This is a genomic window from Bacteroidota bacterium, assembly GCA_021300195.1.
GTDB lineage: Bacteria > Bacteroidota > Bacteroidia > J057 > JAJTIE01 > JAJTIE01.
Map to the genome: position 1 here is coordinate 1 of JAJTIE010000029.1, position 46,278 is coordinate 46,278.

Here is a 46,278-nt window from a genome sequence, read left to right on the forward strand (position 1 = left end):
CTTCGGCCAGCTGTAGTACGCTCAGCCGCTTGTGCGCTACTTTCTCGGCGGGGTCTTTGGTGGTTATTCGTGTCTTCATGACTTAACTTTTTTCTAAATTTAATAAACTTAAATCGTTATGCATGAAGACTAGCTGTACATTTTATAATCATGTAAAGAAAACCGGGGGACATCTATTATTTGTTTTTTTGTTATTTTTTTACTAAATTTGATCGAAGTAATCAGCGTGAGTCATACATAAGAATTATAAATAGTCCACAATCAATCCTCTATCCATGAAAAAAGTCTTCCTTCTGCTTGTTTTCTTTGCTCTTGCCCAGCATTCTGGTGTTGTGTTGGCCAATGCGGTTACCGTGGGCAGTGTGACCCGTACGGGTACCAGCACGGTTGAGTTTACACTAGGCTGGCAAAACAGCTGGATGGTATCCGGCGCGCCCGGCAACCACGATGCCGTGTGGGTATTCGTCAAGTTCCGCCCCTGCGAGGCAAACGGCATTCCATTCAGCCACGCACTGCTGAGTACCACTCTGGCCGACCACAGCCTAAGTCCCGGCCTGGCCTTTGCTACACCCATCACCACCACCGACCGGCTGGGCAATGCCGGTAACCACAATACCGGTGCCATGATCCGCCGCAGCACCCTAGGGGTGGGAGACATAACGGGCCAGACCGTAACCCTGAGCATCGTGGGTGCCACAGACGGTACAACCCTGCAGGCAGGCGTGGACTACGACATACGCGTGTACGCCATCGAGATGGTATGGGTGCCCCAAGCCGCCTACTTGGCCGGAGACCTAACCGCATTTAAGGGTAATACATTCGGCGTGGTGGGCAGTGATAGATTCCGTGGCAATGCTGAAAATCGATCGATTAACTTGACCTCGATAAACAGCGAGGCCGCCCTGAATCTGCCCATACACGGTGGGAGTGTGACCCTGTTGGCTGGTTATCCCAAAGGCTTTGCTGCCTTCTACTGCATGAAGTATGAGGTAAGTGCCGGCCAGTATGTGGACTTCCTGAATGCGCTGGGCTCTGTAGCTGCCTTTCGTTTTGCCAGTGCCTTCGGTCTATTCCGGAACACCATCACCGTTGGCCCACAGGGCTATGTGTCTACGGAGCCCAACCGCGCCAACAACTATATGGACGAGGCCGACCTACTCTCTTACCTAGACTGGGCAGCCCTGCGCCCCATGACCGAGCTGGAGTATGAAAAAGTGTGCAAGGGCGTGGGCTATTTTCCCGAGGGCGGATTTGCCTGGGGGGCAGATGTAAATAACCTTTCGCAGTTATTGCACCTCACCACGCCCGAAAACGGAACCGAGCTGGCCGATGCCTCAAACGCAAACGCAAACTGCCATTACCGGGGCGCCAGTGGTTCTTACGGTATTTCTTCGGGTGGGGAGCTGAATGTAAGAGGCCCCCTGCCCGCCAATGCCGACCTGGGCTCGGGCCCGGTGGGCTGCGGCCTCTTTGCCCGCAATGCCAACGAAACCCGCCTTACCTCCGGGGCTGCCTACTACGGTGCCATGGAGATGAGCGGGAATATATACGAGCTGGTTATTAATATAACTACGGATGGCGGCTTCGTCGGGAATCACCCTTATACCGGTGTGTGGGGCGATGGGCAGCTGAATGCCCTGGCACTCTACGATCAGCCGAATTGGCCGACCGAGAATACAACTGGACTTTTTGGTGTCCGTGGCGGCTCCTGGCTCGAGCACTGGGGCGCGGCTCTGGTAACGGCTCGTTTTTTTTGTACTGGTGCTGAACCTGGATTTGCTATGACCAGAGTCCTTGATGGCGGCGGCCGTGGGGTGCGCTGATGCCAAGATTGGGCCCTGCCTATCCACTTGTTTTATGATAGAGTGCACTAACAGATGTTTTTCATGATTCGTCTACCATTCATATTCTTCTTGCTTCTTTCGCTTCTGGCGAGTGATCTCTATGGGCAGAATAACTGCAACCAAGCCACACAAATCTCTCTGGGAGCCGGAAATTTCGGCTTGGGCAATTTTCAGTCCGCCCGCGTTTCGCTGGATGGCGCCACGCTGCAGCCGGGCGAGTACCTGCACAGCACGCAGACCAGCAGCGGCACGGACAAGAAGAGTATCTGGTATGCATTCGCGCTCCCTACCGCACGTTCGCTGGAGCTCGTTCTGTCTCAGGACAACAACCTGATCCCGCAGGATGCGGTGGGCTTTACGCTCTACCGTAGCAACACCTGTAGCCCTATGCCCGGCCTGCAGCAGATAACAGAGGCACGCCTTACCCCGCTTAACAAATTTGGTAGCAGCTTCAACCCCTGTCTTTTGCCCGGAAACTACCTGGTGCAGGTTACCAGCAGGCAGGATGTAGACGATGAGGTTTTTGTAGAGCTACGGGTGGGCCTTCCCACTATTCTGAATGCATTCGACCGACCCACCACTGCACAGAATATGGGCGTGCTGAGTGGGGGTGTTACAACCACCTACGATGTAGGCTGCCAGACCATAGAGGATGCAGCAGAGGTATGCGCTGGGCTTGTAAACGCGGGCGAGTACACGCAGAGTACCTGGCACACCTTCACCACCGATGCCTTTGTGGATGGCGTGAGCCTAGAGCTAGCCGATGTAACGGTGGGTATTCCGTCTACCCGTAGGTGTGGGTATCGCCTGCTCCAGGGTGCCCCCACTGGCACACTTACCGAGGTGGTGCCCTGCACCCCCCTGAATTTTGTGGGAGCCAATAATGGACTGCCACCCCGTGTCAGTGCCAACTTTATCTGCTCACTCCAGCCCAATACTCAGTATACTGTTCAGATTTTTTACCATAGGGATGAGCAGTTTACAGCCCGGCTTAATTTCTTCGAGATCGGCAGCGGTGTAGCTACAGGCACCAATCCCCTCAGCCTACCGGCGGCCAACAGCTTTGGCAATCTGCCTACCAGCCTGGGTGGCACCACCACTACCCGCACGGATAACCTGAGCTGTGATAGCCGCCTGAGCCTTACGACTAGTGCGTGCCGCAATACCGTGATGCCTGTAGGAGGCGTAGACGGCTATGAGCTAAGCACCTGGTTCCGCTTTCGCCTGACAGGCGACAACAATGTTACCATAACGGCACTATCCGCCGGTAGCTGTACAAACAACCTCCGGGTTCGCCTTTATCGCAGCACCACCGGCTATATGACCGGCTGCGATCCCCTTGCTCCGGCTGATCTAACCCTATTCAATCAGTTCAACCACTCCAGCGCCTTCACCTGTATACCGGCAGGTTTCTACATGGTGCAGGTGTTGGGCGACTCGGCAGACATAAACTGGTGCGGATCGCACCTGGGCCGCGCCGTCCAGCTCTCCATACTGGGCCAGCAGGTAGAGGCCACCAGCAACTTTGACCTGGCAACCGCCGCCCGGATTGACAACGTGAACGGGGGTGCCGCCCTGCCAGTAGGCGTTACTATTCCCGCCACCTTCGATCGTTTTGCCTGCAATAATACCGTGCTGCCAGCAGGCGATGTGTGTGGAGCCGGAAACGTAAAGGCTATCTACCGCCGTATCGTGATTGATCAGAACGGTATCCTGACCGTTGGTAACGGCAACTGGCAACGCTTTACCTACCGGCTATACCAAGGCGATGCTTCTACAGCTCCTCAGTCTGCAGGAATGATCTCGGGCCTGGTGGATCAGGCAAACTGCCAGGCACTGTTACACCCCATGCGGGTGTGCGTTACACCGGGCACATATACCCTTGTTTCATTTGGGGATATAGGCGATGTAGGGATAGGCGACCAGCCCAACTTCACCCTTACGGCTCCCATCGCCACGTTTACAGACCCCAACGTTCCGAACGACATGGGAACCATAACCGGGGGGGTGGTCGATGCACAACTGGCTACCTGGACCTGCCTGGATAATCCACTCACGATTGCAGTTCGCGCCCCTTGCAACGGTGCTACCAAGCAGATCTACCGGGTATTCCGCCTCACGGGCCCTACTTTTCTGAGTATAAACAGCAGTCATCAGTTCCGGCTTTTTTCCGGGGACATCCGGAATGGTGTAGGTACGCTCACACCTTATGCCGACAATTTTGTTGGCGAATGGGGATGTAGAGGAAATCAGATTAACACAAGCCCCTGCGCTCCATTACCTGCCCCAGGGGGCTGGTATACGATTGTTCAGTATGCTACTGGTGGAACCTTTACTAGCCCTACTTATACAAATGGACTAGGGGGAGATATCGGTTCTGGGGCTACACTTCGGATAACGGTAGGCGGCGGATTGGCCAGCGCACCCGGGCACCGCAGGCCTGCAGATGCCTGCGTGGCAAATAACGGCAATGCGCTGACCTGGAATCAACCCGGCACGGATGCAGTGCCCACAACCGGTGTCCTCTATACCCTGTGTACCGAATTTTTCGATTGTAGCAACGACCTTCCCTTCAGTGCGCACCCCATTACAGGCTGTACCAACTTTAACCGGACCGCTTATTACACCTTCCAACTGACTCAAGAGTCCTACGTTAACATCCGGAATATCTTCCATACGCATCGTGTGCAGGTATATGTCGGCAATGCCCGTACCAACCCCGCTATCCTGAATGCCGCACCCCTGCAGCCCTGTATTCAGATGAGCAATATCTGGCCTTGGTATAGCTATGATGCGCACGATGGTATAGAAATATGCCGGGCGCAACCCGGGGAATATACGCTGGTCGTCTTTGCAGACGATAGTCATATCGGGCGTGTCGTCCAGCCCCGCATCTACGTAGACCGAGTGGCTACCAGTCGTTTCGATCATGCCTCTGCTGCATATGACTTCGGTGTACTGCCCCGAAACGGATTGGAATACTCTGGAAGGGTGAACGACCCCGAGGCCGCAAACCCGGTGGAAGAGCAGCACCCTACCATAGTAGGCCGGCGTGCAAGCAGTGATATCTTTTACTGCACGACAGGTGCCCAGCCCACTGACCCCAGCGACAGGGCAACGGAGGGCGGTGGCGGAGACGACACGAAGTGCGAAATAGGCGAATCGCAAAACCCCGCAGGTGCGAGTGTTCCCTACCCCATGCCTATCAATACCGTTGTGTATCAGGATGATGCCCGCACCCAACCTTTCACCCGGCGAAACCTGTGGTATACATTTGTGATAAATGGTGCTGGACGAGTAACCGTACGGGTGCGCAACCGCACCAATGGAAAGATGATACAGGCTCCATTCACGGTCTATCGCTCCGATGTGGATGGAACCCTGGATTTTGCAACCGTACGCGCCAATGGCCAGATAGATAGCACTGTAGCCCAAGGCCTTACTTTTGTGGACAATAGTTTTATCCACGGCTCACAATGGTGTAACCACGGCAACCTGGTGCGGTTTGAGCGCAACCCCTGTACCGAGACGGGCCGTGTGCGCTACTACGTGGTAGTGGATAACAACGGCTTCAACTTTGTAAACAGCCAGGTGGACGTGAGTGTACAGCACGAGGGCTTTGATGACCCGGGTCTGGTTCACGATTTTTGCGACGGCAGTGCCACCGGCACCTTAAACGCGTCGAACATGGGCGTGCTGACTGCCGGGGTAACGGTGGGCGATCAGTCGTCCTTTGCCTGTGCCACCCGAAGTGCTACCGACCCCAACGAGTGTGGCAACAGAACGCTGTGGTATACGTTCGAAAGCACATTCTCCGGAAGGCTGAGGATCAACTACCAAATCGCCCCCTCAAACCAGATACTGTACAATGAAAGAGATATACAAATCTACAGAGCGGATAATTGCACCCAAGTGAATGGCACTAGCAGAGTGCCGCTGCAGGCTGTTACGGCAACTGGCCAGCCCTGGGGCGAGGGCTGCCTCAACCCCGGCCGGTACTACGTGCTACTAACGGGTTGCAATCATACCATAGAGCAGGTAACGCCCAGCGTATGGCTGATACCGCAGGCGGGCGACCTGTGCACCTCTACAGATCCCGCCGGAGATGCAGTTAACGTAGTGGTCTCTCCCGCTATTGGCCAAAATGCACAAAGTTCTGAGGTGGTAAACATCGACTGCCACACCATAGGAGAGGCCTTTGGGGAAGATGGGAGCAATATGGGCTGCCTTTTCGGACCAGCCCAATTCAAGTCCACCTGGTTTCGCATAACAGTCAATGCGCTCGAAAAAATAGACTTGAGTTTCCGCTTGGAGGAACAGACTTCTGTTCTGCCCGACCGGATACGCTACAGGGTTCTTTATGGCGGGTGTGGCGCGCTAAGCGCAGGACCCTGCAACACGAATGGACTGACAGAGTTCACGCTGAACTGTATGCAGCAGGGGGATTACTATGTTCAGGTAGTGATGCCTGCCGCCGCTACCGGCAACATTACCCTGACAGCCAGGACCAGCCCAACCCAAGACCAGGATTGCAATCCATTGAATCCGCTGCTGCCCATTGCCAACTTTACTGCCACTGGCGGCTGTGTGGGTGCCGACATTGAGTTCTCTAACTTCTCCACCCAGGGAACAGACATTGCCTATGAGTGGGATTTTGGTGTTACGCCCACGGTTACCTCTAATGACTTTAACCCCGTATATGCCTACACAACCCCCGGAACATACAATGTTACCCTGACGGTAACCAATACGGCAGCGGTTCCCCAGGTGCAGGCCTCTGTTACTATACCGATTACTATTTATCTGGTTCCGACTGGCAGTATCACCGTAGTAGATCCTGCTCCGACCGGTACAGAAGGCACGAATCCAACCTGTGATGTGATCATTGCGAGTGCCCCCTATGATTTCGGTTCCAATTCAACCAATGCGCAAAGTTGGTTCTGGGATTTTGCCAGTGGTGGCACCTCTACGCTTGAAAATCCGACCGATATTGAGTTCACCCAGCAGGGATCAAATCTGATTACGCTTGTGCTCACAAATGGAACCTGTACAGAGACGATCACGCACTGCGTTATCGCAGGGCTAGAGCCCATCTATCAGGGTGGCCCCTTTGATGGATCCGACGAGGATGTACTGAGTGAGTGTGTTGAGCCTATTGTGTATCAGGGTGGCCCCTTTGATGGATCCGACGAGGATGTACTGAGTGAGTGTGTTGAGCCTATTGTGTATCAGGGTGGCCCCTTTGACGGATCCGACGAGGATGTACTGAGTGAGTGCGTGGAGCCACTTGTATATCAGGGTGGCCCCTTTGATGGTGCCGATGTGGGCCTACTGAGCGAGTGTGTGGAGCTCATCGTATACCAGGGTGGCCCCTTTGATGGTGCAGCCAACTTTAACAATGGCCCAACGCTGGAGGACCAGGGTGAAGCCCTGATTACCACCTGTCCTGGCGATCCGGTTACGCTGGACCTTACCCTGGCAGCCGGTGCCGGAACCGCGCTTAGCTTTTCCTGGTCAGTCAACGGAACTGTAATAAGCACCAATGCAAGCATAACAGTTTCTCCTATGGCAACTACCAATTATCTGGGGATTGTTACCTTCGAGTATCCCGGCGGCTGCGAGGCGACTTTGACAAATACTTATACGGTGTATGTAGCCGGTAACGTACCGGCCAATGCGGGTGCCGATGTCAGTTTTTGCGCAAATGGTACCGTTACACTGGGCTCGGCTGCCGTTGCAGGCTATACCTACAGCTGGTCGCCCGCCACGGGCCTCAGTGCCACCAATGTGGCTCAGCCCACCGCCACAGTTAGCACCACCACTACCTATACCCTTACGGTTACCGATCCATCGCTGTCGGGCACCTGCGCTACCTCCACCGATCAGGTTGTTGTTAGCATTCTGCCGCTGCCTGTAGTTACGCCCGGAAGTGATCAGGAGGTATGCCCCAGCGGGACTACCACCATCACGGCAACGGTGTCTGCCGGCACTGGTTATGAGTGGTTTACCCTACATCCCACCACGCTTGCCGTTACCGGTACGCTGGGTACTGCCAGCAGCTACATCGTGGGCGCAGGCGTATATGGTGTGCGTGCTACAAACGCAGCTTGCCAGAGTGCTATCGCACCCATACGTGTTACCGAGATAAATGTAACTGCCCTGGACTACAGATCCCGGCAGAATGGAAACTGGAATACCCTCTCAACCTGGGAGATAAAGAATCCTCAAACGGGCCTGTGGGTGAATGCCGAGGACTATACAACCTGTGGCGTGATCCGATATCCCACTGCGCAGAGCGACTCCGTATTGGTGCAGCATACCGTGGTTTACAACGTGGGCTACAACACCAGCGCTGCCTACTCTGCCACCAATAATCCGTTTGGTATCGACCAGACTACGATCTCCGCCGTCGGTTTGCTCCGGGTGCCTCTGAGTTCCGAGCTGGCGGTAGTGGACATGGGTACCTACGACCTGGTAAACCAGGGCCGTCTGGAGATAGAGGGTACCTTTACCGCAGTGGGTACGGGCTTACTGCAGAATAGTGACAACAGCACGGTGGCGTACACCCGCAGTGGAGATCAAACCATGTGGAATGGCACCTACGGAAACCTGGAGGTATCTGGTGGCTCTAGTAGCAAGGCCGTGGGCGGCAGCAGCACCATCGTGCGTACGGGTGTGCAGTTTAGCAGTGCCTTCATCGTGCTAGGCAACCGGAACATCACGCTGTGGGACAATGCCAGCCTAGCCGGATTCGGATCGGCAACTGGGTATTTTGTGACCAATCAGTTTGGCGCGGTAGTGAAAAACGCGGTTGGTGGTACACCCTTCCTCTACCCTGTGGGCAGCAGTACCGCTAGCTATAACCCGCTGCTGGTGGATAATGACGGCACAGCAGACAACTACAGCCTGCGTGTAGAAGCCAATTTTGTAAACGACCTCTCATTCCCCGGTGATGAGCTGGAGGAGTTGAGCTCGCTGGATCGAACCTGGCACTTGAGTGAAGGCACTCCAGGGGGTAGCAACCTGTCGATTACCACCTACTGGGTAACTGCAGATGAAAATGCCGGATTTGACCGCACCTCTTCCGCAAATGGGGTGTTCAACAGCGGTACGGGCTGGGCACGAGTTGGAAACCTGAAGCCTGCCCTGGGCAGCGGTACCTCTGCCGATATGTACAGCCAGACCAGCAGTGGGCAGACTACAGTAGGCCCAATAAGCGTGGGTAGCTGCAATATACTCCCGCTAGACTATCGCACCATTGCCGATGGAAACTGGACCGATGTAAGCATCTGGGAGGTGTGGGATGTTGCTACTTCCACCTGGGTTTCGGCCAGCTTTGTGAACAACAGCTGCCTGCAGGTACAGTATCCCACCGCGCTGAGCCGCTACGTGCACGTCCGCCACAATGTGGACTACAATTTCACCATTCCTGGTGGCGTGGATCAGGTTATGATTGCCACCAATGCCCGGTTAACTGTGGCCCAGGGTATTGAATTGCGTATGGCTTTCGGATCTCAGGATGCAAACACGGTGGTGAGCACTACCTTGCCGCCGGCTGCTGCCAATCTTGTGGCCAACACGGATATCTACAACCTGGGTACCTTGGTCATTACCGGCGAGTTTGCGGTAATGAACGCGGCAAAGCTGAATAATGATGACAACAGCTTGGTGCACTACAATGGAAATACCCAAACTATGTGGGCAGGCAAGTATGGCAGGCTACAAGTAAGCAGCCCGTCGGCCTCTGTGCTGAGCAATAAGGCACTGGGCGGAGCGAACACCCGCGTGAATACGGACATCCGCTTTACGGGTGCCAAAGTGGTGTTGGGTAACCAGAACATTACCCTGGCAAATGCTGCCACCGTAAGTGGTGCTAGCCAAAGTGCCGGCTACATAGTGGCTACATCCGAGGGCTTCTGTGTATGGGAGTACGCTACAGGCGCACTGGTTGAGCACAGCTTCCCCATAGGTGGAGATGAGTACAGTCCCTGTGTCGTCAGGTTTGACAATGTAACAGGAGCCGGCACGCTGCTAGGCCGTGTGCGCGAGTCTAGGCACCCCACACTGGCCAGTGCTATACAGCGCTACTGGACGCTAGAAAGGGGAACCGTTTCCTTTGCCGGTAGCTATGTAGGCACCTTCAACTACAATGATGTGGATCTGCCCTACGTTACAACTTCACCCTCGTTGGAGCTGGATATGGTGAAAATAGCTGGAGCCTACAGCTCGGCCTACACCGAGCCCAATAACTGGAGGCTGTCTCCCACCAGTCTGGGTGTCTCTCACGACGTGAACAACAACTTGGGTTCCATCTCCAACAATGCCTTTAGTGACTTCACCTTCATGCCCGAGTTCATAACGGTGCTACCCGTGGAGAACCTGGTGCTGAACGGAAAGTGGGAAGAGGAAAACGCCCAGCTAAACTGGCGGGTAGATAGCGAGACCAACGCCTACGGCTACACCCTGCTACGCAGCCTGGATGGCACCAGCTGGACAAACGTGGCCTGGCGCTCTGCCGTAGGTACCACCAGCCAACCCGTAGCCTACCAGCATCTGGATATGGATGTGGCTTCTATGCGGGCCCCATACTACTACTACCAGGTGCAGCAGCAAGACCTGGATGGACAGATAACCCATAGCAATACGGTGCTGCTATCGCGCGGTGGGGCTAGCCTGGCAAAAGAGGACATACGCATATTCCCCAACCCCGTTGTGCGAAATCAGCAACTTAGCCTGATGCTGCAGCTGGAAGAGGCGGAGCAGGTGGAGATTGTAGTAACAGACGTACTGGGCAAACGCCTGTTTGCCGAGAGCGTGCAAGCCAGTGCCGGACAGAGCCTGCACAACCTGCGCGTGGGCACGCTGGCTGCCGGTAGCTACCATGTGCTGGTGATAACCGCCAGCAAGGTGCATACACAACGCGTAATTGTGCTGGATCAATAGAACCTTATCTCCGACTTGGGGTTTTGTTCATCCATTTTCGAAACAGAGAGGGGGCCAGTATCGGCCCCCCTCTCTGTTTGTTGGGAGGCGAGTAAATAGGGGCTGATCGCACTCTCGGGATAGCTGCTATATTTGAGGAAAATGGAAAGGAGCCGAATCCAGCTACTGCCCGAGGCACTGGCAAACCAGATAGCAGCCGGAGAGGTGGTACAGCGCCCAGCCTCGGTGGTGAAGGAGCTGCTGGAAAATAGCCTGGATGCCGGTGCCACACAAATACGCCTGGTGATACAGGACGCGGGCAAAAAGCTGATACAGGTGGTAGACAATGGCATGGGCATGAGCCCCACCGATGCTCGCATGAGCTTTGAGCGCCATGCTACCAGCAAGATCCGGAGTATAGAAGACCTGTTTCAGGTGCGCACCATGGGCTTCCGGGGCGAGGCACTGGCCAGTATAGCCGCCGTGGCGCAGGTGGAGCTAAAAACCCGTATGGCAGACGATGAGCTAGGCACCCGCCTGGACATACAGGGGGGCGAGCTGAAGGCCCAGGAGCCGACCCAAACGCCTGTGGGCACGGTGCTGAGTGTGCGAAACCTCTTCTACAACGTACCGGCACGACGAAACTTCCTGAAAAGCAATCCGGTAGAGTTTCGGCATATCCTGAATGAGTTTTACCACGCTGCGCTGAGCGAGCCGCAAGTGCAGATGGTGCTGGAAAACAACGGGCAGGTGGAGCTAGACCTGGCCCGCGCCGATAGCCTGCAGCGTATGCTAGACCTGCATAGTCCGCTGAAGAAAGAGGACCTGCTACCCATCAGCTTCGACAGCGCGCTGCTGCGTGTTTCGGGCTACATAGGCACCCCACAGGTGGCCCGCAAAAGCCGGGGCCAGCAGTACTTCTTGGTGAATGGCCGCTATATCCGCAGTCCCTATCTGCACCATGCACTCGTAACCGGCTATGCAGATACCCTGCCTGCCGAGCAGCACCCCACCTATGTGGTATGTATCGAGATTGACCCCAGCCAGGTGGACATCAATATCCACCCCACCAAGACGGAAATAAAATTTCAGGAAGAGCGGGAGGTATATGCCGCCCTGTTAGCGGCTGTGCGCATGGCCCTGGGTAGCCTGCACAGCATGCCACACCCCGAGCTGCAGGGCACGCGCGAGGGGATGGTAAACACCGAGATCTATGGGCAGCGGCCTGGCCGTAGCAGCAGCGCCCCAGACCCCACATTGGGCCAGCTGCTGCACACCCGCCAGCAGCCCGCGCCTCGGGCCTTCGACTGGGAGCAGCTGTATCCGCCCGAGCTGCGGCAGCCGGCACGCCACCCCGTACTGCCCATTACCGATGTAGACGCCATTCCGGGCCTCTTTGCCCCCACCGAGTCTCTGCCCACCACCTTTCGCATCAGCCCGCGCCTGCTGCTATACCGCCATGCCGATGGCCTGTACTACATAGACCTGGAGCGGGCACACCGGCGCATCCTGTACGAGGGTTACCTGGCGCAGGCACGGAGCGCCCCGCTGCCGGTGCAGCGGCTGCTGTATCCGCTGGCCTTCACCTTCGATGCCGAAGACTACCTGCTGCTGAAAGAGGCCCTGCCCGACCTGCAGCGCATGGGCTTTGAGCTAGCCGCTACCGACGGCCATACGCTTACCCTTAGCGGAGCGCCCTACCATGAGCAGGAGGAGGATATACGCCTGCTGCTGGAGGGGCTGCTGGCCCTGCTGAAGGAATCGGGCGAGGTAGAAGATACCGTGCGCGAAACCCTGGCCCGAAGCCTGGCCCGCCGCCAGGCCATAGGCCCCGAGGTGCACCTGACACCCCAAGAGCAGCAGCGCCTGGTGCAGGACCTGTGGCAGTGCCACCACCCTGCCTACACCCCATCGGGCGAGCCGGTATGGCACTTTGTACCCTGGGCCGAACTGGATAAGGCGCTGCAAAGGAAATAGGCCGAAAACCCCTAACTTCGCCCCATGTTTTCGCTTACCCCCATTGTCCTGAATCTGCTGATTCTGAACGGACTCTTCTACATGCTGGAGATCGCCCTGCTCAATACGGACGCGGGCCTGATCCAGTACTTTATCCTGGGAAAGGTAGACCTACTAGGCATCCGCGAGGCGGTATACGGCTTTGAAATGCCGGTACCCTTTCCACTCCATGTATCCGAGTCTACCACCGTACCCATCACCTTCGAGCCCTACCAGCTGGTTACCTACTTCTTTTCGCATTCGCCCGACAGCATAATGCACATCCTGTTCAACATGCTGGCGCTGGTATTCCTGGGCCCACAGGTGGAGCGGGTAATCGGCTCCAGGCGTTTTTTGCAGAGCTACCTGGTTTCGGGCCTGCTGGGCGGACTCTTTATTGTGTTTTTCGATCCTTCGCCCGCACCGGTGCTGGGGGCATCGGGGGCGGTATCGGGGGTGATGCTGCTTTTTGCCATGATTTACCCCGACGCGCGCATGATCCTGTTTCCCATCCCCATCCCTATCCGGGCCAAGTGGCTGATAACAGGCCTGATCGTAATATCTTGCTACTTCGTATACAGCGAGGTGCGCAACCCGGGCGCAGGAGGGGGCGTATCCCACTTCGGCCACCTGATGGGTATGCTGGCCGTATTCCTGTATGTGCAGGGCATTCGGCTATACTATCAGCTGCGGCGGTAGTAGCCGGGCACACATGCCGGGTCCGTTGGGGCTTTGCTGGCTATTAACTCCGTGTGCTGGCCATACTATTCAGTACAGCCAGCAGGAGCGTATGGGCCTTCCCATCCTATCATAAATTATAGCTGCTGTATCATACTGGCCAGGTGGCGGCGGTAGCTGTAGGGCAGCGGCTCGGCACGGCCCACCATAACTAGCATCTGTGTTTTTCCTGGCTCGGATACACCGAGCAGGCTTGCCATTTCGGCCCTTGGGGTATCCATAGCCGCATACTCCTCCAGCGACTGGCTAAGCGGATGAAAATAAATCCCTAGTTCCGAAGCTGCCAGTTGCAGGCGGGCGTAGTCTCGCCCCACCTTCAGCCAGCTAAGCTGGGTGTTGTCCTGGGTTATCCAGCTGATAAAGCCCCTGTTTTTATCTATCTTTTTTCTGTAGTCCTTCAGCACCATCTTGGTGATGCTTTCTTTATGCCACACTTCGGGCTTGTAGCCTTCTAGCTGCTTTTCGCCAATCCTTAGTTTTAATCCGGTAGTCCCGCTTGTTCGCATGTTCAGGCCGTCTCGCTTCAGGGCTATATCGTCCTTCACACGAAACCAGATGCGGGTTTCATCTCCGGTTTCATAGTTTCGCGTTTCCGTTTCGAATGCCTTATAGCACAGGTCGCCTATTTTCTTGCGCAGGGGCTCATCGGTGTACAGGGTGGTGGTAGCATGTGTTTTGCCGGCTAGTTGCAGCATTTTCTGTAGTTCATCCTGGGTTATTACCGCTCCCTTATACAGGCCACGGTTGGTCTGGCGCACAAAGAGCTGATTGTATAGGGGGCTGTGGGTGGTTTGGCTTGCTAGTTTAGTAAGGCGGATACGGGCTACGGGCTTTTTCCCAAGCTCCTCCAGGCCGTGTGCACCTGCTGGCAGTAGGTCAATATCCGTTTTGTAGCCTTCGCCCTCCATACCAATCTCCAGGTAAGCCAGGAAGCAGCCAGCCCCCATGTGCAGCTGGCGTGCGGGGGGATCCGTGGCGGTCAGCATGCGCTTTTCATCCATATACAGCAGGATGGACTGCGTATCTCGCTCTACCTCAAACTTCCAGGCCTGGGTATTGTGCGGGTTTGGGGCACTCATACCATAGGCCAGTGCCTTTAGCAGTGGGTGCTCATAGTCTGCAGGCCAGGGGCGGCGCATCTGTATGTCCTTCAGGTGCTCGCTCTCCGGCTGGGCAATGCCTGTACAGCTAGCCGCAAACGCACTCGGCGCAAGCATAGCGGCGCCCAGGGTGGTGGCCGATAGCACCACACCCCCCTTCAAGAAATCTCTTCGGTTCATAGACGGTAGGTTAAGTTCAACAAGCACCAAATAACAGCTTACCTGCCAAATCAGGCTGAATCTATGCTAAAAAATAGGGTTCAGGCGTTCTGTTTCCCTTTTTGGCGCGCTCTTAGGCGGCTCAGGTGCTGGGGGGTCATGGCCAGGAAGTCTGCCAGCATATGCAGGGGTACTAGCTGTAGCAGGTGGGGCCTGTTTTCCAGTATGTACCGATACTTCTCATCTCCGGTGGCGTACTGCAGGTATATGCGTTCGTTGCGTAGACGGATGAATTCGACTTCGAGAATCTTTCGCTCCAGTTCCTTAATTTCTGGTCTCGCTGTTTTAATCTCCTCCATCGGCTCCCGGGGTATTCGGATGAGCTTACAAGCGCCCAGAGCCTGGCAGCAATAGCGGCTAGGCGTGCCCATCACATAGCTTTCGTGATCGCTTATAAACTCTCCGTCGGTAAAGAACTGGATCGTAGCGTCCTTGTGCTCCTTTTCAAAATAGAAACGAAAACATCCCTGTACCACAAAGCCTACCGAATCTACCACCTGGCCGGCCCGCCACAGCAGGCTGCGGGCGGGCACCTCTACCAGTGTCAGCTCATTTGCCAGGTGCAGCCAGTCTGCCTCCGAAATAGCGTGATGAAGGTACATCCTTTGCCTAAGTTGTGCGAATGCAGGTTCTGTAGATTGCATATATATGGCTGGCGCAAGGTTGTGCCGCTCAAAATTAGTCATAAAGCAGGCGAAAGCAGCAGATTGGTATTACAAAGCCCGTGCCCCCCCTACCGGTGCACGACCGGTGCATTGCCATGCTTCCCCCTTTTTATTTATAGGATGGGTATCATTTTTAGGAGAAGCCTACAGGCTGGGCATGCTATAACCTTGCGGCCACGGGCTCGTTATATGGCCTTTATTTCTTATTTGCAGGATGATACAGAGTATGACCGGCTACGGAATAGGCAAAGCCTCCGACGCAGACCTGCAGATTACGGCCGAGCTAAAGAGCCTGAACAGCCGAAACGCCGAGATATACATCCGGTTGCCCCCCGCTTATTTCCACCAGGAGATCCGCCTGAAAAACCTGCTGGCAGCCCGGCTGGAACGGGGCAAGATCAGCATGGTGCTGACGGTGGAGCGCCAGGGTGCCACCCAGGGCGAAAGCCCCGTACAGGTAAACACCCCCCTGCTGAAAGCCTACTACACAGCACTGAGCCAGCTACAGCTGGAGCTGGGCGATCCGCGCCCGCTGAGCCTGGAGAGCCTGCTGGGCCTGCCTGGGGTAGTGGCCGAGCAGCGGGCCGAGCAGGTGGGCGAGGACGAATGGAAGCTGGTGCAGGCTGCTGTAGACATGGCCCTGGACAACCTGCTGGCCGAGCGAAACAAGGAGGGCGCAGCCCTGCAGCAAGACCTGCAGGCACGCATACGCCAGGTGCGCAGGCTGGCCGCCCAGGTGCCACAGTATGCGCAGGGGCGGGTAGAGGCCATACGCAGCCGCATTACCGCTGCCTTTGGCGAGCTGGGCGAAGGCCTGAGCATGAGCGAAGAGCGCCTGCAGCAGGAGCTGATCTACTACCTGGAAAAATACGACATCAATGAGGAGCAAGTGCGCCTGGCCGCCCACCTGGACAACTTTGACCAGACCCTGGACGAGGAGAAAGGCCAGGGCCGAAAGCTGCTATTCATTGTGCAGGAGCTATGGCGAGAGGTGAACACCCTAGGGGTAAAGTCCTACGACCTGCAGATTCAAAACCTGGTGGTGCAGATGAAGGACGAGCTGGAAAAGCTGAAGGAGCAACTGATGAACATTCTGTAGGACGGCCCCTGTTTTTTTGGCTAATTTGTGCGCCCAAGCCATGAAGGAAGGCCCCATCATCATCGTATCCGCCCCCAGTGGCGCAGGCAAGACCACCTTGGTGCGCGCTGTGATGAAGCAGATACCGGAGCTGATGTTCTCCGTATCGGCCACCACCCGCGCCCCCCGGCCCCACGAGCAGGAGGGGGTGGACTATTACTTCCTGTCGGTGCCCGAGTTCAAGGCACGCATAGCAGCGGGCCGCTTCATCGAGTGGGAAGAAGTGTACCAGGGCCGCTACTACGGCACCCAGCAAGATGAAGTGGAACGCATCCAGGCCCTTGGGCGCATCCCGTTATTTGAGCTGGATGCCATAGGGGGCATCCACCTGAAGCAGCAGTTTGGCACACATGCCCTCAGCATTTTTGTAAATCCCCCCAGCCTGGATATCCTGCGCCAGCGCCTCATTGCCCGCGGTACCGAGACCCCCGAGGACATAGAGCGCCGCCTGGATAAATCGGCCTACGAGCTGGCCATGGCCGATCAATTTGATGCACAAATCGTAAACGACCGGCTGGACCAGGCCACCCACCGGATGGAGACCCTCATCCGCCAGTTTACCCGCCTGTAGCACATGAAAGTAGGGCTTTTTTTCGGCAGCTTCAACCCTATCCACCTGGGCCACCTGGTTATTGCCGAGGCAATGGCAGACCAGACGGGCCTGGACCAGGTATGGCTGGTGGTATCGCCCCACAACCCCCTAAAGCCCAAAGCCCAACTGCTGAATGAGGTAGACCGCCTGCACCTGTGCGAGCTGGCACTGGCGGGCAATGAGCGGGTGCGGGCTAGCAACGTAGAGTTTGCCCTGCCCAAGCCCAGCTACACCATAGATACCCTGGGCGTGCTTAGCGCCCGCTACCCCCGCACCTCTTTCTGCCTCATCATGGGTGCCGATAACCTGGCCAGCCTGCACCGCTGGAAGAACTATGAGGCCATTGTGGCCCACTATCCCATCTACGTATATCCGCGCCCGGGGGTAGAGCTGCCAAGCGTGCACCACCCCCATGTGCGACTGGTAGAGGCACCCCTGATGGGGATTTCTGCCACGCGCATCCGCCAGCTGCTGGCCCAGGGCAGATCGGCCCGCTACCTGGTGCCCGACCCTGCCCTGCACTACATCCAATCCCGACACCTCTATGGCCATCCGTAAGCATATACCCAACCTGCTGACCCTGGCGAATGTGGCCTGTGGCACTGCCGCCGTAGCCTTCAGCTTTCCGCACCAGGGGTTTAGCCCTACCCATATCAGCCTGGCAGCCCTGCTTATCCTGCTGGCCTCCGTGTTCGACTTTCTGGATGGCTTTGCAGCCCGCAGGCTACAGGCCTACAGCGCCCAGGGCCAGGTGCTGGATAGCCTGGCAGACCTGGTAAGCTTTGGCGTAGCCCCAGGCGTACTACTCTTCAGCCTGGCCAGCAACTACCTGTATGCCAGCCCCACCGATTCCAACCAGGCCGACTGGAGCACCGCCGCGTGGCTGGCACGGCTGAGCTGCCTGCTGCTACCCACTGCGGCTGCCTGGCGCCTCAGCCGCTTTGCAGCCGACACTACCCCTCGGCCCTACTTTCAGGGCCTGCCCGCCCCAGCAGCGGGCTTGTTTGTGGCCCTGCTGGGGCTATTGTTCAACGATGCGCGGATGAGCCTGTGGTTCCTCTTCGAGGCACCCAATAATACCCTGCTGGCCTACAGCCTTATCCATCCGGCCTCGCTCTTCCTGATGAACCTGATCCTGGCGGGGCTTATGCTTAGTACCTGGCCCATGCTCTCCTTCAAGATGAAGAACCTGAGCTGGCGGCAGCACCGCTACCACCTCATCTTCCTGGGCCTGGCAGGGGGCTTGCTAGCCTGGCTGGGTGGCTTGGCTGCCCTTCCCCTGGGCCTCGGCTACCTGCTGTGCTCGCTGCTGGCGCGCAAAACCTACCGAATGCAGCCCGCCACCCCACCCGAACCCGTGCAGCATGGCTAAGTGGCTGCTGGAAGAACCCCGCTACTTTGCAGACTATGAACTGCTGGATAGCGGTGGCTTTGAGAAACTAGAGCGCTTTGGGCAGCAGGTTCTTATCCGCCCCGAGCCACAGGCCGTGTGGCAGCCGCACGGGGCCCGAAAGGATTGGGACCGGCTGGCCCACCTGCGCTTTGAGCAGCAGGGTAGCCACAAGGGCAAGTGGCACCCCCTGAAGAAGGGAGTAGCTGAGCAGTGGCAGCTGGCCTACACACACCCGCAGTACCAGTTGCGCTTTCGCCTGGGGCTAACGGCTTTCAAGCACGTGGGCCTGTTTCCTGAGCAGGCTGCCAACTGGGACTATGCCTATGCCCAGTGCCGAAAGCACACGCAGCCCCGGGTGCTCAACCTTTTTGCCTACACCGGCGGGGCTACCCTGGCCTGCCAGGCAGCAGGGGCGCAGGTAACACACGTGGACAGTGTAAAGCAGGTGGTGAGCTGGGCAAACGAAAACCTGCGGCTAAGCAAGCTGGATGGTGTGCGCTGGCTGGTGGAGGATGCCCTGAAGTATGTGCAGCGTGCAGCCCGTAAGGGCCAGACCTATGAGGGGATTATTATGGATCCACCCGCCTTTGGCCACGGCCCAAATGGGGAGCGCTGGAAGCTGGAGGACCTGGTGGATGAACTGGTGCAGCACGCCACCCGGATGCTAAACCCCGACAGGGCATTTATGGTCTTCAATGCGTACAGTATGGGTTTTTCCCCCCTTATTCTGGGCAACCTGCTGCAGAGCCACCTGCCCGCCCACAAGCTGGGCGAACTAGCCCTGGGCGAACTGGTGCTGCCAGAAACCGCCGGAAAGCGGCAGCTGCCCGCCGGCATTTTTGCCCGCCTACACTACGGGCATCCGGAGCATGCAAAGGCGGGTTCCGGGAAAAATGCCCCGCAACAACAGGGATAGACCGACATCTGGAATGGGAAATTTTAAACCATTTCGCCTGGTTCGCGTTATATACGTCGATGTTAATACAACGAACACCCCTGGGGTTTGCGTGGGAGGCACTGGTGCCGTTTATGGCCGAGCCAACTCTGCGGCTGCACTACGACAAGTACTACCCCACCTACCTGAACAAGCTGAATGCCATCCTCAAAGTGAATCCCGGGCTGCAGTCTCTGCCCATCGAAAAGATGGTGGCCCACATGCGCCTGATGCCTGCCCCCATGCGCCGTACCCTGCGTAACTGTGGCGGCGGCCACCTGAACCATAGCTTATTCTACAGTTTGCTGAAACCGGGGGGCCCCCACCCAATCCCCCCCGAGCTGGAAGCGGTACTGAATGCGCGATTTGGTAGCCTGATGCGCTTCAAGGAGGAGTTTTCTGCCGCATCGGCAGGCCGATTTGGCTCGGGCTGGTGCTGGCTGGTATATGGCCCCGATGAGCTGTATCTCTACAGCACGGCCAACCAGGATCATCCCTACATGCCGCATGTGGAGCCGGGCGGCTATCCGCTCATTGGGTTAGACCTGTGGGAGCATGCCTACCTGTTCGACTTTGGCATCCGGCGGCCAGCCTACGTGCAGGCATTCTGGCAGGTGCTGAACTGGGAAGAGGTGTACTGCCGCTACCTGGAGGCCCAGAAACTGGCATTAACCGGCGGCCTGATCCCCCCATTGACACAGGATGAGCGTGCATGCCTGCGTAAGCAGTACGCACACCAGCCAGAGGAGCTGGAGCCAGAAGAGGACTAAGCCCGCCGCGGACCAGGTGGGCAGCAAGGTACTAGAGCCTGTGCTGATCGCGGATGTAGGCCAGCAGACCCGCAGTGCTGCGGTCCAGGATGGCGTACACTTCGTCGAATGCGTCGTCGGACAGGCTGTAGGGGTCGGGCACCTCGTCGCCATCCTGCCGGGGGTCGAAGGTGCGTATCATCAGTAGCTCGCTGTCGGTCTCACGTGTCTGCCTCAGCTGCTGTACGGCCGCATAGTTCAGTACGTCCATCACCACCAGGTATCGGAATGTGCGCACATCCCTGGGCCGGATCTGCCGCGCCCGGCCGGGGATCTCCAGCCCGTGCCTGGCTGCTACGGCTATGGACCGGCTGTCGGCTCGCTCGCCCTCATGCCAGCTGCCTGTGCCCGCGCTGTCTATCTCAAACTGATGCGCCAGGCCTGCTGCTTCCACCTTGGCTCTAAACAGAACCTCGGCCAGCGGGGAGCGGCAGATGTTTCCCATGCAGATAAACAAGACACCGACCATGGCACAAAAGTAGCGTTTTCGGCCCATTTGTGCCAGCCGTGCTAGCTTAGGCATCCGATGAGCAAGGACACATCATCGGGGGTATTGAAGCTGTGGAGGCAGATGCGCACCCGCTCTTGCCCCCGGGCTACGGTGGGGCTGCGCACAGGTAGTACCTGCACGGGGGCCAGTGCCTGCAGCAGCTGGGCCATATCTCCCCCCGCCAGTACCCCAAAGATGGGGCTGTCTCCACCCACAAAGGGGCGACCACTGGCCTGTAGCGCAGCCCGTAGCCGGCCCGTGTGCACCTGTAGTAGCTGGCGCTCGGCCTCTAGCCCCGGCAGCAGCTGGTAGGCCGCCTGCAGCGTATACAGCGTGTGTGCGGGGGGCGCTGTGGTGTAGATAAAGCTACGGCAGAAATTGACCAAATAGTCTCGCAGGGTAGTGCTGCCCAGCACAATGGCCCCATGGCTGCCCAGTGCCTTGCCAAAGGTGTATACCCGTGCCAGGCACCAGGGGGCAATGGCTGGGTGTGTAGCCAGGCCGCGCCCCTGTGGGCCCAGTATTCCGTTGCTGTGGGCCTCGTCTACCACCAGGCGTGCACCGGTGCGTGCGCACAGCTGGGCCAGGGCCCCCAGGGGGGCCGTGTCTCCCTCCATGCTGTATAGGGCCTCCACCGCTATCAGCACCCGGCCTGTGCCGGGCTGCGGTACGCGTGCCAGGCGTGCCTGCAGGTCGTCCAGGTCGTTGTGCCGAAAGCGAAAGGCCTGCGCCAGGCTCAGCCGGATGCCATCGCGCATGCTGGCATGTATGTGCTCGTCGTACAGGATGGTATCTCCCCGCCCGGCCAGTGCCTGGAATAGCCCCACATTGGCCTGATAGCCCGAGGCAAACAGCAGCCCCGCCTCTGCCCCATGGTAGGCGGCTATCTGTGCTTCTACCTGCATGGCCAGCTCGCTATTGCCCGCCAGTAGCCTGCTGCCTGTGCTGCCTGTGGGCGCATCCTGGGCCAGGTGGGTGTCCCAGTCTGGCTCTGTCATACGCGGCTAATCAGGATCGATACGGCATTTCCGCCAAAACCCACGCTATTGATCAGGATGCGCTGCACCTGGTCGGGCTCGGGTGCACGCATTTCCGACTCGAAGGGCACGGGGGGCAGGGGTTCGCCCTGCAGCAGCCCCAGGGCCACCAGCAGGCTTATGCCGGCCGAGGCTCCAAAGGTGTGGCCCGTGTACCATTTGGTGCTGTAGCGTGCGGGCATAAGGGTGCCGAATAGGCGGCCCAGGGCGGCCTGTTCGGCAGAATCGCCCACACGGGTGCCCGGGGCGTGCGCCAGCACCAGGTCTACGGCATCTGGCGTGCATCCGGCATCGGCCAGTGCTGCCTGCATACTGGCGTATAGGCAGTCGCCCGTGGGGGTAATACCCGTAGCACTGGGCACCCGCTCATTGCCAAACCCCAGGCCCAGGATGCGTGCCTGTGCCCCGGCGGTCTCCGTGGTCAGGGCAAACAGGGCGGCCCCCTCGCCCAATATCATCCCCCTGGCCTGGGCAGATAGGGGGCGGCAGGGCCAGGCGGTATAGGGTGCCTCGGCCGCAGCGTAGATGCCCAGTGCCTGCATCTGCGCCACTACAAAGGGGGTAAGCGGTGCCTCGGCCCCCCCGGCCAGGAAGCGGCTGACCATGCCGGCCCGCAGCCAGGCCACGGCATTGGCCAGGGCAAAACCAGCACTGCTACAGGTGATGCTGTGCGAAAAAACCGGGCCGTTGGTGGCCCCCAGCTGCTGCGCCAGCAGGGCCGCCAGCTGGCCCGCAGTGGTGGAAGGCGAAGCCTGTGAATGCGTATAGCCCTGGTCGATAAACTGCCGGTGGTGATACTCCAGCTGCTCGGTAGCACCCCGTGCGCTCCCTACGTTTATGCCCATGGCCGTGCCAGGTTCCCAGCCTGCGGCTGCCATGGCAGTCCGGGCTGCCAGCAGGGCCAGCAGGGCCGATCGGTCTGCCCGCGCCAGGGCGTGCGCTGCACGCAGCTCGGCCAGCTGGGCCGCCCTGTGTGGGCCCAGCTGCACTACCGAAACCCCCAGGTGCACATCTGCCTCGGGCTGTGTGCCATACAGCCCGCCGGCACCTACTATGTAGATTCCTGTTCCGCTTGCCATTTCTCCCAGGTACTCTCTACCCGGGTGCAAAGGTACTAGCTTTGGCGGTTTATGGGCGCCCTTGCTGCCTGCTATGTGGGCTTACCCATGTTTGCAAAATCGCGTGCGGATTTGATCGGCTTTGTGTACTTTTGCCCCGATAACTAATTGATAAAGCCATGCGTTTGAATTTAGCAAATCTGATGGGGGTAGCTATGCTTGTGGTACTGGGCCTGCCTGGTAGCGGTGCCTATGCGCAGAAGCAGCGAACCAAGGCAGAGCCCACACCTGCCCCGGCGGCCACATCAGCCCCAAGTAGCCGGAGCGAGCACATGCAGGTGTACAGCCTGGCGCGTTCGTACAACGACTTTCGGGCAGCGGCCAATGCCCTGTACTACGAGATAACCGCCCAGCCTGACAACATGGGCCTGAAGGACTCCCTCTCTGTGATGTTCTTCGCCATGGGGGCAAACCTGCAGGCCATCACCGTGGGTAATGAAGTGCTGGCCCAGCAGCCCGAAAACCAGCGTGTACTGGAGATTGTGGCTGTTTCGTACCAAAACATTGGAGCCGTAAAGGAGGCCCTGGATCATTATGAGCGGCTCTATAAACTGAGCGAATCCGCCTACCACCTGTACCAGATTGCGGTAATCCAGTATAGCCTGAAGCGCATGTTTGAGTGCGAACAGAGCCTGCAGCAGCTCCTCAATCACCCCCAGGCCGATGCCCAAAAGGTGCTGATTACCCTGGAGCAGAACCGGCAGCAAGAGGTGGTGGTAAAGGCAGCCGCCTACAATGTGCTGGGCGTGCTGCAGCGCGAGGCGGGAGACCTGGAAAAAGCCACGAAAAGCTTCGAGCAAGCCCTCGCCCTGGATAAGGACTTTGTCCTCCCCAAGGCTAACCTGGAGGATATGCAGAAAGCACCGAAGAAATAACGAGCATGAGGTTAAGCCGGATTCTACTTCTGTGCCAGCTGGCCCTGCTGCCCGGCGGGGTGGCTGTGGCCCAGTATGCGTGGGTACACCTGGCCGACAAGCAGGGAAGCACACTGGTACCTGCGGACTACTTCAGCCCGCAAGCCCAGCTGCGTAGGCAGCTGCTGGGCCTGCCAAGCCATGCGTATACCGACCTGCCCGTGCGGGCAGATTACCTGCAGCAGGTATCGGAGCGTGTGGATACGGTGTACTATGCCAGCCGGTGGCTGAACGCCCTGGCAGTGCGTGCCACAGAGGCCCAGCTGGCAGCCCTGGAGCAGCTGCCCGGTGTGCGCCTGGTAGACCGCTACCAGCTGGTGGCCGAGGCACAGCCCGCAGCACTTGGGGCCCGTATGAGTAGCCAGGTGGGCGCTATGGGCGATGATAATGAGAAAGCTGAGGCCTACCGGGCCTACCAGATGCAGCGCCTGGGCATGGATAGCCTGCGGGCGCACGGCCTGACAGGCAAGGGCGTTACCGTTGCGGTGTTCGACGCAGGCTTTCCGGAGGTAAACAAAGCTCCGGCTTTCTCGCACATGCGCATACTGAAAACCTGGGACTTTGTGGAGAGCACGGAAAATGTGTATGACCATAACGACCATGGCACCATGGTACTGAGCTGCATAGGCGGTATGGCAGCCAGCAAGCCCATTGGTCTGGCTACGGAGGCAAGCTTCCTGCTGGCCCGTACGGAAAAGGCCGTGGGAGAACCCTTTGAGGAGGAGGTGTGGTGGATGCAAGCTGCCGAGTGGGCCGACAAGGAAGGGGCCGACATAATCAGCAGCTCACTGGGCTATAACCGGCCCCGCTACCATCCGAGCCAGATGGATGGACGCAGCAGCTACGTGAGCCGGGCAGCCAATGTAGCCGCCAGCAAAGGCATATTGGTCATCAATGCTGCCGGAAATGAGGGCAGTAATAGCTGGAAATATCTGATAACACCTGCCGACGCAGACAGTGTGATGGCCGTGGGCGGCACCGACCCTACTACGGACTATGCCATTGGCTTTACCAGCTATGGCCCCACTGCCGATGGCCGGCTGAAGCCAAACGTATGTGCACCCGGCCATACTGCGGTGTACAATGGCGAGGAGCTGACCCTGGCATACGGCACCAGCTTTGCCGCGCCGCTGGTGGCGGGCTTTGCCGCATGTGCACGCCAGTACCTGCCCGGGTTGACGGCTATGGAGCTGAAGGCACGCATTGAGCGGACCGGGCACCTGGCGCCCTACTACGACTATGCCCACGGCTATGGCATACCGCAGGCACGCAAGCTGCTGCACGAAAATGCGCAGCCCGACACCACCGTGCGCATCCGGGTAAATGAGTACACAGAGGGTAAGCGCAAAGGCAAAAAATATCAGGAGGCCTACGCGCTGCTGGATCGGGTGCTACTCCCCGGAACTGACCAGCCCGGTATGATTTTTTACCACGTAGCCGACCAGGCAGGGGTACTGAAGGCGTTTTTTGTGGCACAGGTTACCGGTAAGGGTGTCATCAAGCTGAGCATCAATACCTACGATGCCAACTACCGCCTCGATCCTCAAACAGATGTTATTCGCTTCCATTATGAAGGTTTTACCCAAGCACTCCCCATCGGTCGGCATGATTAAGCCGGTTCTCATCCTGTTTCTGGCACTATGCGGTCCGGCGGCTGTAGGCCAGACCATTGTGCTGAGAGAAATTGTTCGCCTGCCAGACAGCGTGGACAATGAAGACGGACAATATAGGGCAAGTGGATCCCATTTTCTGGTGTCGAATTTTGGCTTCGGCTTTACCTACGGGGGTACCAGCGGGAACATCGAGGTAGACCCTACCAGTCGGGTTAGCCTGCATTATGGTCTGCAGTATCAGCTCCGCCACTTCTCTCGTCTCAGCAGCCTGTATGGCCTGCGCATAGCCACCACAGGCTACCGCTTTAATGAGGAGAAGAGCGAAAAGGTGTTTCCGGATTCCGTCGACTATCGAAAGCAAACGCTAAACCATGTAACCCTGGAACCCACCTTGGGCTTGCGTATTCACCTGAAGAAGCCCGATGAACAAAAGCTGGGAGCCTACCTGGATCTGGGTGCTTCGGCCCTGCTTACATTGGGCAATCGCCTGGTTACCCGCTTTGAGGATCCGCGAAATGGGAACGACATAGTAACACGGCGCGATATGCGCTTCTATCAGTCCACCTGGCTGAATTATGCTTTTTGGGGCCGCCTGGGCTGGAATGCTGTTTCGGTACACGTGCTCTACCGGCCCGAGGATCTATTCGATCAGGATGAGCTACCCGTTCAGCTGCCGAAGTACACGGTTTCGCTGGACTTCCTGATTGGTGCGGACGGCGACTAATCTTTCCGATAGGTGTGCACTTTCTGTGCTGTGCCCTAGTGGGTTGCTTTGCATTTTCCAGATGCATGCAAGCGCATAGGAAGTTTCCTTTTATCACTAGCTAACTTAAGCCCGGAGTGTGTGAGGACTTTTTGGTATCCGATCCTGTAGGGGGTATTTTCCTTAGCAGTGCGCTTTTTCTATCCCAGTCTTCAGGAATGTGCAGCAGCGCAGTTCTGGAACCGCCTACGCTACATACCCCGTCTAGGGAATAAAGAGGGCTGAAGGAAAGTTTGCCGCCCAGTGTGATGCTGATTTACGACCTCTCCGCATGGGGCAGCCTGCGCGGGTAGGTACCGCTCCGTACTAAGGCCGATTCTTGCCTAGTCTTGCGCAATGGAGTGCTGCTCCTTTACCTTCTTCTGTATCTCCATCAGGCCGTGGATCACCACCTCGGGTCGGGGCGGGCATCCGGGCAGATACACATCTACAGGCAGGAAGTTATCGCAGCCCTGCACTACGCCATACACGCGGTGCATACCGCCTGTGCTGGCACAGGCCCCCATGGCCATACACCACTTTGGGTCGGGCATCTGGTCCCACACACGCTTGATGGCGTGGACCATCTTGTAGGAGCACCAGCCAGCCACGATCATCAGGTCGGCCTGGCGAGGCGAGAAGCGCATTACCTCGCTACCAAAGCGGCTTGCGTCATACTTTGGGCCGGCAAAGGCCATCATCTCTATCGCGCAGCAGGCCAGGCCCATGGGCATAGGCCACATCGCATTGGCGCGTGCCCAGTTGGTCAGGGCATCCACGGTGGTGGTTACAAATCCGTTCTGTGCGAGTGCTTTTTCCAGTCCCATGTTCCTCTTTTATTTTTAGTAATACAATGGAAATGCTTGTTTGGTTTAGGTGCCGGCCTCCCCGGGTCTATGCGTTGTGGGGTGGGATGTTGCAGGGCTAGATTCTATACCACTTCTGCTCTTTTCACCACCCGCTGGCAGTGGCTAGTCCCAGTTGAAGCCGCCCTTTTTGTAGAGGTATATGTATCCCACAAACAGGATGAGTACAAAGGCACCCATCTCCAGTAGCGGGTATAGGCCAAACATGGCGGTCAGCTCCTTGTACTGCACGGCCCAGGGGTACATAAAGATCACCTCGATATCGAATATAATAAAGAGCATGGCTATCAGGTAGAACTTTACGCTGAAGCGGTCTCGGGCGCTACCTATGGGGTCCATGCCGCTCTCATAGGGCATCAGCTTCTTGTAGTTGGGCCTGCGTGGCCCCAGCAGCTGGTGCAGGATGGGTAGCGCAAGGCCCAGCAGGGCCGCTACGGCGAACATGACTACGAAGCCTAGATAATCCTGTAGCATAGGGGTAGGGTAATGATTGCAAAGCTATCGGCAATCGTGCAAATAGACAAGCATTTTTGTTTCATAAAACGGAAGATCCAGGGGCTGAGTGAGGGGGAACAGCTGGTACTGGCAGCCCGCCTCCTCCAGTTCGCCTCGAAAGTCGCCTCCTTTCAGGTACAGGATTCCGCGATCCAGGTTTCCGGGCCTGGGCTCGGTGGCCGTCAGTGGGGGTTTTAGGTGGGGCTTGGCCAGCTGTACAAAGGCGGGAAGACGGGTAACGGCCCTGCCCAGCACATAGTCGTAGCGTGCGGGGTGCTGCTCGGCGCGGCCCCATATAGCCTGCACATTGGCCAGGCCCAGCTGCTGGGCCATGTCTCTTACCGCGTCTATTTTTTTGCCTATGCTGTCCAGTAGGGTGAACTGCACCTGCGGGAATAGCAGGGCCAGGGGTAGGCCTGGCAGGCCGCCCCCGCAGCCTATGTCTAGCACCTGTGCGCCTGGTGCCGGCTGCCAGTATAGTGCAATAGACAGGCTGTGTAGCAGGTGGCGTTCGCTCAGGTTTTCCGCATCCTTGCGGCTCACCAGGTTTACGCGGGTGTTCCAGTCCAGAAAAGCAGTGGCTAGCTGACCCAGCTGCTGCAGCTGTGTCTCTGTCAGGCTGGGCAGGTAGCGCCCCAGGTCATTCGGTTGCATAGATGCGGGCATTAAAAAAGGCCGCCCAAAGCTGGCGACCTTTTCTTTTTGGTTCTGTTTTGGCCCAGGTTACAACAGGATTCCAGGTGTGCCTAGTTCTTGCTGAGGCTCATTACGGTCTCTACAGAAGTGAGCACGCGCTCGATCTTTACGCTCTGCACATCCTCCAGCCTACGCAGGCCGGTACGCTCCACCTCGCGGATGATATCCAGGTGGTTGATGATTTGGCGCAGTTCCAGTTGTGCCTGACCATCCTGTAGCTTACAGTGGGTCATTTCGGTATTCAGGAAACGCTTTGCCAGGAAAATGCGGTCTTGGAGTTCTTTCACGTTCATATCTACAGATAAAAAATTCGATAACTACTCGTAAGAGGAAACAAATATAACAACTTTTTAACCCAGATTCAATGTGAGCGCTGTTAATAGTCCTGAATATTACGTGAATGTTATATGAACGTGCGGTGCATTTTAGGGCAAAACGACCGGGTATCCCGGCTCGGCTCCGTGTTTTGCCATACGGCTCAGCTTGGGCCGCAGGAGCTGCTTGCGTAGGGGGCTTAGGTGATCGGTAAACAGGACGCCGCGTATGTGGTCATACTCGTGCTGAAACACACGTGCAGCCAGTCCGGTTAGCTGCTCATGCTGGGGCTGGAAGTTCTGATCCAGGTAGCGCACCTCAATGTCGGGCTGGCGGTGCACGGTTTCGCGTATGCCGGGTATGCTCAGGCAGCCTTCCTGAAAGCCCCAGGGCTTTCCGCTTTCATGCACCAGTTCCGGATTGATTACCACCCGGCGGTAGGTTTTCAGGAAGGTCTGCTCTTCTGTGTCCTCGGTACTCTCCGCCATGGCAGCGGCATCCACCACGAAGAGCAGCAGGTCTTGGCCTATCTGTGGGGCTGCCAGGCCTACGCCGCTGGCATGATACATGGTTTCGAACATGTTGTCGATCAACTGCTGTAGGCCGGGCATATCGGCCCCTACAGGGCGGCCCTGCTTGCGCAGTACTGGCTGGCCGTATAGGGTAATGGGTAGGATCATAGTTTATTGTTATTGAAGAAAATCCTGAAGCAAGATGGTGGCACTGATGCTGTTTTCCAGCATTTTATCCTGTTTCTGTTTCCGGCTGGCCTGCCCGGCATGCAGGGCCTGTTTGGCCAGCTTGCTCGTAAATCGTTCGTCTCGCAGGTGCAGCTGCACCTGGGGATACTCGGCCTGGAGGCGCGCTGCCAGTGCCCGTACCTGTTCGGTGATATGGGTGTCACTTCCGTCCATACGCGTGGGGTAGCCCAGCACAAGGGTGTCTACCTCTTGTGCTATCAGCCGCCGCAGCTGGGCATCCAGCTCGCGTGTGTGGCAGGCCGGCAGGGGCGTGGCTATCAGCCGCAGCGGGTCTGTCCAGGCCAGGCCGGTGCGCTTTTCTCCGTAGTCTATGGCCAGGGTACGCGGCATTGTGTGTAGGCTGCGGGCCGGCTGTATTGCCCACCGCGCTTTTGCAAAGATAGGCAGGCAAGGGCGTATCTGCGCTATTCTGGCACTAGCGTGGCCCTACAGGCGGCTCAGCAGGTCGGCTTTTTTCTCTTCGTACTCCAGCAGGTTTAGCCGCCCATCCTGAAAGCGCTGGGCCAGCAGGTCGATGGTGCGCAGCACTTCATCGCGTATCTCCAGCCACTGTACGGCCTCGGGGCTGTAGCCCGCATAGGTTTTGGGTGCCGCATCTTGCAGCAGGCTGTCTGCCTGGGGTGCATAGATCAGGTGGTCAAAGAAATCGGCCAGTAGCCGGGCATCTGCCTCGCTGTCGCAGCGGAAGTCTACGCCCGTCAGGTTTCCGCTGCTCATGTTTACCTGAAACTGTAGCACTTTGCCTTCGTGGCCAACGCCGCGCAGGTCCTGCAGGGCAAACTGACCCCGGGGGTGGTGGCAGTGTGTGGGCGTGAGCACCAGGCTGCCGCTGCTGCCCACCAGGCCGCCATAGCGGTAGAAGGCTTGTATCTCCTTCTGTCGTAGCCGGGTATAGTCATTCAGCACCTTGGCCAGGGGGCCATTGGGCAGCTGGGGCTGGCGGTACAGGCCGCGCTTTTCATCCAGGGGGAATTTACGTGCGATGAGGTCGCTAAACTCGGGTGTGTTCATAGAACCAGGGAAGCTTTGGGCGTTGGGATGGAAAGAGCCGGAATATACGCCAAATGGACATCGTGCCCGCCAGCAGGGGAACAGAAAAAGTGGGCGGGCTAATAGGTACGGCCCTTCCAGCGCACCCGGCCCGAAAAAGGGAAGTATAGCAGATACACAATCAGGTTTAGGGCCAGGTAGGGCTGGTAGAGGGGGAATAGCCACAGCAGACGCAGCTGCCGCAGGCGCACAGCTGCTGCCAGCAGCAGGGCCAGGTCTGCCAGGGCCTTGCCCACCAGCAGGGGCAGCCACACAGCCACGGGCAGCAGTACGGCCCCCAGCAGCAGGGCCAGGTGGCAGCCGCTGCTAAGGCCAAAGCTGGCCAGCGCATAGCGGGGGCCAGCCTGCCCACCCCGAAACCAGCGCTTGCGCTGGGCAAGCAGGGTGCCGAGGCTGCGGATGGGCTGGCTGCGCACCAGCAGCCAGGGGTGCATCTGCCAGCGCAGGCGGTAGCCCAGGGGGCGCACGGCCTCCCACAGCTTGTAGTCCTCGGTAAGGCTGAAGGGGATGTGCGCATAGCCGCCCGTCTGCCAGTACACGCTGGTGCGTATGGCCATATTGTTCCCTACGGGGCTGATGGGTAGGCCCAGGTCATTGAATCCCTTCATCAGGCTGATGCCCATTAGCCAATCTAGTGCTTGTAGCCGGGTGCCCAGGCCACGCCCCTGTACCAGGGTGGCCGCTGTTACCATACCCGTGCCCGCATCTGCAAAGCCCGCTGCCAGGCGTGCTGCCCACTGGGGTGGGTGCACCACATCGGCATCGGTAATGAGTATTAGCTCGCCCTGTGCGTGCGGCGCCAGCTGGGCCAGTACATTCTGCTTGCCCCCCTGGCCTGGCAGGCAGGTAGTTATGGCGTGGTAGTGCAGCTGTGCATGCTGCGCGGCATAGTGCTGCACAATCTGCGCCGTATGGTCCGTACTGGCATCATCGCCTAGGTGTATGTCCAGCAGCTGGGCGGGATACTGCTGCGCCAGCAGGCTCTCCAGGCAGGCGGCTATGTTTGCCTCCTCATTTCTGGCTGCCACCAGGATGCTGAGCTTCCGGCTGTAGTCTGGCTCCTCCACTTCTATCCGGCGCAGCAGCACCCCCGCCAGCACCAGCTGGTGCAGTACATAGGCCCCCACCAGGCCCAGCAGGATCCACCCGAAAACTACCAGCATGGGGTAGGGGTGGCGGTGTACAGGGGTGGGGCAGCTACTGCCATCAGGTCAGGGCTATGGGTTTCAGGTTCTGTGCCTGCAGGTAGTCCAGCAGCTCGGGCAATAGGGCCCGTAGCTTTACGGCACACTTCACGCTGTCGTGCAGCACAATGATGCTGCCCGCGCGGGTATGCCGCATCACGGCATCCAGGCAGTCGCTGGCACTGTAGCGGGGGTCAAAGTCGCGCGCCAGCACATCCCACATCACGATCCGGTACTGGCGCTGTATGGCCCACTTGGCAGGGATGTTCAGCTTGCCATACGGGGGGCGGAAAAGCTGGGCCTGCTGGCCTGTTACCCGCTGGATGATGCGCCGGGTGCGCGCCAGCTCCATCAGGTATTGGCGGGGGCCGGTCTTCCAGCCATTTGGGTGGTGGTAGGTGTGGTTGCCCAGCTGGTGGCCTTCGGCCACAATCTGCCTGGCCAGCTCGGGGTACTTGGCTACCCGGTGGCCCACCACAAAGAACGTGGCCTTGGCGCCGTAGGCACGCAGCACCTCTAGCACCCAGGGGGTGATGCCCGGCGTAGGCCCATCGTCAAAGGTAAGATAGACAGCCCCCGCGCTGTGTGGCTGCCGCCACTGCATGCGCGGAAACAGGTGCTGAACCCACAGGGGAGTGTGCGTGACAGACATGGACTAAATGTACGAATTTGCCCCCGTGCTGCAAAGCGGGAAAAGAATGTGCGGGTGTTTTGATTTCTGGTGAAACCAAATGCGATGCAGGCATCGTTTATTCCGGTATGAAAACAGTACTTTCGTTCGTTGCTCTTGGGGTGATCCTTGCCCTTATGCCTGGGGGTAGTGCCTTTGCCCAGGTAGAAAAAATGTACTACAAGGAAATAGCCAAGGAGCTGCACAAGCCTGGCGACAAGATAAAGGTGGTGAACCTGTGGGCTACCTGGTGCAAGCCCTGTGTGGCCGAGCTGCCGTACTTCGATGCCTATGCCCAGGCCCATGCCGACGAGATAGAGATGGTGCTGGTGTCGCTAGACTTCCCCGCAGACCAGGATTCTCGCCTGCCCGCCTTTCTGGAGAAGAAAGGCATAAAAAGCAGGGTGATTGCCGTAAGGGATACAGACCCGAATGACTGGATACCCCTGGTAAATCCTGGCTGGCAGGGTGCCATCCCGGCCACCTATATTGTGGACAAGAAGGGCAAGATTGTGGCCTTTCATAGCGCCAGCCTACAGGAAAAGGAGCTGGATGAGCTGGTAAAAAAACATCTGAACTAGAATCTGCATTGAGCTGTTCAGTACAACAAAAAAGCTAACCATGAAAACACTGATTCTGATGATAGCGGCCATGGGCGCACTTGCCTATGCCGGCCCCGGAAAGGGCTACCAGGTAGGCGACAAGGTGCGCGACTTTGAGCTGGAAAATGTGGATGGCAAGCTGGTGAAGCTGGCCGACTATGGCGACAAGAAGGCCCTGGTCGTGATCTTTACCTGCAACCACTGCCCCTACTCCAAGGCATACGAAAATCGGATTATCCAGCTACAGAAAGAATATGGAGAGGTGGCACCCGTGCTCGCTATCAACCCAAACGCCCCAACGGTGGAGGATGATAGCTACGAACAGATGAAGACACGTGCCAGGGAAAAAGGCTTCACCTTCCCCTACCTGCTGGACGCAGACCAGGCTGTCGCACAGCGTTTTGGCGCAGAGCGTACCCCCCACACCTACCTGCTGAAGCGGGTGGGAAAAGAGTGGGTAGTGGCCTACACCGGTGCGATAGATGACAACGCCGGAGATGAGGAAGGTGTGCAAAAAACCTACCTGGCCGATGCCATAGAGGCCGTAGCCGCCGGAAAAGCACCCGAGCAACCTAACACAAAAGCCATAGGCTGCACCATAAAGTGGCAGTAGGCTCTGCCTAATTTGTGTACAAATGCAAAAGGGGGCGCAGGCTCCCTTTTTTGTGTTTCTAGCTGGTAGCAGGCCAATGCTGGGCGTGCCGAAGACAGGCGGTAGCGCATGCCTACACAACCTGGCCAACGGAGTTTGTACGCTATTCGTATATTTACGCTAGTGGCAAAGAAAATCGCTCCCCCCAAGTCTACTCCTGTTTTCCGCGAGCGGCGCTCCTGGTCAGGTGTTAGTGGTTTTTTTCAGCAGCGGCCCCGCCTGGCGCGTGTGTTTATGCTGGTGGCCTTTGTGCTCGCTGTGGCCCTCATTTTTCCCCGCTATGGCTACCTTGGGCACGACTACAGCCTGGGCAAGCCCTGGCAGGAAGAGGATCTGATAGCGCCTTTTGACTTTGCCATTATGAAAAGCCCCCGCGTGCTGAATCAGGAAAGGCAGCAGGCGCTAGCCGGTGCATATGCCGTATTTCTGCTAAATCAGCCCCAGCTGGCAGAGAACCGTGCCCGGCTTGAAAATTACTTCGACCAGGCAGCCCAGATCAACATACAGGCACTGGAGCGAGGGCCCGACTCCATTCGATACCGCATTCAGCGCGAGCTGCGAAACCTGCGCCCGCATACCAATGCCAATACCCTGGTGCTGGTGCAACACCAGTATGGGGGGCTGCCAGCACTAAAGAAACGAGCGCTGGAGATCTATGACCGAATCTACCAGCTGGGTTATATAGACAGGAGCCCCGACGAAATACAAAGCCCCATGGTGAGCCTGCGCAGTACTGTAAGCCAGGAGATGGTGCTGGACAAGAAAGCACTGATAAGCCCGGCCAGCCTGCCCCTGCTGCTACAGCAGGAGACCCAGAACCTGAGTGCCCACGCGGCCGAACTGGTGCGCAATGCCCTGGCCAAGTGGGCCGAGCCTAATTACCTGTTCGACCTGCACCTGACACAGGAGGAGCAGGCCAATGCTCTCCGCTACGTAAGCCCCATCTCAGGAAAAATAGAGAAAGGACGGGTGATTATACGCCACGGAGAAATTGTAACCCCTACTGTAGACCGGCAGATACGCAGCCTGTATGACGTGAAGTACCACAAAATGGACTTTGCCAACTATCTGGCTACCCTGCTGGGCCAGATTATCCTGCTCAGCCTCCTGGCGGCTATTATGATCTTCTTCCTGCGCATCAACCGCCGAGAGATACACCGACGCACCAAGCGGGTAAGCATGATTTTCTTCATCTTCTTCCTCATGGTGCTGATCCTGTCGGCCATGAATGGCATGTCCGCCTACATAAGCGATACGTACGAAATCAACCTGCTGTACCTGGTGCCCCTTAGCATGGCAGCCATCATGCTTACCGTTTTTTTCGACGATCGGGTAGGCTTTCTGGGCAATATCCTGATAGCCAGCATGGCGGCTATTGCAAACCACAACAACTTCGAGATCTTCTTCGTCCAGTTCATAGCCGGCTCGGTAGCCGTATTCAACCTGAAGTTCCTGCGCAAGCGCCAGCAGTTCTTCCTCACCACCGGCTGGCTACTGCTGGCCTACACGTCTGCCTACCTGGCTTATCAGATCTATTTGAAGAGTGGGTTTAGCTCGGTAAACTACCAGAACCTGGTGCTCTTTGTGGTCAATGCCTTTTTTACCCTGGCTACCTATCCGGTCATCTACATCTTCGAGCGGCTATTCAACCTGTCGAGCGACCTCACGTACATGGAGCTGCTGGATACGGACCACCCCCTGCTGAAAGACCTGGCCATAAAGGCCCCCGGCACCTACCAGCACAGCCTGCAGGTGGCCAACCTATCCGAAGAGGCGGCCAAGAAAATTGGCGCAAATGCCCTACAAGTGCATGCCGCTGCCCTGTTTCACGACATAGGCAAAATCTATCAGCCCGAGTACTATACCGAGAACAAGGGCAGCGGCCCCAGCCCACACACCTTCCTGGAGCCACGGCAGAGTGCACAGATCATCATTAGCCACGTAACCCTGGGCGAAACCCTGGCCCGCGACTACCGCCTGCCCGAGGAGATGATCGACTTCATCCGCACCCACCATGGCTACAGCCGGGTAGAGTTTTTCTACCACAAATACATGAAAGACAACCCCGAGCAGCGGGGAAACAAAGTAATAGAGCGAGAGTTTCGTTATCCTGGCCCCCTGCCTACTACAAAGGAGCAAGCCATTGTGATGATAGCCGATAGCTGCGAGGCCGCCGCCCGTAGCCTGGATAACCCCACCAAGGAGGCGCTGGAAGAGATGATAGAGCGCATAGTGAACAGCAAGATAAACGACAACCAGCTGATACTGGCCAAGATAACCTTTAGAGATCTGACGATCATCAAGCGGGAGATCCTGCGCATTCTATCCAGCGTGTATCACCACCGGGTGAAGTACCCCGACCAGCAGCCTGCCGAGCAACCTGCCTAGGCCAGATCCTCTCGCGCTTACCAGCCCCCCCACGCCCATGCCCCATTCCGGCCCCAAGGCAGCGTATGCCGCACTCGTGCAGCCAGACACCCTCCTCTTTATGCAGCCACGCTGGCTGGACGCGGTGTGCCAGTGGGAGGCTGTGGTGGCTAAGGACAAAGGGGGGATGGCAGGCCTGGCCGTGCCCCGCATGCGCCGCTGGGGGCTGAGCCAGGCCGACAGGCCGCCGTTTACCCCCTACCTGGCCCCCGTCTTTCAGCCTGCCGATGGCACAGAAGCCAGCCGTGCATCCCGGTGCCAGGCCCAGCTGGTGCTGCAGCTGCTCAGCCAGCTCCCCCCCCGCGCCCGCTATCAGTTTCTGTTGCCCCCGGGCATGCCTGGCCTGGCCTTTCACCACGCCGGCTTTGGGCTCCACACCCGCTATACCTACCGGCTGAGCCTACAGGTGCCCGAGGCGCAACTGTGGAGCCAGCTGAAGAGCGAGCTGCGTACCCAGATACGCAAGGCTGAGCGCCAGCACCTGCTGCTGAATGTGGAGCCCAATCTTGCCGATTTTGGGGCACTGCTACAGGCATCGGATAATGCGGTGGCCGAGAAGGCGCGTGCCCTGCTGCCTGCCCGTGTGCTGGCGCTGCCAGGCGTGCACCGGCTGCTGATGGCCTACGATGCCCTGGGCACCCCCACTGCCTGTGTGCTACTGGTGCACGATGCCCATACGGTGTACCTGAACTACAGCTGTATCCGCAGCGCGCGGCAGGATACGGGCGTAAACGCCTGGCTACACTGGCAGGCCATACGCTGGGCGCAGGCTGCGGGCTATGCGTACTTCGACTTTGAGGGTAGCATGCTGCCTGCCGTAGGCCGCTTTTACGCACAGTTTGGGGGCGAACTGTGCCCCTACCTGCTTGCCACCCGGGCGGCGCACCCCCTTATGCGCCTGCGGCAGGCACTGGCTATACTGGGTGTGTAGGCCTGCGGTGCCTACAGGATGTAATGGCTCAGATCTTTCTGCTGCATTAGCCTGTCCAGTTTGGCTGCCACAAAGCCCGCATCGATGGTAAACGCGGGCGTGGGATCCAGGTCGGGCACCTGAAATAGAATGTCGTCCAGCAGGTTGCTCATCATGGTGTGCAGGCGGCGTGCACCGATGTTTTCCACCTCCTGGTTTACCTGAAAGGCAAAGCGAGCCAGGGCCTCGATGGCATCGGGCTGAAAGCGAATGCTCACCCCCTCGCTCTGCAGCAGTGCCTGATACTGCCGGGTGAGGGCATTCTGCGGCTGCGTCAGGATCTGCACAAAGTCTGCCTCTGTCAGGCTCTCCAGCTCTACACGTATCGGCAGGCGGCCCTGTAGCTCGGGTATCATGTCCGAGGGTTTGCTTACATGGAATGCCCCTGCTGCGATAAACAAGATATGGTCGGTATGCACGGTGCCATACTTGGTGTTCACCGCCGATCCTTCAATGATGGGCAGCAAATCTCGCTGCACTCCCTCGCGCGATACATCGGGGCCACCCCCACGTGCACCGCCTCCGGCCACCACTTTGTCTATCTCGTCTATAAAAATAATGCCACTGTTCTCAGCCCGCGCAATAGCCGTGCGCTGCACGCTTTCCATGTCTATCAGTTCCTGGGCCTGCTCCTCTGTCAGCAGCTGGCGGGCCTCTGCGATAGGCACTTTGCGTAGCTGTGTTTTTCGGGGCATCATATTGCTCAGCATATCCTGCAGGCCATCCAGGCCCTCCACTGCCCCGCCCCCCATGATCTGCACCTGGGGTTGTGGTGCCTTCAGCTCTATCTCTATCTCGCGGGTGTCCAGCTCGCCTTGTCGCAGCTTTTCTCGAAACTTTTCGCGCGTTCGTTCATTCAGCTCTGCATCACTGGCCCGGCCGGGATCAAAGGCGCGATCGGCAGGCTGGGTAAGCCCTATGCTTGGCCCCGTGGGGCGCATGGGGGGGATCAGCTTGTCCAGGATGATTTCTTCGGCCAGCGTGGCGGCTTTTTCGCGGCATTTGGCCTTTTCCTCTTCGCGCACCATGTTTATGGAGAACTCCACCAGGTCGCGCACCATGCTCTCCACATCCCGGCCCACATAGCCCACTTCGGTAAACTTGCTGGCCTCCACCTTGATAAAAGGTGCCTGGGCCAGCTGTGCCAGCCTGCGGGCTATCTCGGTCTTGCCCACGCCAGTGGCGCCTATCATCAGGATGTTGTTGGGCATAATCTCGCGCTGCAGCTCTGCCGGTGCCTGCATACGGCGCCAGCGGTTTCGCAGGGCAATGGCCACCGCCTTCTTGGCCGCCTTCTGGCCAATGATGAAGCGGTCCAGCTCGGCCACAATGTGGCTGGGTGTTAGTGCCTTATCCATTCTGGCAGCAGGTTGTTCAGCCAGGCAGGGTGCCCAGCAGGGTGTCTATCACTTCCAGGCCTTTGTCCAGGTCTTCGCGGGTGATGGTGAGGGTGGGGCGGAAGCGGATGCTGCGATCGGCGCAGCCCAGAAACAGTACATTGTGCTGCATGCCCTGGGTGATGAACTGATCTCGCAGGTGGCGATTCGGCAGGTCGAAGGCCACGATCAGCCCACGGCCTCGCACATTGGTTACCCCCTTGTGCCTGGCGGCCAGTAGCTGCAGTTGGTCCGTAAAGTATTGGCCCTGTAGTGCCACGTGGTCCAGCACCTGGTCTGCTTCCATTACCTTCAGGATCTGCGAGGCCCGCACCATGTCTACCAGATTGCCCCCCCAAGTAGAGTTGATGCGGCTGGGCACGCGGAATACGTTGGTCTCCACCTCGTCCACCCTGGGGCCTGCCAGTATGCCACATACCTGCATCTTTTTGCCAAAAGAAATGATGTCTGGCCGTGCATTGGGGCCAAAGTGCTGATGCGCCCAGAATTTTCCGGTGGCACCCATCCCCATTTGTACCTCGTCGTAGATCAGCAGTGCCTCGTTCTCGTCGCACAGGCGGCGCAGCTGCTCCATGTACACCGTGCGGAAGTGGTTGTCTCCCCCCTCGCCCTGTATCGGCTCTATGATTACGGCCGCAATCTCGTCTTTGTATTCACGGAAGGCCCGCTCTATCTGGCGGAGGCTCAGGGCTTCGGCCTTGGCTACGTCTGCCAGGCTGGCCTCGTCCAGGGGGAAGCGCAGCTTGGGGTTCAGCACCCGGGGCCAGTCAAATTTGGCAAAGTACTTTACCTTCGTTGGGTCGGTATTGGTTACGCTCATGGTGTAGCCCGAGCGGCCGTGGAAGGCCTCGCGGAAGTGCAGGATGCGCGTTCCTTTCTCGTAGGTGTAGCCTTTTTCAAAGTTCTTTTGCACCTTCCAGTCCATCGCCACTTTCATGGCGTTCTCCACCGCCAGTGCACCCCCGGCTACAAAAAAAGCATGGGGCAGGTAGTCGGGGATGCCTACCCGGCCAAAGGTTTCCACAAAGTCTGCATACTGCTCGGTATACACATCGCTGTTGCTGGGGTTGCCCAGGGCTGCAAGCAGCAGGTTGTCCATGAAGGCTTTGTCCTCCTTCAGCCCAGGATGGTTGTAGCCCAGGGGAATGGTGGCAAAACAGGTGAAGAAATCGAGCAACTCGCGCTGGCCCAGCGAGTCATACACATAGGAACCATGGCTGCGCTCCAGGTCCATTACGATATTCATGCCATCTGCCAGTATATGGCTACCTAACACTTTCTTTACTTCAGCTGGATTCATACCTGTTTTTACCATGTTTTCTCAAAGTTACGTAAACAAAAATAAGCCAAAAAGGGCCAAATGCCATACCGGCTTTTTTTCGTGCACCGCCCTTCTCCATAGATTTGGCGGGCCCATTAGTGGAATTTAGGCTGAAGAGCAGGTTCGCTAGTGCCTTTTTTAACAGCAGGCAATCTGTTTTTCAAAAAAAATATTTCTGCTTTCTCACTCCGGCACCTTGCCTGGGTTCAGGGGGCGCTAGCGAGGGGTAGGTTTTGTGCTTGCTTGGCATACGTAGCCTTTGGTCTGGCCAACGGATGGGTTAATCGAATAAAATAACAAAAGCTGTATTTTCAGCCCATATTCGTATCACTGACTCGGTACCTGCGGAGATCAACAATAACGCAACAACTACTCTACTGTCTGGAAGTGTAAGATAAGTCCGTAAACCTGGTTTGCGGACTTTCTTTTTGCGGCAATTGCCGGCAAGGTAGCGCTTTATACTTCAGAGCCCGTGTGCCACCCGCGTGCTCATTGTCTCGCATGTTTACCAGGACTGCAGGTAGAATACCACGCGTCGGTTTTGCTGTCTTTCTGATTCCGTATCGTTTCCGGCTATGGGTAGCTGTGCCCCCCTGCCACGGGTCTGTAGCCGGTCTGGCCGCACGCCCTGTGTCAGCAGCCACTGGCGCACAGCCTCGGCCCGCTGCTCGCTCAGCTGCTGGTTGTAGGCTGGGTTGCCTACTGCATCGGTGTGGCCCTCTATTAGTAGCCGGATGTGTGGGTAGGCTGCCAGCAGGCGCAGCAGCAGGTGCAGCTCGGTCTGGCTTTCGGGCCGCAGGCTGGCTTTGTCGAAATCAAAAAACAGGTTGTGCAGGGTAAATGAGGCCCCGGTAGCCACCGGCTGTAGCTGTATGGTCAGCGTATCGGAGCGGCCATAGGCTGTGTCGGGCTCATAGTGTAGGCTGTGTGGCAGGTAGCCCTCGGCCTCGGTAAGTACGGCGTATTTCTTTCCGGTGGGGATGGCAGTCAGGAAGTTGCCCATCAGGGTGCGCAGGCTGCGCACTGTATCGCCGCGTGCCAGGTCTATAATGGACACCCGGGCTTCGCTGTCGGCCCCGGTGGCTATGCGCCCCTTCAGGTAGAAGGTGCTGCGTGGGCGGATGCGTGCATCCAGCGGGGTACGGTACAGGTCCTGGCGGCCATAGCCCCCCAGGCGGTCGCTGTTCAGGTAGGCCGTAGTGCCGGCTGCATTGACGAAGAGGTCGAATTCATCCCAGGGGGTATTGAGGGGATATCCCAGGTTCTGCGGGCGCTGCCATTGCCCGCCAGGGGCCCGCCTGCTTAGGAAGAGGTCGAACCCCCCGAAGCCATCGTGCCAGTTGCTGCTGAAGTACAGGGTGCTGTCATCGGGGTGCATAAATACGTCAAACTCGTCTCCGGGTGTATTCAGGCTGGTACCGGCATTTTGGGGTTCGGTCCAGCTGGTATCCTGGCGGTGGCTATACCAAATGTCGAAGCCCCCGTATCCGCCCGGTCTGTCCGATATGAAGTAGAGGGTCTGTCCGTCGGCACTCAGGCTGGGCCAGCTGTCGCAGTAGTCGCCATTCAGCGGCCCTGGCAGGGCCTGGGGCATCTGCCAGCCCGCCCGCGTCCGCAGGCTTTGGTACAGGTCGCAGTTGTAGCGCCCATCGCCGCGCCGCAGCGGGTGCCGGCCAAACACCAGCTGCTGCCCATCGGGGCTCAGGCAGAATTCTTTTTCGTGGCTTAGGCTATTCACGGGCCGCCCCAGGTTGGTGGCGGGCAGCCAGGCACCGCCCTGCCACCGGCTGGCATAGAAGTCTGAGCCATAGTCCTGATACACCCCCTCCAGGTAGCCGCCCAGGCAGCCCTCGCGGTGGCTGTTGAAATACAGCTGCCGGTCGTCAGCTGTCAGGCAGGCGTTGTAGTCCTCGCCAGGCCCATTTAGGGCAGCGCCCAGGTTTACGGGGGCAAAGGCCACCGAATCGGCCAGGTGTGCCAGGGCCCACTCCGCCTTGCGTCGGTTTTGCCGCACCAGTTCCTTTTGTTCATGGTCGCTTGTGCGCGCGTTCAGAAAGCGCCCGTAGTGGTAGTAGGCCTGTGCATAGTCCAGGTTGAACAAGTAGGCATCGCCCAGATAGAGGTGTAGTACCGGGTTCCACAGGCTGTCGAGCCGGTAGGCCTGCTGCAGGGGCTCCAGGCTTTCATCATGCAGGCCCAGCTGCTTCAGGCACAGGCCCAGGCTTAGCTGTGCGGGAAACCGATTGGGCTCCTCGGCCACCGCCTGCCGGTACAGGGGCAGGGCCCGCGTATAGTCTCCCTGCTGAAAGTAGTTCCAGGCCTGCTGCTCCGCAGTCCCGGGTGCCTGTGCCAGTAGGGTAGGGGGGAGCAGGAGCCAGAGCAGCAGGGCAGGCAGGGGGCAGTTCATCATGTGTGCAGGGGTGGGGCAGATGTGGGTTTTGGGTTAGTTTGCCAGAATCAGAAACTCGGTACGGCGGTTGCGGGCACGGCCCTCGGCGGTGCTGTTGTCGGCCACCGGCTTGGCCTCTCCGTAGCCCTTGGCCTGCGTCCGCTCCTCGGCTATACCCGCCTGGATGAGCCAGGTTCGTACCGCCTCTGCCCGCCGCTGGCTCAGGTCCAGGTTGTAGGCCGGGCTGCCATCCGCGTCTGTGTGGCCCGAGATTTGTACCCGAACGCCCGGGTGCAGCTCCATGAAGCGTGCCACGGCCTGCAGTTCGGGGGTGCTGGTGGCCAGCAGTTCGGCCTTGTCCACCTCAAAGAACACATTGTCCAGGCGCACCAGTGCCCCTGCCACCAGCGGCTGCAGCTGTATCTCTAGCCCCACATAGGCCCCTTGGGGCTGGGCGGGCACTGCAAAGTGCTGGCTGTGGAATAGGTAGCCATTCTGCTCTATGTGGGCGGCATAGTCCGTACCCAGGGGCAGGCTTAGCAGGAACTCGCCCGTAGCGGCATTGCTCTCCACGCTGCGCACCGGGTAGCCGTCGCTCAGGCGGCGAAACTGGATGAGGGCCTGTACGGGCTGGCCAGTTTTTTGGTTTCGCACCCGGCCCTTTACGTAGGTTCCCGGCTTGGGGCGGATGCGCTCATCCAGCACAAACTGGTAAATATCGCTGCCACCCGGCCCGCCCGCACGGGTAGTGCCTATGTAGCCTACCTCGCCCCGGGTATTCACCACCAGTGCCTGTTCATCCGCTTCGGTATTCAGGGGGTAGCCCAGGTTTCTCGGTTCGCTCCAGCTGCTGTCGGGCAGCAGGCTAGCCATAAACAGGTCGATGCCCCCTGCGCCCGGGTGGTAGTCGCTGCTGAAGTACAGGGTTTGTCCATCCGCAGCCAGGAAGGGATAAAACTCATCTCCCGGCGTGTTGATGGGTGCGCCCAGGTTATTGGGAGGCATCCAGCTTCCGTCGGCTGTGCGCTGGCTGTACCAGATGTCGTGCCCCCCTAGCCCCCCGGGCCGGTTGCTTACAAAATAGAGGTGCTGGCCATCGGGGCTCAGGCAGGGTTGGCTGTCCCAGTGCGGGCTGTTTAGTACGGCGCTCATGTTTTGGGGTTCGGTCCAGCGCTGGCCTATCAGGCGCGCCACATACAGGTCGCAGCTACCCTCTCCGTCGCGGCGGCTGCAGCCGGTAAAGTACACCCACTGCCCATCCTGGCTAAAGCAGGCCGCCCCCTCGCTTTTATCCGTGTTGATGGGCGGCCCCAGGTTTACGGCTGTTTGCCAGCTGCCGTCGGCGTTCCGGCGTGCCCAGTAGAAGTCTTCGTTATAGCCCTGTGCCAGCCGGTCGTAGCCCCCCAGATTGCCCTCGCGGCGGCTGGTGAAGAAGAGCGTCTGTTCGTCTGCCGTTAGCTGCGGCATGTACTCATCGCCCGGGCTGTTTATTCCGCTGCCCAGCAGCCGGGGCTCGAAGCGGATGCTATCCTGGCGTATGCGTACGGCAAAGTCCAGTTTCTTCAGCATCTGTTCGCCCCGCTGCTGCTGGGCGGGTGTCAGGCTGGGCAGGGCCAGCAGGCTTTGTGCCTGCTGGCGCGCCTGCACATACTGGCCCTGGCCGGTGTACAGCTCGGCCAGCCACAGGTGGGCCGAGCCAAACGCGGCTTCGCCGGGCCTGAGTGCCAGGGCCTGGCTCAGGTGCTGGATGGCCTGGGGTATATGCGGGCTTTTCAGGTCGCCTGGCCGGATCAGCTCATAGTGGATGTAGCCCAGCTGGAAGTGGGCATGGGCAAAGCCGGGCTCCAGGGCCAGGGCCTCTTCCATCATCTGCCGGGCCGTCTCGTATCGGCGTGCGCGCAGTGCCAGGCTGGCCGTCTCGTATTTTTCCAGGGCTTTTTTGCTTTTTATGCCGTAGTAACTGGGTTTCTGGGCCACGGCTGTGCCTGCCAGCAGCAGTGCCAGCAGGAGGCACCGTACCAAGCTACAGGCTGCAAAGCCATGACCCCATGCTAGCTGTTTCATTCCGTAAATATAGCCCCTGCGGAACAGGGATGCTGGGTGCAGCCAAATATTCCGGGCATCGGGCACCGCAGCTGCGCCTGTAATACCCCCCCCCGTGCATGAACTTTTGGTGAAATCTACTTGCCTTATTGACACAAGGCAGGGATTGTCCCTATTTTGCTATACTCAAGAAGAACATGAAGCACCCCCGGCTTACTCTCCTAGCCCTACTGCTGCTAAACAGCGTGCTGAGTACCGCTCACGCCCAGCCTACTATCGAGTGGGATAGAACTCTGGGGGGGAGTGGTACTGATTTTTTGGCTGACTTTTGGCTGACTGCTGATGGTGGCTACATCCTGGGCGGATCGTCTCAATCTAACACCAGCGGAGAGAAAAGTGAAGACGGTCGAGGCGACTGGGATGTATGGGTGATGAAGCTAAACGCAGACAGAACCATACAATGGCAAAGAACTCTGGGAGGAAATAAATATGACGCTCTGTGTGACTTTTATCAGACAGTTGACGGCGGCTACATCTTGGGCGGAACTTCTAGCTCCAATGTCAGTGGCGAGAAGACCGAAAATAGCCGAGGTGGAAGCGATTATTGGGTCATAAAGTTGAGTGCAACTGGGACTATAGAATGGCAAAGAACCTTGGGAGGAAATGATTTGGACGAGCTAAATTCACTTTCTCCTACTGCGGATGGCGGCTATATACTGGGGGGCCGGTCCAGCTCCAATGTCAGTGGCGAGAAGACCGAAAACAGCCGAGGTGCAAACGATTATTGGGTCATAAAGTTGAGTGCAACTGGGACTATAGAATGGCAAAAGACCCTGGGTGGGAGCTCCCCGGATATGCTAAGATCCGTTCAGCAGACGACTGACGGCGGCTACATCTTGGGCGGAACTTCTAGCTCCAATGTCAGTGGCGAGAAGACCGAAAATAGCCGAGGTGGAAGCGATTATTGGGTCATAAAGTTGAGTGCAACTGGGACTATAGAATGGCAAAAGACCCTGGGCGGAAGCGCCAACGACGCGTTATATCCCGTTCGGCAGACCTCCGACGGCGGCTACATCCTGGGTGGAGAGTCTATTTCCAACTCCAGTGGTGAGAAGACCCAAAATAGCCGGGGTGGCTATGACTATTGGGTAGTGAAGCTGAGTGCAACCGGTAACATTGAGTGGGATAGAACGCTTGGCGGTTCAGAGTGGGATTTACCAAGAATGCTCTGGCAAACTAGCGACGGCGGGTATATTCTGGGTGGAGAGTCTTTCTCTGACATCAGCGGCGAGAAGACCGAGAACAGTCGAGGTGAGCAGGATGGCTGGTTGATAAAGCTGGATGCTGCCGGCAACAAAGTATGGGATAAGACACTGGGCGGAAGTAAGGGGGATGGGTTTGGTTTATTTCAGCTAGCTGTAGACGGCGGGTATATTTTGGGTGGATGGTCTTCCTCTGACATCAGCGGCGAGAAGACCGAGAATAGTCGAGGTGGCTCTGACTACTGGCTCGTAAAGCTATGCGATACGCCTATAAAGCCCACCTTGGGCCCCGACTTCGCCATGGCCTGCCCCGGTTCCGAGCCCGACACCCTACGCACCGATGAGATAGCCGGCCTGGACTACCACTGGTACCGCGTATCCGGCCCGGGTAGCGAAACCCCGCTGGCAGGCGACGCGCACGAGCTGGAAGTACTCAGCCCCGGCACCTACATCGTAGAGGTAGAAAATGACTGCGGCCTCACTGAACGAGACACCGTGGTGGTAAGCGAAAGCGCCCACCCCGATGCCAGCAGTTTACTACCCGAGACTGCCGAATTATGTAGTGGCCCCGTTACCCTTGGCCCTGAAGTGAGCATTACGACCTATACCTTTGGCTGGGAAGACCTGGGCTGGGGCGGGATTAGCCCTCGTACCTTTACCGAGCCCGGCACCTATATTCTTCGGGTGATAGAGTTTTCTGCCCCCGACTGCCCCGGCTACGATACCGTAGTGGTATCCGGCGGCAGCGCCCCTACTAAGCCCACCCTAGGCCCCGACCGCCCCTGGTGCCGCTGGACAGACCAGAACGCCAACGACCCCGCCTATCCCCCCGCTGCCAGCAACCCCAGCCTGGCGGGCCCCGTGGGTAGCCTGCTCACCTACACGTGGTGGCGGAATGGCACCGAGCTGACCAGC

Annotated in this window: 36 protein-coding genes and 1 pseudogene; 18 read left to right on the forward strand and 19 right to left on the reverse strand. The window is 58.1% G+C overall.

Going from position 1 to position 46,278, the window contains the following annotated elements; genetic code table 11:
- Window positions 1–275 precede the first annotated feature (275 nt).
- The 4 genes from LW884_07225 to LW884_07240 all read left to right on the forward strand — a co-directional run bounded on the left by LW884_07225 (window position 276) and on the right by LW884_07240 (window position 13,460).
- On the forward strand, window positions 276–1,823 hold the full coding sequence (locus LW884_07225; GenBank protein ID MCE3008117.1) for a hypothetical protein: 1,548 nt from the start codon (window positions 276–278) through the stop codon (window positions 1,821–1,823).
- A 63-nt stretch (window positions 1,824–1,886) separates the two neighbouring features.
- Complete coding sequence (locus LW884_07230) at window positions 1,887–10,787, forward strand: PKD domain-containing protein (GenBank protein MCE3008118.1); 8,901 nt, start codon at window positions 1,887–1,889, stop codon at window positions 10,785–10,787.
- A 141-nt stretch (window positions 10,788–10,928) separates the two neighbouring features.
- The gene (gene mutL, locus LW884_07235) at window positions 10,929–12,743 is read left to right on the forward strand and encodes a DNA mismatch repair endonuclease MutL (protein MCE3008119.1); all 1,815 of its coding nucleotides are present in this window, start codon (window positions 10,929–10,931) and stop codon (window positions 12,741–12,743) included.
- Window positions 12,744–12,767: 24 nt separating this feature from the next.
- A complete protein-coding gene (locus LW884_07240) occupies window positions 12,768–13,460 on the forward strand; it encodes a rhomboid family intramembrane serine protease (protein MCE3008120.1) in 693 nt (230 codons plus the stop codon).
- 116 nt (window positions 13,461–13,576) lie between these two features.
- On the opposite strand, the gene LW884_07245 is transcribed toward LW884_07240, so the two are convergent.
- Together LW884_07245 and LW884_07250 are read right to left on the reverse strand one after the other, a co-directional pair.
- A complete protein-coding gene (locus LW884_07245; protein ID MCE3008121.1) occupies window positions 13,577–14,779 on the reverse strand; it encodes a hypothetical protein in 1,203 nt (400 codons plus the stop codon).
- Between the two features lie 80 nt (window positions 14,780–14,859).
- Entirely contained in the window at window positions 14,860–15,420 is a 561-nt protein-coding gene (locus LW884_07250) for a Crp/Fnr family transcriptional regulator (protein ID MCE3008122.1), read from the reverse strand.
- A 277-nt stretch (window positions 15,421–15,697) separates the two neighbouring features.
- On the opposite strand from LW884_07250, the gene LW884_07255 reads away from it, so the two are divergent.
- From LW884_07255 to LW884_07280, 6 genes are read left to right on the forward strand one after another with little or no spacing between them, the layout of a single operon-like run.
- On the forward strand, window positions 15,698–16,582 hold the full coding sequence (locus LW884_07255) for a YicC family protein (protein ID MCE3008123.1): 885 nt from the start codon (window positions 15,698–15,700) through the stop codon (window positions 16,580–16,582).
- Between the two features lie 40 nt (window positions 16,583–16,622).
- The gene (gene gmk, locus LW884_07260; GenBank protein MCE3008124.1) at window positions 16,623–17,192 is read left to right on the forward strand and encodes a guanylate kinase; all 570 of its coding nucleotides are present in this window, start codon (window positions 16,623–16,625) and stop codon (window positions 17,190–17,192) included.
- A gap of 3 nt (window positions 17,193–17,195) precedes the next feature.
- Window positions 17,196–17,771, forward strand: a complete 576-nt coding sequence (locus tag LW884_07265) for a nicotinate-nucleotide adenylyltransferase (GenBank protein MCE3008125.1) — start codon at window positions 17,196–17,198, stop codon at window positions 17,769–17,771.
- Entirely contained in the window at window positions 17,758–18,585 is an 828-nt protein-coding gene (locus LW884_07270) for a CDP-alcohol phosphatidyltransferase family protein (GenBank protein MCE3008126.1), read from the forward strand. Before LW884_07265 ends, LW884_07270 begins: the two co-directional genes overlap by 14 nt.
- Entirely contained in the window at window positions 18,578–19,522 is a 945-nt protein-coding gene (locus tag LW884_07275) for a class I SAM-dependent methyltransferase (protein ID MCE3008127.1), read from the forward strand. Before LW884_07270 ends, LW884_07275 begins: the two co-directional genes overlap by 8 nt.
- A 59-nt stretch (window positions 19,523–19,581) precedes the next feature.
- Entirely contained in the window at window positions 19,582–20,310 is a 729-nt protein-coding gene (locus LW884_07280; GenBank protein MCE3008128.1) for a superoxide dismutase, read from the forward strand.
- A 31-nt stretch (window positions 20,311–20,341) separates the two neighbouring features.
- Here LW884_07280 and LW884_07285 read toward each other — a convergent pair whose 3' ends face one another.
- From LW884_07285 to LW884_07295, 3 genes are all read right to left on the reverse strand, one after another.
- On the reverse strand, window positions 20,342–20,794 hold the full coding sequence (locus LW884_07285; GenBank protein MCE3008129.1) for a low molecular weight phosphotyrosine protein phosphatase: 453 nt from the start codon (window positions 20,792–20,794) through the stop codon (window positions 20,342–20,344).
- Between the two features lie 65 nt (window positions 20,795–20,859).
- Entirely contained in the window at window positions 20,860–21,837 is a 978-nt protein-coding gene (locus tag LW884_07290) for a pyridoxal phosphate-dependent aminotransferase family protein (GenBank protein MCE3008130.1), read from the reverse strand.
- Complete coding sequence (locus LW884_07295) at window positions 21,834–22,955, reverse strand: beta-ketoacyl synthase (GenBank protein ID MCE3008131.1); 1,122 nt, start codon at window positions 22,953–22,955, stop codon at window positions 21,834–21,836. Before LW884_07295 ends, LW884_07290 begins: the two co-directional genes overlap by 4 nt.
- A 194-nt stretch (window positions 22,956–23,149) precedes the next feature.
- Between LW884_07295 and LW884_07300 the strand changes: the two genes are divergently transcribed.
- From LW884_07300 to LW884_07310, 3 genes are read left to right on the forward strand one after another with little or no spacing between them, the layout of a single operon-like run.
- Window positions 23,150–23,869 (forward strand): tetratricopeptide repeat protein, encoded by a 720-nt coding sequence (locus LW884_07300; protein ID MCE3008132.1) that lies wholly within the window; start codon window positions 23,150–23,152, stop codon window positions 23,867–23,869.
- A 5-nt stretch (window positions 23,870–23,874) separates the two neighbouring features.
- On the forward strand, window positions 23,875–25,521 hold the full coding sequence (locus LW884_07305) for a S8 family serine peptidase (protein ID MCE3008133.1): 1,647 nt from the start codon (window positions 23,875–23,877) through the stop codon (window positions 25,519–25,521).
- Complete coding sequence (locus LW884_07310) at window positions 25,514–26,245, forward strand: hypothetical protein (protein MCE3008134.1); 732 nt, start codon at window positions 25,514–25,516, stop codon at window positions 26,243–26,245. Before LW884_07305 ends, LW884_07310 begins: the two co-directional genes overlap by 8 nt.
- Before the next feature lie 362 nt (window positions 26,246–26,607).
- On the opposite strand, the gene nuoB is transcribed toward LW884_07310, so the two are convergent.
- The 9 genes from nuoB to LW884_07355 form a co-directional block, all read right to left on the reverse strand.
- Complete coding sequence (nuoB, locus tag LW884_07315) at window positions 26,608–27,090, reverse strand: NADH-quinone oxidoreductase subunit NuoB (GenBank protein ID MCE3008135.1); 483 nt, start codon at window positions 27,088–27,090, stop codon at window positions 26,608–26,610.
- A gap of 144 nt (window positions 27,091–27,234) precedes the next feature.
- Window positions 27,235–27,603, reverse strand: a complete 369-nt coding sequence (locus LW884_07320) for an NADH-quinone oxidoreductase subunit A (protein MCE3008136.1) — start codon at window positions 27,601–27,603, stop codon at window positions 27,235–27,237.
- 24 nt (window positions 27,604–27,627) lie between these two features.
- Entirely contained in the window at window positions 27,628–28,278 is a 651-nt protein-coding gene (rsmG, locus tag LW884_07325; GenBank protein ID MCE3008137.1) for a 16S rRNA (guanine(527)-N(7))-methyltransferase RsmG, read from the reverse strand.
- Between the two features lie 92 nt (window positions 28,279–28,370).
- Window positions 28,371–28,613, reverse strand: a complete 243-nt coding sequence (locus LW884_07330) for a hypothetical protein (GenBank protein ID MCE3008138.1) — start codon at window positions 28,611–28,613, stop codon at window positions 28,371–28,373.
- Window positions 28,614–28,745: 132 nt separating this feature from the next.
- Entirely contained in the window at window positions 28,746–29,315 is a 570-nt protein-coding gene (gene def / locus LW884_07335; GenBank protein MCE3008139.1) for a peptide deformylase, read from the reverse strand.
- 9 nt (window positions 29,316–29,324) lie between these two features.
- Entirely contained in the window at window positions 29,325–29,726 is a 402-nt protein-coding gene (gene ruvX, locus LW884_07340; GenBank protein MCE3008140.1) for a Holliday junction resolvase RuvX, read from the reverse strand.
- A gap of 96 nt (window positions 29,727–29,822) precedes the next feature.
- Window positions 29,823–30,407 (reverse strand): hypothetical protein, encoded by a 585-nt coding sequence (locus LW884_07345; protein ID MCE3008141.1) that lies wholly within the window; start codon window positions 30,405–30,407, stop codon window positions 29,823–29,825.
- Window positions 30,408–30,505: 98 nt separating this feature from the next.
- Entirely contained in the window at window positions 30,506–31,609 is a 1,104-nt protein-coding gene (locus LW884_07350; GenBank protein ID MCE3008142.1) for a glycosyltransferase, read from the reverse strand.
- Between the two features lie 43 nt (window positions 31,610–31,652).
- Window positions 31,653–32,282, reverse strand: coding sequence for a polysaccharide deacetylase family protein (locus LW884_07355; GenBank protein MCE3008143.1), 630 nt, complete (start codon window positions 32,280–32,282; stop codon window positions 31,653–31,655).
- 107 nt (window positions 32,283–32,389) lie between these two features.
- Here LW884_07355 and LW884_07360 point away from each other — a divergent pair, with 107 nt between their 5' ends.
- From LW884_07360 to LW884_07375, 4 genes are all read left to right on the forward strand, one after another.
- Window positions 32,390–32,881 (forward strand): TlpA family protein disulfide reductase, encoded by a 492-nt coding sequence (locus LW884_07360; protein ID MCE3008144.1) that lies wholly within the window; start codon window positions 32,390–32,392, stop codon window positions 32,879–32,881.
- Window positions 32,882–32,921: 40 nt separating this feature from the next.
- Entirely contained in the window at window positions 32,922–33,515 is a 594-nt protein-coding gene (locus LW884_07365) for a thioredoxin family protein (protein ID MCE3008145.1), read from the forward strand.
- A 162-nt stretch (window positions 33,516–33,677) separates the two neighbouring features.
- Window positions 33,678–35,942: an HDIG domain-containing protein gene (locus tag LW884_07370; protein MCE3008146.1), complete on the forward strand. Its 2,265-nt coding sequence runs from the start codon at window positions 33,678–33,680 to the stop codon at window positions 35,940–35,942.
- Window positions 35,943–35,979: 37 nt separating this feature from the next.
- Window positions 35,980–36,912: a GNAT family N-acetyltransferase gene (locus LW884_07375; protein ID MCE3008147.1), complete on the forward strand. Its 933-nt coding sequence runs from the start codon at window positions 35,980–35,982 to the stop codon at window positions 36,910–36,912.
- An 11-nt stretch (window positions 36,913–36,923) separates the two neighbouring features.
- Here the strand turns inward: LW884_07375 and hslU are convergent, their stop codons facing one another.
- The 5 genes and pseudogenes from hslU to LW884_07400 all read right to left on the reverse strand — a co-directional run bounded on the left by hslU (window position 36,924) and on the right by LW884_07400 (window position 44,122).
- The gene (gene hslU, locus LW884_07380) at window positions 36,924–38,309 is read right to left on the reverse strand and encodes an ATP-dependent protease ATPase subunit HslU (protein ID MCE3008148.1); all 1,386 of its coding nucleotides are present in this window, start codon (window positions 38,307–38,309) and stop codon (window positions 36,924–36,926) included.
- A gap of 16 nt (window positions 38,310–38,325) precedes the next feature.
- Window positions 38,326–39,648, reverse strand: coding sequence for an L-lysine 6-transaminase (gene lat / locus LW884_07385; protein ID MCE3008149.1), 1,323 nt, complete (start codon window positions 39,646–39,648; stop codon window positions 38,326–38,328).
- 526 nt (window positions 39,649–40,174) lie between these two features.
- The gene (locus tag LW884_07390; protein ID MCE3008150.1) at window positions 40,175–40,672 is read right to left on the reverse strand and encodes an OmpA family protein; all 498 of its coding nucleotides are present in this window, start codon (window positions 40,670–40,672) and stop codon (window positions 40,175–40,177) included.
- 1,203 nt (window positions 40,673–41,875) lie between these two features.
- Window positions 41,876–42,076: pseudogene (locus LW884_07395) on the reverse strand (hypothetical protein).
- A 36-nt stretch (window positions 42,077–42,112) separates the two neighbouring features.
- A complete protein-coding gene (locus LW884_07400; GenBank protein ID MCE3008151.1) occupies window positions 42,113–44,122 on the reverse strand; it encodes an OmpA family protein in 2,010 nt (669 codons plus the stop codon).
- 833 nt (window positions 44,123–44,955) lie between these two features.
- Here LW884_07400 and LW884_07405 point away from each other — a divergent pair.
- Window positions 44,956–46,278 (forward strand): hypothetical protein (locus LW884_07405; GenBank protein ID MCE3008152.1); only part of this gene is annotated, 1,323 nt, incomplete at its 3' end.

Coding starts and splice junctions, on each gene's coding strand:
- LW884_07225 (MCE3008117.1), top strand. CDS start 276: ATGAAAAAAGTCTTCCTTCTGCTTGTTTTCTTTGCTCTTGCCCAGCAT.
- LW884_07230 (MCE3008118.1), top strand. CDS start 1,887: ATGATTCGTCTACCATTCATATTCTTCTTGCTTCTTTCGCTTCTGGCG.
- mutL (MCE3008119.1), top strand. CDS start 10,929: ATGGAAAGGAGCCGAATCCAGCTACTGCCCGAGGCACTGGCAAACCAG.
- LW884_07240 (MCE3008120.1), top strand. CDS start 12,768: ATGTTTTCGCTTACCCCCATTGTCCTGAATCTGCTGATTCTGAACGGA.
- LW884_07245 (MCE3008121.1), bottom strand. CDS start 14,779: ATGAACCGAAGAGATTTCTTGAAGGGGGGTGTGGTGCTATCGGCCACC.
- LW884_07250 (MCE3008122.1), bottom strand. CDS start 15,420: ATGTACCTTCATCACGCTATTTCGGAGGCAGACTGGCTGCACCTGGCA.
- LW884_07255 (MCE3008123.1), top strand. CDS start 15,698: ATGATACAGAGTATGACCGGCTACGGAATAGGCAAAGCCTCCGACGCA.
- gmk (MCE3008124.1), top strand. CDS start 16,623: ATGAAGGAAGGCCCCATCATCATCGTATCCGCCCCCAGTGGCGCAGGC.
- LW884_07265 (MCE3008125.1), top strand. CDS start 17,196: ATGAAAGTAGGGCTTTTTTTCGGCAGCTTCAACCCTATCCACCTGGGC.
- LW884_07270 (MCE3008126.1), top strand. CDS start 17,758: ATGGCCATCCGTAAGCATATACCCAACCTGCTGACCCTGGCGAATGTG.
- LW884_07275 (MCE3008127.1), top strand. CDS start 18,578: ATGGCTAAGTGGCTGCTGGAAGAACCCCGCTACTTTGCAGACTATGAA.
- LW884_07280 (MCE3008128.1), top strand. CDS start 19,582: ATGTTAATACAACGAACACCCCTGGGGTTTGCGTGGGAGGCACTGGTG.
- LW884_07285 (MCE3008129.1), bottom strand. CDS start 20,794: ATGGGAAACATCTGCCGCTCCCCGCTGGCCGAGGTTCTGTTTAGAGCC.
- LW884_07290 (MCE3008130.1), bottom strand. CDS start 21,837: ATGACAGAGCCAGACTGGGACACCCACCTGGCCCAGGATGCGCCCACA.
- LW884_07295 (MCE3008131.1), bottom strand. CDS start 22,955: ATGGCAAGCGGAACAGGAATCTACATAGTAGGTGCCGGCGGGCTGTAT.
- LW884_07300 (MCE3008132.1), top strand. CDS start 23,150: ATGCTTGTGGTACTGGGCCTGCCTGGTAGCGGTGCCTATGCGCAGAAG.
- LW884_07305 (MCE3008133.1), top strand. CDS start 23,875: ATGAGGTTAAGCCGGATTCTACTTCTGTGCCAGCTGGCCCTGCTGCCC.
- LW884_07310 (MCE3008134.1), top strand. CDS start 25,514: ATGATTAAGCCGGTTCTCATCCTGTTTCTGGCACTATGCGGTCCGGCG.
- nuoB (MCE3008135.1), bottom strand. CDS start 27,090: ATGGGACTGGAAAAAGCACTCGCACAGAACGGATTTGTAACCACCACC.
- LW884_07320 (MCE3008136.1), bottom strand. CDS start 27,603: ATGCTACAGGATTATCTAGGCTTCGTAGTCATGTTCGCCGTAGCGGCC.
- rsmG (MCE3008137.1), bottom strand. CDS start 28,278: ATGCAACCGAATGACCTGGGGCGCTACCTGCCCAGCCTGACAGAGACA.
- LW884_07330 (MCE3008138.1), bottom strand. CDS start 28,613: ATGAACGTGAAAGAACTCCAAGACCGCATTTTCCTGGCAAAGCGTTTC.
- def (MCE3008139.1), bottom strand. CDS start 29,315: ATGATCCTACCCATTACCCTATACGGCCAGCCAGTACTGCGCAAGCAG.
- ruvX (MCE3008140.1), bottom strand. CDS start 29,726: ATGCCGCGTACCCTGGCCATAGACTACGGAGAAAAGCGCACCGGCCTG.
- LW884_07345 (MCE3008141.1), bottom strand. CDS start 30,407: ATGAACACACCCGAGTTTAGCGACCTCATCGCACGTAAATTCCCCCTG.
- LW884_07350 (MCE3008142.1), bottom strand. CDS start 31,609: ATGCTGGTAGTTTTCGGGTGGATCCTGCTGGGCCTGGTGGGGGCCTAT.
- LW884_07355 (MCE3008143.1), bottom strand. CDS start 32,282: ATGTCTGTCACGCACACTCCCCTGTGGGTTCAGCACCTGTTTCCGCGC.
- LW884_07360 (MCE3008144.1), top strand. CDS start 32,390: ATGAAAACAGTACTTTCGTTCGTTGCTCTTGGGGTGATCCTTGCCCTT.
- LW884_07365 (MCE3008145.1), top strand. CDS start 32,922: ATGAAAACACTGATTCTGATGATAGCGGCCATGGGCGCACTTGCCTAT.
- LW884_07375 (MCE3008147.1), top strand. CDS start 35,980: ATGCCCCATTCCGGCCCCAAGGCAGCGTATGCCGCACTCGTGCAGCCA.
- hslU (MCE3008148.1), bottom strand. CDS start 38,309: ATGGATAAGGCACTAACACCCAGCCACATTGTGGCCGAGCTGGACCGC.
- lat (MCE3008149.1), bottom strand. CDS start 39,648: ATGAATCCAGCTGAAGTAAAGAAAGTGTTAGGTAGCCATATACTGGCA.
- LW884_07390 (MCE3008150.1), bottom strand. CDS start 40,672: ATGGGCAACTTCCTGACTGCCATCCCCACCGGAAAGAAATACGCCGTA.
- LW884_07400 (MCE3008151.1), bottom strand. CDS start 44,122: ATGAAACAGCTAGCATGGGGTCATGGCTTTGCAGCCTGTAGCTTGGTA.